The organism is Brevibacterium oceani, assembly GCF_013623835.1.
Taxonomy (GTDB): Bacteria; Actinomycetota; Actinomycetes; order Actinomycetales; family Brevibacteriaceae; genus Brevibacterium; species Brevibacterium oceani.
This window is the reverse complement of the sequence record NZ_JABKDE010000011.1, coordinates 1-57671: the sequence shown is the minus strand read 5'-3', so window position 1 is coordinate 57671 and position 57671 is coordinate 1. Positions and strand designations below refer to the sequence as shown.

At 63.0% G+C, this 57671-nt stretch carries 50 protein-coding genes and 4 pseudogenes (1 of these 54 running past the window's edge); 16 read left to right on the top strand and 38 right to left on the bottom strand.

The genetic code is table 11. From position 1 onward, the window contains the following. The 5 genes in view from HK401_RS19175 to HK401_RS19155 are tightly spaced (at most 44 nt apart) and all read right to left on the bottom strand, a layout consistent with a single transcriptional unit that may run on beyond the window. A protein-coding gene (locus tag HK401_RS19175) for an MFS transporter (protein WP_181276262.1) crosses the window boundary here: on the bottom strand, positions 1-835 show its 5' portion. The gene continues 470 nt to the left of window position 1, outside the view; only the first 835 of its 1305 coding nucleotides appear in the window; it begins with the start codon at positions 833-835; the stop codon falls past the left edge of the window. After that, a complete protein-coding gene (locus tag HK401_RS19170) occupies positions 832-2172 on the bottom strand; it encodes an MFS transporter (protein ID WP_181276261.1) in 1341 nt (446 codons plus the stop codon). Before HK401_RS19170 ends, HK401_RS19175 begins: the two co-directional genes overlap by 4 nt. 32 nt (positions 2173-2204) lie before the next feature. Further along, complete coding sequence (dgoD, locus tag HK401_RS19165; protein ID WP_181276260.1) at positions 2205-3353, bottom strand: galactonate dehydratase; 1149 nt, start codon at positions 3351-3353, stop codon at positions 2205-2207. 44 nt (positions 3354-3397) lie between these two features. After that, positions 3398-4012, bottom strand: coding sequence for a 2-dehydro-3-deoxy-6-phosphogalactonate aldolase (locus HK401_RS19160; protein ID WP_181276259.1), 615 nt, complete (start codon positions 4010-4012; stop codon positions 3398-3400). Continuing rightward, positions 4005-4985, bottom strand: coding sequence for a 2-dehydro-3-deoxygalactonokinase (locus tag HK401_RS19155; protein ID WP_181276258.1), 981 nt, complete (start codon positions 4983-4985; stop codon positions 4005-4007). Before HK401_RS19155 ends, HK401_RS19160 begins: the two co-directional genes overlap by 8 nt. Before the next feature lie 76 nt (positions 4986-5061). Here HK401_RS19155 and HK401_RS19150 point away from each other — a divergent pair, with 76 nt between their 5' ends. Then, entirely contained in the window at positions 5062-5838 is a 777-nt protein-coding gene (locus tag HK401_RS19150) for an IclR family transcriptional regulator (protein ID WP_181276257.1), read from the top strand. Positions 5839-5902: 64 nt separating this feature from the next. On the opposite strand, the gene HK401_RS19145 is transcribed toward HK401_RS19150, so the two are convergent. From HK401_RS19145 to HK401_RS19110, 8 genes are all read right to left on the bottom strand, one after another. Further along, on the bottom strand, positions 5903-6574 hold the full coding sequence (locus HK401_RS19145) for a GntR family transcriptional regulator (RefSeq protein WP_181276256.1): 672 nt from the start codon (positions 6572-6574) through the stop codon (positions 5903-5905). Between the two features lie 73 nt (positions 6575-6647). Then, positions 6648-8345, bottom strand: a complete 1698-nt coding sequence (locus HK401_RS19140) for an ABC transporter ATP-binding protein (RefSeq protein ID WP_181276255.1) — start codon at positions 8343-8345, stop codon at positions 6648-6650. After that, positions 8338-9135 (bottom strand): carbon-nitrogen hydrolase family protein, encoded by a 798-nt coding sequence (locus tag HK401_RS19135; protein WP_181276254.1) that lies wholly within the window; start codon positions 9133-9135, stop codon positions 8338-8340. The genes HK401_RS19140 and HK401_RS19135 overlap by 8 nt, the downstream gene beginning before the upstream one ends. Positions 9136-9148: 13 nt before the next feature. Beyond that, positions 9149-9955 (bottom strand): creatininase family protein, encoded by an 807-nt coding sequence (locus HK401_RS19130; RefSeq protein ID WP_181276253.1) that lies wholly within the window; start codon positions 9953-9955, stop codon positions 9149-9151. 43 nt (positions 9956-9998) lie between these two features. Beyond that, positions 9999-10880 carry an ABC transporter permease gene (locus tag HK401_RS19125; protein ID WP_181276252.1) on the bottom strand — a complete coding sequence of 294 codons (882 nt, stop codon included), beginning with the start codon at positions 10878-10880 and terminating at the stop codon, positions 9999-10001. A 1-nt stretch (position 10881) separates the two neighbouring features. Next, entirely contained in the window at positions 10882-11826 is a 945-nt protein-coding gene (locus tag HK401_RS19120) for an ABC transporter permease (RefSeq protein WP_181276251.1), read from the bottom strand. After that, the gene (locus HK401_RS19115) at positions 11823-13364 is read right to left on the bottom strand and encodes an ABC transporter substrate-binding protein (RefSeq protein WP_219922088.1); all 1542 of its coding nucleotides are present in this window, start codon (positions 13362-13364) and stop codon (positions 11823-11825) included. The genes HK401_RS19120 and HK401_RS19115 overlap by 4 nt, the downstream gene beginning before the upstream one ends. 790 nt (positions 13365-14154) lie before the next feature. Continuing rightward, positions 14155-16551 carry a variant leucine-rich repeat-containing protein gene (locus tag HK401_RS19110; RefSeq protein WP_181276249.1) on the bottom strand — a complete coding sequence of 799 codons (2397 nt, stop codon included), beginning with the start codon at positions 16549-16551 and terminating at the stop codon, positions 14155-14157. Positions 16552-16846: 295 nt separating this feature from the next. Between HK401_RS19110 and HK401_RS19105 the strand changes: the two genes are divergently transcribed. From HK401_RS19105 to HK401_RS19095, 3 genes are all read left to right on the top strand, one after another. Next, positions 16847-17371, top strand: coding sequence for a hypothetical protein (locus HK401_RS19105; protein ID WP_181276248.1), 525 nt, complete (start codon positions 16847-16849; stop codon positions 17369-17371). Continuing rightward, positions 17368-18117: a MerR family transcriptional regulator gene (locus HK401_RS19100; RefSeq protein ID WP_181276247.1), complete on the top strand. Its 750-nt coding sequence runs from the start codon at positions 17368-17370 to the stop codon at positions 18115-18117. Before HK401_RS19105 ends, HK401_RS19100 begins: the two co-directional genes overlap by 4 nt. Before the next feature lie 287 nt (positions 18118-18404). Next, the gene (locus HK401_RS19095; protein WP_181276246.1) at positions 18405-18845 is read left to right on the top strand and encodes a CPBP family intramembrane glutamic endopeptidase; all 441 of its coding nucleotides are present in this window, start codon (positions 18405-18407) and stop codon (positions 18843-18845) included. 54 nt (positions 18846-18899) lie between these two features. Here the strand turns inward: HK401_RS19095 and HK401_RS19090 are convergent, their stop codons facing one another. The 7 genes from HK401_RS19090 to HK401_RS19060 form a co-directional block, all read right to left on the bottom strand. Further along, positions 18900-19799: a patatin-like phospholipase family protein gene (locus tag HK401_RS19090; RefSeq protein ID WP_181276245.1), complete on the bottom strand. Its 900-nt coding sequence runs from the start codon at positions 19797-19799 to the stop codon at positions 18900-18902. 50 nt (positions 19800-19849) lie between these two features. Next, positions 19850-20743: a shikimate dehydrogenase gene (locus HK401_RS19085; RefSeq protein WP_181276244.1), complete on the bottom strand. Its 894-nt coding sequence runs from the start codon at positions 20741-20743 to the stop codon at positions 19850-19852. Beyond that, positions 20736-21584: a sugar phosphate isomerase/epimerase family protein gene (locus HK401_RS19080; protein WP_181276243.1), complete on the bottom strand. Its 849-nt coding sequence runs from the start codon at positions 21582-21584 to the stop codon at positions 20736-20738. The genes HK401_RS19085 and HK401_RS19080 overlap by 8 nt, the downstream gene beginning before the upstream one ends. Next, on the bottom strand, positions 21581-22789 hold the full coding sequence (locus tag HK401_RS19075; protein ID WP_309136048.1) for a Gfo/Idh/MocA family protein: 1209 nt from the start codon (positions 22787-22789) through the stop codon (positions 21581-21583). Before HK401_RS19075 ends, HK401_RS19080 begins: the two co-directional genes overlap by 4 nt. Before the next feature lie 34 nt (positions 22790-22823). Further along, the gene (locus HK401_RS19070) at positions 22824-24188 is read right to left on the bottom strand and encodes an MFS transporter (RefSeq protein WP_181276288.1); all 1365 of its coding nucleotides are present in this window, start codon (positions 24186-24188) and stop codon (positions 22824-22826) included. Positions 24189-24418: 230 nt separating this feature from the next. Continuing rightward, positions 24419-25321 (bottom strand): LysR family transcriptional regulator, encoded by a 903-nt coding sequence (locus HK401_RS19065; protein WP_181276242.1) that lies wholly within the window; start codon positions 25319-25321, stop codon positions 24419-24421. Between the two features lie 146 nt (positions 25322-25467). Then, the gene (locus tag HK401_RS19060) at positions 25468-25605 is read right to left on the bottom strand and encodes a hypothetical protein (protein ID WP_181276241.1); all 138 of its coding nucleotides are present in this window, start codon (positions 25603-25605) and stop codon (positions 25468-25470) included. Here HK401_RS19060 and HK401_RS19055 point away from each other — a divergent pair. The 5 genes from HK401_RS19055 to HK401_RS19035 all read left to right on the top strand — a co-directional run bounded on the left by HK401_RS19055 (position 25604) and on the right by HK401_RS19035 (position 32410). Beyond that, positions 25604-25906: a YciI family protein gene (locus HK401_RS19055; RefSeq protein ID WP_181276240.1), complete on the top strand. Its 303-nt coding sequence runs from the start codon at positions 25604-25606 to the stop codon at positions 25904-25906. The genes HK401_RS19060 and HK401_RS19055 overlap by 2 nt on opposite strands. Beyond that, positions 25906-26949, top strand: a complete 1044-nt coding sequence (locus HK401_RS19050) for a zinc-dependent alcohol dehydrogenase (RefSeq protein ID WP_181276239.1) — start codon at positions 25906-25908, stop codon at positions 26947-26949. Before HK401_RS19055 ends, HK401_RS19050 begins: the two co-directional genes overlap by 1 nt. Continuing rightward, entirely contained in the window at positions 26946-28559 is a 1614-nt protein-coding gene (locus HK401_RS19045; protein ID WP_181276238.1) for an FAD-dependent oxidoreductase, read from the top strand. Before HK401_RS19050 ends, HK401_RS19045 begins: the two co-directional genes overlap by 4 nt. A gap of 221 nt (positions 28560-28780) precedes the next feature. Continuing rightward, on the top strand, positions 28781-30541 hold the full coding sequence (locus tag HK401_RS19040) for an FAD-dependent oxidoreductase (RefSeq protein WP_181276237.1): 1761 nt from the start codon (positions 28781-28783) through the stop codon (positions 30539-30541). A 48-nt stretch (positions 30542-30589) separates the two neighbouring features. After that, entirely contained in the window at positions 30590-32410 is a 1821-nt protein-coding gene (locus HK401_RS19035; protein ID WP_219922087.1) for an FAD-dependent oxidoreductase, read from the top strand. A gap of 2 nt (positions 32411-32412) precedes the next feature. On the opposite strand, the gene HK401_RS19030 is transcribed toward HK401_RS19035, so the two are convergent. The 9 genes from HK401_RS19030 to HK401_RS18990 all read right to left on the bottom strand — a co-directional run bounded on the left by HK401_RS19030 (position 32413) and on the right by HK401_RS18990 (position 42707). Next, positions 32413-33603, bottom strand: coding sequence for a M20 metallopeptidase family protein (locus HK401_RS19030; RefSeq protein ID WP_181276236.1), 1191 nt, complete (start codon positions 33601-33603; stop codon positions 32413-32415). Between the two features lie 67 nt (positions 33604-33670). Continuing rightward, positions 33671-35185: an amidase gene (locus HK401_RS19025; RefSeq protein WP_181276235.1), complete on the bottom strand. Its 1515-nt coding sequence runs from the start codon at positions 35183-35185 to the stop codon at positions 33671-33673. Further along, complete coding sequence (locus HK401_RS19020) at positions 35182-36474, bottom strand: metal-dependent hydrolase family protein (protein WP_181276234.1); 1293 nt, start codon at positions 36472-36474, stop codon at positions 35182-35184. The genes HK401_RS19025 and HK401_RS19020 overlap by 4 nt, the downstream gene beginning before the upstream one ends. 44 nt (positions 36475-36518) lie before the next feature. Next, entirely contained in the window at positions 36519-37982 is a 1464-nt protein-coding gene (locus HK401_RS19015) for an MFS transporter (protein WP_181276233.1), read from the bottom strand. Between the two features lie 66 nt (positions 37983-38048). Then, complete coding sequence (locus tag HK401_RS19010; RefSeq protein ID WP_181276232.1) at positions 38049-38642, bottom strand: TetR/AcrR family transcriptional regulator; 594 nt, start codon at positions 38640-38642, stop codon at positions 38049-38051. A gap of 95 nt (positions 38643-38737) precedes the next feature. Beyond that, on the bottom strand, positions 38738-39319 hold the full coding sequence (locus HK401_RS19005; protein WP_181276231.1) for a PadR family transcriptional regulator: 582 nt from the start codon (positions 39317-39319) through the stop codon (positions 38738-38740). A gap of 164 nt (positions 39320-39483) precedes the next feature. Further along, complete coding sequence (ligM, locus tag HK401_RS19000; protein ID WP_181276230.1) at positions 39484-40890, bottom strand: vanillate/3-O-methylgallate O-demethylase; 1407 nt, start codon at positions 40888-40890, stop codon at positions 39484-39486. Between the two features lie 79 nt (positions 40891-40969). Then, complete coding sequence (gene purU, locus HK401_RS18995) at positions 40970-41839, bottom strand: formyltetrahydrofolate deformylase (RefSeq protein ID WP_181276229.1); 870 nt, start codon at positions 41837-41839, stop codon at positions 40970-40972. A gap of 7 nt (positions 41840-41846) precedes the next feature. Next, positions 41847-42707 (bottom strand): methylenetetrahydrofolate reductase, encoded by an 861-nt coding sequence (locus tag HK401_RS18990; RefSeq protein ID WP_181276228.1) that lies wholly within the window; start codon positions 42705-42707, stop codon positions 41847-41849. A gap of 218 nt (positions 42708-42925) precedes the next feature. Between HK401_RS18990 and HK401_RS18985 the strand changes: the two genes are divergently transcribed. Next, positions 42926-44281, top strand: a complete 1356-nt coding sequence (locus HK401_RS18985) for an MFS transporter (protein WP_181276227.1) — start codon at positions 42926-42928, stop codon at positions 44279-44281. 48 nt (positions 44282-44329) lie between these two features. Here HK401_RS18985 and HK401_RS18980 read toward each other — a convergent pair whose 3' ends face one another. The 5 genes from HK401_RS18980 to HK401_RS18960 all read right to left on the bottom strand — a co-directional run bounded on the left by HK401_RS18980 (position 44330) and on the right by HK401_RS18960 (position 51038). Then, on the bottom strand, positions 44330-46345 hold the full coding sequence (locus HK401_RS18980) for an ABC1 kinase family protein (RefSeq protein ID WP_181276226.1): 2016 nt from the start codon (positions 46343-46345) through the stop codon (positions 44330-44332). Positions 46346-46476: 131 nt separating this feature from the next. Further along, the gene (gene dctP, locus HK401_RS18975; RefSeq protein ID WP_181276225.1) at positions 46477-47757 is read right to left on the bottom strand and encodes a TRAP transporter substrate-binding protein DctP; all 1281 of its coding nucleotides are present in this window, start codon (positions 47755-47757) and stop codon (positions 46477-46479) included. A gap of 157 nt (positions 47758-47914) precedes the next feature. Next, the gene (locus tag HK401_RS18970) at positions 47915-49516 is read right to left on the bottom strand and encodes a TRAP transporter large permease (protein WP_181276224.1); all 1602 of its coding nucleotides are present in this window, start codon (positions 49514-49516) and stop codon (positions 47915-47917) included. Continuing rightward, complete coding sequence (locus tag HK401_RS18965; protein ID WP_181276223.1) at positions 49516-50052, bottom strand: TRAP transporter small permease; 537 nt, start codon at positions 50050-50052, stop codon at positions 49516-49518. The genes HK401_RS18970 and HK401_RS18965 overlap by 1 nt, the downstream gene beginning before the upstream one ends. Continuing rightward, on the bottom strand, positions 50052-51038 hold the full coding sequence (locus tag HK401_RS18960; protein ID WP_181276222.1) for a LysR family transcriptional regulator: 987 nt from the start codon (positions 51036-51038) through the stop codon (positions 50052-50054). Before HK401_RS18960 ends, HK401_RS18965 begins: the two co-directional genes overlap by 1 nt. Before the next feature lie 121 nt (positions 51039-51159). On the opposite strand from HK401_RS18960, the gene HK401_RS18955 reads away from it, so the two are divergent. Further along, on the top strand, positions 51160-51861 hold the full coding sequence (locus HK401_RS18955; RefSeq protein WP_181276221.1) for an aspartate/glutamate racemase family protein: 702 nt from the start codon (positions 51160-51162) through the stop codon (positions 51859-51861). Positions 51862-51884: 23 nt separating this feature from the next. Here HK401_RS18955 and chcB1 read toward each other — a convergent pair whose 3' ends face one another. Next, a complete protein-coding gene (gene chcB1 / locus HK401_RS18950) occupies positions 51885-52661 on the bottom strand; it encodes a trans-4-hydroxycyclohexanecarboxylate dehydrogenase (protein WP_219922085.1) in 777 nt (258 codons plus the stop codon). A gap of 128 nt (positions 52662-52789) precedes the next feature. Between chcB1 and HK401_RS18945 the strand changes: the two genes are divergently transcribed. From HK401_RS18945 to HK401_RS21230, 3 genes and pseudogenes are all read left to right on the top strand, one after another. After that, positions 52790-53248: a helix-turn-helix domain-containing protein gene (locus HK401_RS18945; protein ID WP_181276219.1), complete on the top strand. Its 459-nt coding sequence runs from the start codon at positions 52790-52792 to the stop codon at positions 53246-53248. A gap of 92 nt (positions 53249-53340) precedes the next feature. Continuing rightward, a pseudogene (locus tag HK401_RS21235) lies at positions 53341-53667 on the top strand (IS1634 family transposase); the annotation flags it as partial. Then, positions 53636-53824 (top strand): annotated as a pseudogene (locus HK401_RS21230) (IS110 family transposase); the annotation flags it as partial. The pseudogenes HK401_RS21235 and HK401_RS21230, both read left to right, overlap by 32 nt. 185 nt (positions 53825-54009) lie before the next feature. Here HK401_RS21230 and HK401_RS18940 read toward each other — a convergent pair. Beyond that, the gene (locus HK401_RS18940; RefSeq protein WP_181276218.1) at positions 54010-55170 is read right to left on the bottom strand and encodes a hypothetical protein; all 1161 of its coding nucleotides are present in this window, start codon (positions 55168-55170) and stop codon (positions 54010-54012) included. Between the two features lie 180 nt (positions 55171-55350). After that, positions 55351-55857: a GNAT family N-acetyltransferase gene (locus tag HK401_RS18935; protein ID WP_181276217.1), complete on the bottom strand. Its 507-nt coding sequence runs from the start codon at positions 55855-55857 to the stop codon at positions 55351-55353. 352 nt (positions 55858-56209) lie between these two features. On the opposite strand from HK401_RS18935, the gene HK401_RS18930 reads away from it, so the two are divergent. Together HK401_RS18930 and HK401_RS18925 are read left to right on the top strand one after the other, a co-directional pair. After that, entirely contained in the window at positions 56210-56410 is a 201-nt protein-coding gene (locus HK401_RS18930) for a hypothetical protein (protein ID WP_181276216.1), read from the top strand. Positions 56411-56669: 259 nt separating this feature from the next. Then, positions 56670-57509, top strand: a pseudogene (locus tag HK401_RS18925) (serine hydrolase domain-containing protein); the annotation flags it as partial. Positions 57510-57532: 23 nt separating this feature from the next. Here the strand turns inward: HK401_RS18925 and HK401_RS21215 are convergent. Next, positions 57533-57671 (bottom strand): annotated as a pseudogene (locus HK401_RS21215) (IS3 family transposase); the annotation flags it as partial.

The following is a 57671-nucleotide window of genomic DNA, read 5'->3' as shown; positions in this document are numbered from 1 at the left end:
TGTAGTCCATTCCGCGATAGTCAACGAGGTAGGTCGGGAACCAGGTGAGGAAGAACCACAGCGTCGAGGTCAGGCAGAACTGGCCGAGATAGATGCCCCAGAGCTTTCGCCGCGAGAGCACGACCTTCACGTCCGACCACTTGAGCTTCGGCTTGGTCTCCTTCGAGGCACCTGATTCGACGTCGACCAATCCCCCGCCTGAGGCAATGAGGTCGATCTCGGCTTGGTTGACTCCCGATTTGTCTCGCGGCTCGCGGTAGACGAACCACCAGATCGCTGCCCAGATGATGCCGACGACACCGGTGAGAATGAACACCCAGTGCCAGGTGAGCACCGTCTGCAGCCACGACAGCACAGGGGTGAGCAGCGCGAGACCGATGAACTGGCCCGAGGTGTAGAAGGCGATCACTCGACCGCGTTCACGCTCAGGGAACCACGCGGTAGCGACCTTGTTGTTGATGGGATAGGCGGGCGCTTCGAACCCACCGACCATGAGCCTGAGGATGATGAGGGCGACAAATCCGCCGGACATTCCCATGAACAGTGTCGCCAACGACCACAGCACCAGGCACGAGACATAGAGCACGCGTGGTCGCACGCGGTCGACGAGCCACCCGCCGGGCAACTGCATTGCGGCATAGGTCCAGCCGATCGCAGAGAGCAGCAGTCCCTGCTGTCGTATGGTGAGGTCGAACTCCTGGGAGAGTGCCGGCATCGCGATGGACAGGTTGGCCCGGTCCATGTAGTTGATGACGACGGTGATGAAGAGCAGAACCGCGATGATGTAGCGGATCCGTGTGGGACGAGTGGTGACTGCAGTGTCGAGTTTCGTCATGACGTCGGGTTTCCGGTTTCTGTTGGGCTGCTGGTCACCCGTATCGGAGCCCGCAGCAGGAGCAGGTAGGCGATTCCCGCAATTACTGCGACGACGGCGCCCAGGAGGAAGGGAACGAGGTATGAGTCTGTGGTCGTCACCAAGACTCCAGTGAGCCAAGGCGAGAGTGAACCAGCGAAGTAGCCGCCGAAGTTCTGGATAGATCCCAGCGAGGCGACGCGACTACCGGTGACCACATCGGCGGGGATCGACCACCCTACGGCGCTCAGTGCTCCGCAGAAGAACAGTGCGAGGCTCATCGCCGAAAGTTGGAGAACAAAGTGGCCGGTAGTGAATCCGACCAAGACTGAGCATACGGCGAGTACGCCGCCATAGATTGCAGCGATCTGTCGTTTGCAGACTAGAGGAGCTAACTGGTCTCGCATCCGCGAATACTTCGTGGTGAACCAGCCGCCGAGGATACCGCCGATGCCTCCGACCGCGAATGGAATCGCCGTGTACCACCCCAGTGCGGCATCGGCCACAGAGTAGATGTCATTGAGCATCAGGGGCAGAAAGGTCACGAAGATATTCAGTGTCCACACGACGGCGACGAATCCCAACACCATCGCCCAAGTTTGGGTCTTGGTGAAGAGCGTCAACCAAGGGATGTGACCAGTCGGGGCATTGTCGTCTTCTTCTCGAGCTCGGATGTGCTCAAGTTCAGCCGCCGAGACCCTCCGGTCGTGCTCCGGGGAACGGTAGAAGACCCAGAAGCCCACGGCGACGATGACACCGAGCAGGCCAAGGATAACGAACATCGCGCGCCATCCGAACCCGAGGATGAGGAATGTGAGGATCGGCGGAGCGACGGCAGGACCCCATTTGCTCCCGGAATCGTAGACTCCGGCCGCCGCACCGCGCTCCCTGGGCGGGAACCACTCGGAGACGATTTTCGCCGAGGTGGGAGACACCGGTGCCTCGAAGACGCCCAAAAGGATGCGCGAGACCATGAAGTGCCACATGTGGTGACCGAATGCCATGAGGGAGGTGGCGATGGACCAGAAGCCCAATGCGATGACGTAGACCGGCTTCGCTCCGAGGCGGTCGGTCAGCCATCCTCCGGGCAGCTGGAAGAACGCATACGTCAGTGAGAATGCGGTTCCCAATAGTCCGATGTCGGCGGCAGTGAGGCCGAGTTCGTCGATCATGTGCGGTGCCGCGATCGACAGTGACGACCGATCCATATAGTTGATCATCATGGCTGCGAGCAGCCATCCGAGAATCCACCATCTAGCACGCCCCGGTGACTTGCCCCGGTCCCCTTCGGGCAACACAGTTGTCTCTGGATTCGTCATTGAATGTCCTTGTCTTCCTCTGTGCTCTCAGTTCACCATTCCGCAAAGGAGCCGTCGGTGTGGCGCCAGATCGGGTTGCGCCACCGATGTCCTTCAGCGGAACGTTCGATAACGTACTCTTCGTTGACCTCGATGCCGAGACCCGGTCCAAACGGGATGTCAATCATGCCGTCGTCGTAGTTGAACACCGACGGGTCGGTGACATAGTCGAGCAGGTCGTTGCTCGTGTTGTAGTGGATGCCCAGGCTCTGCTCCTGGATGAAGGCGTTGTAGCTGCCGGCATCGACCTGCAAGCAGGAGGCGAGAGCGATCGGCCCCAGAGGGCAGTGCAGGGCGAGCGCCACATCGTAGGCTTCGGCCATCATCGCGATCTTCCGCGTCTCGGTGATGCCGCCTGCGTGGGAGACATCGGGTTGGATGATGTCGACTGCACCGGAGGCGATCACCTCACGGAAGTCCCACCGGGAGAAGAGCCTCTCCCCCAGCGCGATCGGCGTCGGCGTGTTCGCCATGACGTCGCGAAGTGAGCCGAAGTGTTCGGAGAGCACCGGTTCTTCGATGAAGAGCAGGCGATAGGGTTCGAGTTCCTTGATGAGGACCTTGGCCATTGGTTTGTGAACGCGACCGTGGAAGTCGACGCCGATGCCGAAGTCCTCACCGGTGGCCTCCCGGATCGCCTGGACGTTCTCGATGACCTGGTCGGCCTTGGTATAGGAGTCGATGAACTGCAGTTCCTCGGTGGCGTTCATTTTCACGGCGGTGAATCCGCGGTTCTTCGTCTCGAGTGCGGCGGCCGCGGTGTCGCCTGGGCGGTCTCCGCCGATCCACGAGTACGTGCGGATTCGGTCCCGGACCTTCCCGCCGAGCAGCTGATGCACAGGCTGGCCGAGCGCCTTGCCCTTGATGTCCCACAGTGCCTGATCGATTCCGGAGATCGCACTCATGAGAATGGGACCACCGCGGTAGAAGCCACCGCGGTACATGATCGTCCACAGGTCCTCGATGTTCGCAGGATCCTTGCCGATGAGCAGGTCGGAGAGCTCATCAACGGCGGCGGCGACGGTTGCTGCCTTGCCTTCGATGATGGGTTCGCCCCATCCCACGATTCCTTCATCGGTTTCGATCTTGAGGAACAGCCACCGAGGCGGCACTGTGTACGTCGTCATCGACGTGATCTTCATGTCTCTGGCCTTTCGTTCGGGTGTGCTCGTTGGTGTATCGGTGTTCAGTTGGTGTGCGCCCACGCCGAGGCGATCGCCTCGGCCCGCACGTGTACGTCATCGGGGCGGTCGCCTCGGCGATAGAGGGAGGACCCCAGGCCCAGGCCCGCGGCTCCGGCGTTGCGCCATTCGGCGGCATTGTCGGCGCCGACACCGCCGACGGGGAAGAGTTCGGTGCCGGTTGGCAGCACCTCGTTCCAAGCTTTGAGGCCGCTGATGCCGACCGCCGAAGAAGGGAAGAGCTTGACCCTGGTGGCACCGGCCTTGATCGCAGCGAAGGCCTCGGTCGGGGTCGCGGCTCCCGGGTAGGGGGTGAGACCCATCCCGAGCGCGGTCTGGATGACTTCAGTGTCGGTGTCGGGTGCGACGATGATGCGGGCTCCAGCTCGCTTGCAGTCGCGAACCTGATTGGCCGTGAGCACGGTGCCGGCACCGATCTCCACGTCGTTGCCGAAGCGTTCGACCAATGCGGCGATCGAGTCGAGAGGGTCGGGTGAGTTGAGCGGAACCTCGATGGCGGAGAACCCGGCGGCGACGATGCCTTCGGCGATGTCGAGGACTTCGTCGGAGCGGACACCGCGGAGGATGGCGATGAGGCCGGAGGGGACAGTGTCAGGCATGTGTGTTCTCCTTGGTCGAGACGAGGCCGGATTGTACGGCGATGCGGAAGAGACCGGTGGCGGCCGCACGTGGATTCGCGGCCACCGCGGGCCTGCCGGCCCGGTCGAGGGCACGGAGGTAACGCTGGGTCAGCTCGGCGGCACCGCAGACAAGGACCGGGGCGGCGGAAACGGGGGTGGAGACCAATTGACCGGTCACCTCGGCGCCAATGATCATTCCCGAGAGATAATCGTTGACCTCTTCAGCACGCAGGCGACCGTCGAGTGCCCAGGTTCGCGCGGTGAACAGGTAGGAGGTGAGTGCTGCCGGATCCTCGGCACCGACCTGCAGCCCCCAATCGAAGGCTTCGGAGTGGAAGCTCTCGGTGGGTTCGGCCAGGCGGGCGAGGATCGACGAGGTGCTGAGCAGGCCGAAGAGCTCTCCGCTCATCGAGGTGGAGAAATCGGTGATGCGTGTTGGCTCGCAGCTCACCCATTTGGTGTGGGTCCCCGGCAGGACCACCGTGTTCGGTTCGTTCCCTTCGGCGGTGAGCAGCCCGAGCAGTTGGGTTTCCTCGCCCCGGATGACATCGGGTGCGGTCGTGACGGTCGCGGTCTTCTGCAGGCCGGGGACGATGTGCATCGTCCCGATGGACAGTTCCACGCTTGTCAGCTGCCCACCCAGAGCGTTGAGGTCGGTCGGCAGCTCACAGTATCCGGCCTCGACGATGCCCTGGGTCGACCCGATCATGCCGCAGGCGATGATGGGCAGCTGGCCATAGGTGGTGAGCCAGTCGCCGGTGGCCGCCTGCGCGATGCGTGAGAAGTCGCCTCGCGGGTCGGTACTGTGCGCACTCACGGCCATGATTCCATCGGTTCCGCCGCGTTCGGCGAGGATGTCACCGTGGTTGCCGAGGAGGAAGGCTCGCAGCGAACTCGTTCCCCAGTCGAGGCCGATCATCGACGGGGCCTCAGATGTTGCGGTTTCTGCCATAGGAGCCACTATGAGCAGTCGATCCATTATGTGCCACCAGCGTCCCTATATGTGGGATTGATGCCATACTGGTGGGATGACCGAGGACTCTGGAACTGTTGACGGCGCGGCAATTCCCCAAGGCACACAGACCCTGGCCAAAGGCCTGCAGATCGTCAGTGCCGTCGCCCACGGGTCGACGACGCTCAAGACCATCGTCGAGACGACCGGCATCGGTCGATCGAGCGCGCACAGGATGATCCAGCTGCTGGTGCACATGGGCTACCTTCGCCATGGCGCACCTGGGGAATTCCGACTCGGCCCCACTCTCATCGAGTACGGTTTCACCGCACTCAATCAGGACCCGCTGCCAGTAGTCGCCAGGGAGAGTCTCGAAGCGCTTGCCGAACGGACGCAGGACACCATCCACCTGTCGGTCGAGGACGGCGAGTCAGTCCTCTACCTGCACAAGATCCCGGGCAGACGGGGTGCGGAGATGCGATCGCGCATCGGCCACCGTATGCCGATGACCCGCACGGGTGTTGGGAAGGCACTGCTGTTGGGGCAGGAGGATCGGTGGGAGAGGATCTTTCTTGCTGAGAATCTCGACGCCGACTCCGCCACAGTGGACGCCTTCGTCACACGGATGCACCGTTACACGCGCGACGGAGCGTCGCTCGATCTGGAAGAGAACGAGCCTGGGATCCGGTGCGTGGCCGCGCCGATCCGCGATGGCAGCGGGGACATCGTCGCCGGCGTCTCCCTATCGGCGACCCGCCCCTATATGCCGAAGGATCGCATGCAGGCTCTCGTTCCAGTGATGAAGGCTGCTGCGCGGGAGATCTCGGTGAGGTTGGGGTATCAGCAGGGGTAGGTGACTGTTGAGTTGAAGCCCCGTTGACATGTTCTGTCCGCATCGCACTCTCGGGCCGAGTGAATTAGCCTTCCTCCAACGATGCGAGGATGCGTTCAGCCGGCCGTAGGTGATCGGAGAGAATCCGCTTAAACTCGACTTCGTCGAAACTGCGCCACGCTTCTATCATCGCGACGTGATGCTCGTCGTACTTCTTTATGAGATCAGGAAAGCGCATCCCGGTCTCGATGCTCACTCGTTGTTGCCTCGATCTGAGGAACTCATAGGTCTCAGACAGTACGGAGTTTCCCGCAGCGCTGACGATCGAATAGTGGAACATCCAATCCGTCTGAGATGCAGTTACTCGCAGTTCTGGGTCGAGGGGCGACTCATGTTGGGCAGTAGTGGTTCGCAACCGATCTTCCAACGCGGAGAGAGCTTTGTCAGTCACCGGAATCTTGGTCTCGCAAAGTAGTTCAATGCTTCGCCCCTCGATCAGTCGGCGCACTTCATAGACTTCGATAAGCTCTTCCGCCCCGATGCCTCTGACTTGTGCTCCGTGGCGAGGGGTAAGAGTGATGTACTTCTCTGCTGCGAGTTGGTTAAAGGCCTCGCGCACCGGGGTCCGAGAAACACCAACAGCTTCGCAGACTGTCGACTCCTCGATGTAATCGTGACCGTGGTAGACACCGGACACAATGGCATTTCGGACCCAGTCGAATGCAAGCGAACGCGCCAGCGGCCTCTTTGCCTCCAACAGGTGTCTCCCTTCGTTCGCACCATCTCGCAATTAGTCTTGATCGATTCTAAGCCCTTGGGCGAACTCTCTGTTATTGCGAGTTCACCTGGGCAAACTCACTTCTCCTCTTCTTCTGCGCCTCCGGGTCTGGTACTGGCGCAGAGAGAACGAGTCGACGTGTGTACTCGTGCTCGGAACTATTAAGGACATCTGTCGCGTTTCCGAATTCAACGAGACGACCAGCCCTGAGTACTGCGATGCGGTCGGCGAGTTCTTCCACCACTCCAAGATCATGGGTGATGAACAAACACGAGAACCCAAGTTCACTCTGCAGTTCTTTGAAGAGATCGAGAACCGTCGCCTGTACCGAAACATCGAGGGCTGATGTCGGCTCATCCGCAATGAGCAGACGAGGTGAGAGGACGAGGGCTCGGGCAATACCAATGCGTTGGCGTTGCCCACCCGACAGCTCGTGTGGGTACCGCTCCCCCCATGAGCTGGGCACTCGGACTCTTTCAAGCATCTCTTCCACTCGTCGACGAACGTCCGATGCACTTAGCTTTGTGTGAAGCTTCAGTGGCTTCGCGACGATCTCCCCAAGTGTCTGCCTCGGGTTGAGCGACGAAGCAGGATCTTGGAACACCATGCTGAATTCGTTCCGTTTGGGCCTGAGCTTCCGTGAAGACATTGAGGTGATATCTGTTCCACACACCGACACGCTACCGGCGCTTGGCTTCAGCAATCCCATTGCACAGCGACCGAGTGTGGACTTCCCGGAGCCTGATTCTCCGACCAGGCCGACAACTTCGCCTTGGCGCACTTCGATCGAGACATCCTCGACAGCTTTGAAATCGTCGGACCCGGCCCTGCCAGAGTAGGTGATCTCGACTTTGTTGAAACTCAATACGGTCGGTTCGGGGACCGCACCTGCGGAGCGGCTCACTTGTGCAGATTGCGGCGGTTCCTCGTTTTGAGTCTTTCCTAGGTGAGGTACCGAGTTGAGGAGGTTCTGAGTGTATTCTGCTTTCGGCGCAGCAAAAAGATCTCCCACTAGAGCTTCCTCCACAATTCGGCCATCGCGCATGACAATGACTCGATCCGCGAGGTCGGCAACCACGCCCATATCGTGGGTGATGAACAGAACCGATGCGTTCAACCTTGCGCCGAGGTCTCGAAGCAATTCGAGAATTTCGGCCTGCACAGTGACGTCGAGGGCGGTTGTTGGCTCATCCGCGATAAGGAGATCCGGGTCGCAGCTGACTGCCATGGCAATGACAATTCGTTGCAATTGTCCCCCGGACAGCTGGTGAGGATAGTGATTGATCCTACGTTCGGGCTCGGGAAGCCTCACCAGATAAAGGAGTTCGAGAGCTCGGCGCTGAGCATCTTTTTTACTCATTCGACTGTGAGCGCGAATAGCCTCGACGATCTGTTCACCAATCGTGTACACCGGATCCAGTGCAGTCATCGGTTCCTGGAAGATCATCGCGATCTTCTGGCCCCGAAGCTGCCGCAGTTGGTCGGGGCTGAGTTCGAGAAGATTCTCTCCGTCGAATTCAATCCTCCCCTGCACCCGAGCATTGGGCGGAAGCAGACCAAGAATAGCCATCGAGGACACGGACTTGCCGGATCCGGATTCGCCCACAATCGCGAGCACCTCACCACGATTGATCGCATACGACACGTTGTCGACTGCCGCCGATCCCTTACCTGACATCTCGAAGTTGACTGAGAGGTCGTCCACCTTCAAAAGAGGTGCACGTACCGAGCTTCCTGTCTCCTCAGGCATTTTGTCTCCGTGGAATCACTTCGAACCTGCGGTTATGCAGCCCAGGATTGAGCGAACGCGTGCGGGCGACAAGATCAATATCGATGTCCACCGTCCCGAATGAGTTCCCTGTTCCCAAGTCGGTCAATTGCAGACCCATCGGATCGAAGGCGGCAGAACGACCTATGGATCGTTCTCCGGCTTCCCCACTTCCGACGATGAAGAAGCTATTCTCGATGGCTCTCGCTCTCAGCAGGGTCAGCCAGTGCTCTTCTTTAAGCGCACCCTTGACCCATGCAGTGGGGATCGTCACCAGTAGGCTTCCCTGATCCGCCAGGACTCGGAATATCTCAGGAAATCGCAGATCGTAGCAGGTTGCCAGACCGATCCGTACTCCGTCGACATCAATGGTGACAGGTTCGACAGGGCCGGCGAGCACTTTGTCCGACTCTTTGTCGGAGAATGCGTCATAAAGATGGATCTTGTCGTAGGTGGCGACGATTTCGCCCCCGGACGCGACAAAGAGTGTGTTCTTCACCTTAGTCTCATCTCCAGGAGTAAACGCACCGGCGACGATTGTCACCCCGGTCTCGGATGAAGCTTCTGCGAGCGCACTGCCGAAACTTCCGTCGGGTTCTTCGACTCGTCCGACCAGTGATTCGTGTTTGTCTGGGAGCCGGATCATCGCCGCCTCCGGGCAGACCATCAGCGTCGCTCCTTCTGCTGCTGCACGGTGAGCATCGTTGACAATGTGCGCGGTGTTCTCAGCAATCGTCGGACTCGATGCGAATTGTGAAATTGCAACCTTCATGTCATCTCTCCTTTCAGTTAGTCGCCGTATTGCGGTCATATTCCCGGACGTACTCGGCGCAGAATCCCATCACTCGGCGAATCCATTCCGCTCCGGTGGCTTCATTGGCAACGCTGACGTCTCCGGTGACTCCGTTCTTGCTCACTTCGGAGAAGTCCCAGTAGACGGTGCCCGGCACGGAGTAGTCTCCGATTTTCGCGTCTGCATAGCTCGTCGGTGTCCAACCGGACCCGCTGCTCAAGCCGCCCGATTCCGCCTTCGACATGTTGACCTGTTCCGGGAAGATTGCAAGCATCGCCGACAACTCGGGTTCAGCGCCGTGCCCGTAGACTTCTGATGCGTCGTCGTAGACGTCTCGCATCAAGCCGTATCCCAATTGCCATGGGTAGACATGACCTATGAGGACGTCGAGATCCCGTCGACAGTCGACGGCTGCGCCCGAAACTGGGCCTACGTTTCCACCATTGTTGTCGACGAGGACGATTCGTTTGAAACCGGACTGCACGAGCGATTCAATGATGTCTCTTACTACCGCTTTCAGGGTCTCGGCGCTAAGGGAGAGATTTCCTGCGAACCCGCGGAAAGTCGGTGAATGGCCGTAGTGCAAAGCCGGCGCCACAAGTGTGTCGACCTCACTATCGGTAAGCTCCGCAATTTTGTAAGCGGCCCATTCGGCAACGATGGAGTCTTCATGCACCGGAAGATGCGGACCGTGCTGTTCGATGGCACCAATGGGTACGAGTACGACTGGATTACGTTCTGCGGCTTCGGCCACCTCGGTCCAGCTCAAGCGGCCCAGGCTCTTGGAGTCGTCAATCATGTGAGTTCCTTTCAATTGGTGGTCGTGTGTTGGATATTGATGGTCAGCGAGCGAAAGCACGCCGAGGATCGAGAACGTCCCTGAGTCCGTCACCAAGAACATTGACTGCGAGGACGATTGCGATGAGCAGCAGGGACGGGTAAATCAGCATCGTCGGCTGCACCTCGAGGAAGTCGCGGCCGGAAGAAATCATCGTGCCAAGGGAGGCGAGAGGCGGTTGAGCGCCTAGGCCCAGGAAGCTCAGTCCCGCTTCTACTTGGATTGCGAAGCTGAGGCTCAAGCTTGCTTGCACAATCACTGTTGACATTACGTTCGGTAGGACTGTCCGAGAGATGATGCTTGCAGTCGAAGTACCGTTGACGCGTTCGGCGTCGACGTACTGAGCGGATCTGATCGCTACGGATTGCGCGTAGACGACCCGGGTGAATCGGGGAACATAGAGGACCCCGATGACTAGGACGACGTTAATGAGGTCTGGCCCGAGGATGGCTACAGCTGCGATGGCCAAGATGACGGCCGGAAAGCTGAGGAGTATGTCCGACCCTCTCATGATGATTGTCGAAGTCCATCCACCGAGGAATCCTGCCAACAGCCCGAGACCGACCCCTGCAAGCAGAGCGATGATGACTGCTCCGACAGCGACGAGCATTGATGTGCGGGTTGCGATGATCAAACGTGCGAGGACATCTCTTCCGAAGTCATCAGTACCGAGTAGGCCGTCCTGAGACAGTGGAATGCCGACCTGCTCCCGGTAGGTAATCGGATAGATCAACGGCCCGATGAGAACGACCAGGACGATAATGATGAAGAAGGCTCCGCTGATGCATGTGCGAGGATTCTTGACGAGACGACGGACGATTCCCCGGGAAACCGGACCGGTCTTTTCCACGATCTCTGTAGAGGCGAGTGCGAGATTATCGGCCATTTCAGAAGCTCTCCGTTCTCGGATCGAGAAGACGAATGACGAGGTCGGCGACCAGGTTGACTATGATGACGAAGACCGATGCGCTGAGTACGACGGCTTGGATGACGGGATAGTCGCGGTCGGTCACTGCCTGCATGAGCATGGAACTCATCCCTGGCCAGCCGAATATGGTTTCAATGAGAACTGTCGAACCGATGAGCGTGGCTAGCTCAACGCTGGTGATCGACACGACCGGCACCAACGCATTTCTTAAGGCGTGGTAGGTGATGACTTTGCGCTCGATCACGCCTTTTGCCCTGACGGTGCGCACAAAGTCCGCGCTGAGCGTTTCCAACATCGCCGATCGAGTCATTCTCATGATCACCGCCGTCGACGTCGCGGCGAGGGCGAGGACAGGAAGAATGATGAGCTGGAGGTGCCCAAGCGGGTCTGAAAAGAAGCCCACATATCTCTGTGGGGGCAGAATCGGCAGCCACACCGAAAACACCAGCAGCAGCAACGTACCGGTAACGAAAACGGGAAGTGATATGCCAAGAACTGATCCGCCGGTGATGATGTGATCAAGTGCACGGTCATTCCGAATGGCCGCAATCCGCCCGAGAACCACTCCCACGACGATCGAAACAAGAATCGCGAGGACGATGATTTCGAGAGAGTTGCCGAATCGAACGATCAGATCCGCAGCTACTGGTCGACCGCTGATCAGCGATACTCCCAAGTCTCCTGTCAGGAGATTTTTCCAATAGTTGAAGAACTGTATCGGGAACGCTTCGTCCAGGCCCATGGTCGACCGCATAGCCGCCACTTGATCATCTGTGGCGTTCTCCCCGAGCACCGCTCGAGCTGCGTCTCCCGGAATCAGACGGATGAGCAGGAACACGATCGTTGCAACGATGACGAGTTGGATTGCTGCCAAGCCGATTCTTCTGATTACGAAGTTGGTCATCGCTCTTCCTCCAGCCAAACTCCACGCAGGCTGACCTGCGTCCACGCTCCCTTTGGTGGATGTGAGAAGCCGCGCACGTATTTGTGGGAAGCTTCGCCTTGGATCCGACGGAGCGTATACGTCAGCGGCATCTCCTCGAGCACTCGCTTCTCGACTTCCATGAAGAGTTCGTTGGAAAGACTGGTGTTCTTCGATCGCCTAGCCTCCGCGAGGAGATCGTCGGTTCGTTTGTCGTTGAAGTCCATGAACTTAGCCCACCGACTGCCTGAAGCTACAAGCTCGCTCAGGGCAGCCGGGTGACCGAATTTCAAAGAGGTTCCCCATGCAAAGCTCGGATAAGTCTTCGCTTCCACCGTCTCCTGGAAGGAGAGCCATTCTTGGCGAGTCAATCGTGGGTTAACCACGGAAGCCTGGAGGGAGGGCAACATCGCTTCGGCCGGCCTCGAAATCACCGAGTAGCTGCTTGTCGTGATGATGCTCAGGTCAAGGTCCTCCCGACCAGCCTTTCGAAGGAGATGCGAAGCACGTTCAGGGTCGTATTCGACCGTGCCTTCAAGCTGTGAAGCATATGGCGCGACCTCTTCAGGGACGAGGCCACCGGTGATCGGTCGACCGTGCCCCAGGTAGGCAGTTTCAAGCGCAGCTTCACGATCAATGCTGTAGGAGACGGCTTGCCTGACTCGTTTGTCATCGAACGGAGGCTTGGTGGTAACGAAGCCGAGTACACCGAAACCGAAGACGCTATCCGAGTAGACCTCGAGTTGGGGATTGTTCTCGATCACATCAACGTGAGTCGATGGAATGTAGTCGATCATGTCTACCGTCGCCGTGCGCAAGGCGGTCACTCGTGCGTAATCGTCTTCCATGGGGGTGAATTCGATGGCATTCAGGTGTGGCAACCCCGGGACAAAGTAGTCGTCGAATCGTTCAATGACGATGCTGACTCCGGGCACCCTTTCGACGAAGGTGAACGGCCCTGTCCCCATCACCTCCAGCAATGGGTCAGCACCCGACTCGATCCACGCTTTCGAAATGACGTTTGCGCATGGGTCGGCAAGTGCGAAGGGAAAGGCTGTATCTGGTTCTCTGAGAGAGAAGACGATGGTGTCAGAGCCCGATTTGTCGACATGCTCAACTGAGCGGAAGAGAGGCGCGGCAGTTGAAGATGTGTCAGAATCCATGATTCTGCGCATGGAAAACACCACGTCGTCAGCATCCATGGTGGAACCATCGTGGAAGCGGACATCGCCACGGATCTTCACTCGGTACGTCTTGTCATCTGTCCAGCCGTGGTCCAAAGCGAGGTCTGTGACGATCTCACCGTCCGGATCGTATTGGAGGAGACCGTTGTACAGCATCTGGCGAATCACGTCTGAGGCCGCACCTGAACTGACATGGGGCTCGAAGTTCACCGGCTCCGTCGAGAGACCGTAATGAAGGACTCCGCCTTGATTCGGCTCCCCGTCACCGGCGCTGATGTCGTTCCATGATTCTGGATAGTTGGTGACTGCACCACATCCTGCAAGGGCAAGTCCCATGCTTGCTGTCCCTGCTGCAGTGAGTATCTTTCGTCGGGTAAGGAATTCTCTAGTCATTGAGACTCCGTCGTAGGCTTCGTTGCACTGCGAATACGTCGAGTATACATGGCGCATTCTTGGAAGATCAATAGCTTTTTTGGGTCACCTTTGTCCCAGCAAGAGACTTGCTTTCATGTCTGCAAGAATCAGACTGAACTTCATCGGTGTCGTCGTTGCCTACCTTCTTCACAATCGACAATCTGAGAGCTCCAGTGACGGGCCCGCGATCCTCAGGCGAAACAGCACTCGATTGACAAACCGTCGTCAAAGCACGCCGCTCACTGATCGGAGGCCACCCTCGGGAAGGGTGCGAAGGAGACAACGAGGCTCCTGTAACGGGCTACGGGCGCAGCGAGAGAAGTTTCGAACATTTTGCGCAACGGAGTGAGACCTGAAGTCCCCGGCTCAAGAGCAAGGGTCTGTTCGTTTCTCAAGTTTCAGGGCTTCCAACAAGCCCGAATAGATCCAATCAGTACCGGCCAATTAGGGACGATCAAGTGCGAGACTCGTTGGGAAGCGTGTATCGGGATCGCTCCAGTGTGTGCTGGATGGCCGCACTTTGGGCAACCGAGTCGTAGCTGAAGGAGTTCCCGATGTTCTCAAGAATTTCAGCGAGCAAAGTTCCCTGAGGTGTCGACGCTAATATAGAGGTCTCCTCGGTAGGCGCCCGGCCCAGTCCTCGGGGCAATAGACGTCAATCCTCGTGTCGACGATGCGCTCCGGCAGTGGAAGATATTTCTCATCGAATGCATCAGCTGAACTGCCGGCCGGCCTCGTAGACTTTGACGCTGCCATCCGGGGTTCCCCGCAGCAGAAGGTAGAGGTAGTACTCATCGCCGCTGCCGGCATCCGGAGTCGTCACCCCGCAGACAGTATCTCCGGCCCGGATCTCGTTCCGTGCGGACAGATACTGCATGGTCTTGCCGTTGCCGAAGTAGTACTCCCCGCCTCCGTAGTCACCATCCTCGTAGGGCTGGATGAGCTCGCAGGTCTCGACTTTCACGCCTTTGGGGAACTGTTCGGATCGGACCGTCGGCGGGTTCGAGGTCTGACCGTCGCCGAGGATGTCATCGAGCGAGGACATCATTTCGGGGGTCGCCGATTTGCTCGCCTCGTCGTCGTTGCCGGCGGCGACCGCCTCGGCGAATTTCTGCACCTCGGCCACAGCCGACGTACGAACGTCACCGGAGGGCACGTGGTAGACGGTGTCCTGGTGAGCGAAGGACTTCCCGTCCCAGCGGTAGAGGACATCGGCATTCGCGGACTTCTCGCACGCGGTGCATCCGTCATCACCGTAGACGCCGATTCCACCGACGTTGAGCTCCAGATACTGCCCCATCGGGCTGATCGAGTTGAAGTAGGGCTTGGGAGCGTATCCGGAGATGTCTGCCGAATTGCCACGATCTTCGACGTCATCCCAGAGCTCGATTGAGTCGAGCAACTTGAGGTCCTCATCGTAGAGCCCGATCGACGGGTAGATGTTGGTGCCCCCGCCATTGCAGCTGATTTCGACGGCAGTCACGGCCTTCGTGCCCATCCGAGTCGTCGTGAACTCCTCCATAGCGATACCGGAGTAGTGTCCGTCGTCGGCACTGGCCTCACCGTCGGAGAAGTCCACCTCGTGCTCGGGCTTCGGGTCCAGCGGGCCGTCACCGAGGTAGTAGTCCTCGTAGGCCAGCCCAAATTCCACGCATCCCGGCGGTGTCGACAGCTTCGCATTCTTGAACGCATCTGCGCCCGGGAACTGCGCGATCGCGCCGCCGTCGCCGAGGTTGTAGCCGGGATCGGCCTTGACGGTGTCGACGTCGCTGGAATCGGCGAAGTCGAAGACCTCGAGGACACCGTCCGACATGATCATCAGATGCGTCCCCGAGACGGTGAAGCTGTCGAGTTCGGCATCGACCCGCCACAGCTCCTGTCCCGAATCGCCGGCCATACCGTGGACACCTGCATCGTCGGCGATGACGAGCACATCGTCCTCGATCGTCCAATTCGGTCGCAGCCGAGGCTCACCGAGGCCGGTCGCCGTCGCCGCCTTCTCATCGAGTTCGGACTTCCACAGCACGGAATCGGCATCGACGGCGATGACCGCCTTGCCGTCCGAGACCACCCAGGGACCGTCGTCACCGGCACCGACCATTCGCACGGTCGCCTTGGGGTCGACGCTCACGTCGGGGTAGGTGCTGCCGGACAGCGAGCTGAGTTTGCCGTCGTCATTGACGGTGACCGGCACCGCCTCGGTGGCCGGGTCGCTCACCTCGGTGGTGGCTGAATCGTCATTGTCCGTATCGTCGGATGATCCGTCCGCCTTCGAGCCGTTCGAGTCCTCGCCCGGCTTGAGGGTGACTTCGCCGTCTTTCAATCTGATCGTGCGGTCGCCGCAGACCGCGGAGTCAGCAGTCCACGTGCAGTCGACGGGTGTGCCGTCGAGCTTCGGGCCGGAATCCTTCGAATCCTCGTCGCCGGAATCCTCCGCGGCCGCCTCGGGGTCCTCGTCGACGAGGTCGGCTGGTTCTGGTTCCGTCACGTCGGCGTGCGGGACCGGGGCCATCCATGTCGGCTGCAGGGTCTCCTCGTGGAGAGCCATGATCACCGACGTTCGGGGGCCGACGACGCGGACGAGCTGCTGGTCATCGTCGGTGTCATCGCCTGCCTGCAGCTGAGTCAGCTGAGCGTTGCGGCCGACGTCGGCGAGGTCGACGGCCGCCTTCTGGCTGGGTGCTTTGTCATAGTTGGAGCCGGAGAGGAAACGGGCTCCGAAGAATCCGCCGGTCACCGCGAGGACGAGGACGAGCCCAGCACCGATTCCGAGCATCCAGTTCCGTTTGTTGTAGTTCCGATTCGGTTGTGGGGGTAAGGACCCTGCGGGTCCGTCTGCTGCCTGCTGGTGGGCGTAATCGTAATACTGTGCCGTGCTCTGTTGCCAGCCTGAGGTCCATCCACGCCGCGCGAGCGCCTTCTGAATGCCTGGATCCTGGTTCGCGGCGAGCCAGGCCAGCAGCTCCGGATCTGTGTTCGGATGGGCGGCGATCCCAGAAAGCAGGTCCGGTCGGGTTCCCGCGATCCTCCGCAGGTCGGATGCGGAAGCATCGGCTGAACGGATGACGTCGATGTCGGGGTCTCTGCCAGGACCAAGCTTCTCACCCATACAACAGATGTTATCAGCGAAGATCAGCGACAACTCTGGCTTCGTGGCACTTCTTCATCATTGGAAAGGTGGCCTGGGAACACTGTTCGATCAATCTGGCTCATCCTCCGCCTCCGCGAACAGCAATCAGTCTTTGTCTCCGACGGCACGATCCCGGATCGGCGGCAGCGCGGCCACTCGTACATCGGGCACGAACACAGCGATCGCGCGGTTTCGCATGAGGGGCTCTTGACTATGACGCGGCGTCATAGTCTTCAATGAGATCTCCAGCCACCACAGAACCTCGGGAGACCTGATGAATATTGTCATCTTCGCCGTCGAAGCGTGCCTGATACTGGCCCTTGTCGGTGTCATCGCCTGGCGACAGGTCAGAGGACAGTACACAGACGCACGCTCGATCTGGAAAGCACCGCTTATCCTGACTGTGGTGGGGTTGACGATGCTGCCGGCGACCGCCGTAGGGTTCCGCGCGATCGATGCCCTCCTGCTGGCAATCGAAGTGGTGGTGTGTGTGCTCATCGGACTCGGAATGGGTAAGCTCACGTCGACTTCCGTCGCCTCTGCCCACGATCGGCGCGGTCGCAATATAGTGATCCGCACCGGCTGGCTGGGCGCAGCGCTCTGGGTCGTGTTCGTTGCCGTCCGTCTGATGCTGCGACCAGTCGCCTTGACCATGCACGCCGAATTCGTCACCTCAGTCGGCGTCACTCTTCTTCTGGTCGCGATTGCACGGGCGACGACGGCGCTCATCGTCCGTCCGCAGATCGAGCGGGCAGTGCCCCTGAGCGAAACCTCGGCGAAAGGAGCCGCGCAATCGTGAACACGTCTGGATGGAGCACCGCTGAAGTGGCCAGACTCGCCGGTGTCAGTGCCCGCGCGGTCCGCTACTACCACGAGGTCGGGATCCTGGAGAGGCCGCGACGCCTGGCCAACGGATACAAGTCCTACGATGTCTCCCACCTGATCAGACTCCTGCGGGTGAGACGCCTGACCAGCCTCGGACTCACCCTGGAGCAGATCCGTGCCCTCGACTCTCACGACATCGATGTCGACGATGTCTTCGAGTCATTGAAAAACGACATCTCTGCACGAATCGGAGAACTCCAGGACGTCCTGCGGAATCTGCGCGGGGTCCTGAGCGGGGAGATCCACGGCGGTCTTCCACCGGGGTTCGACCCCGCTGACATCGGTGCGCGAATGACTGACCGCGACGAAGCAGCACTGGCCGTCTTGGACACGATGCTGCCGGAAGAGAAGCGTGCAGGGTTGCGGCGGTGGCTGGCGGAGTCCAGCGACTCGGCAGCCGACGATGAGTTCGAGGCTCTCTCCGAGAATGCCGGAGAGGACTACCGTGCCGAGCTTGCGAACCGGATGCTCCCCGCCGCGCGTGCCGCAGCGCGAAACCGCGATAGAACTCGTTTCTCCGGCCCAGGATCATCTCGTGACATCGGCATCGCGCTCAGGGGCATCTACAACCCAGCCCAGATGGACGTGCTGACCCGGGTGGCGACGCTTCTCGAGGGCGAGACCGAGGGCGAAACCGAAGAATCGGAGTCCGAGACTTGACTGCTCGCAGCCGACACGCACCAGTCGGTGCACATGGCAATCAGCCGGGCCGGACCGGTAGTCAGCCGGGCTGGCCCGAGTTCGGCATCGGCCTCGCTGTGCTCCTGGCACTTGAGCTCGGACTGGCTCGTATCGCCTTCACCGCCGGCCTGTCCCCCGTGGCTCTCGGGATCTTCATGACCGCGCTCTCGGCCATCGTGGCCGGAGGCGGCTTCGCGGCCGCATTCGCCCTGAGACTGCGCCGCGGTGCACCCTTCGGATTCGTGAAGACAACCCGGAGATGGATCATGATCGCAGCCGCCGGCGGCGTGCTTGCCACGGTGCTCAAGATTCCCGCGACGATGGCATTCACGGCACTGTTCGGCGAGACTGCGAGCACGCAGGACAGCTGGTCATCTGCCGCCCAAGGCGGCATTGTCGCTGTGGCGGCCTCGTTCCTGTTCCTGGGGATCTTGACACCGATCGCGGAGGAGATGTTCTTCCGTGGCGTCATCACCACCGTGCTCCTCCGTTATGGCAGTATCGTCGGAGTCCTTGGCAGCACAGTCGTCTTCGCGCTTCTGCACGGCGAGCCGATTCTGATGGTCTCGGCTGTTCTCGTCGGCCTGCCTGCCGGTGAACTGCGCCGACGAACCGGCTCTATCTGGCCAGGGGTGGCGCTGCATATCGTCTTCGACCTGCTCTCGAGCATCGGGCTGTTCATTTTGCTCCCCTTGCTTGGAGGCTAGAGGCCCGATCGTGCACCCGCCGGCCCTGCATCGCCTGAGCTCAGATGACATCTCCTACCCGACGAACTCCCGGATCGCCGGCAGCTCCCGGCGCGATTGCGACAGTCCCATGCGGTGGGCGGCGGCCAGGCGGGAGAGGCTGCGGGTGCCGTTGTCGACCGGCATGAGTTCCGGGGCGAAGACGTGTGCCTTGCCCTCGGATTCGAGGGCGAAGATCCGTTCTCGAGTCTCGTTGTAGCGTTTCCACCGCGTCAGCAGCGCCTCCCCGAGAGCCGGGTATCGGCGGAAGATGCTGCGGTAGATCGTGGGGAACCGTTGGGGCAGCTTCGTATACGACCGTTCTTGGGTGAGCACGATGACGAACTTCTCGAACCCCTCTCGCTGAGCCTGGCTGAGAGCGATTCCCCCGTCCTCCCCCATCGCGCCGTCGACGTAGACGTGCCCGTCGAGGTGCACCGGCGGCATGAGGCCCGGCATCGTCGACGACGCACGGACTCGGACCATGAGGTCATCGATGTGCGGTGTGTCCTTCTTCGACCACACGACCTCGTCTCCGGACTGGGCGTCGAAGGCGATGATGCGCATGTCTCCGGTGCTCGATCGGAACGACTCCCAGTCGAACGGCAGCGCCTCCTCGGGGCCGCCCGCCTGCTGGTAGATGTACTCGGCATTGAACATGCCCTGTCCGCGGGCGAAGGAGCGCAGTCCGCCGAACTGCTCGTCGGCGGCGAATTCGACGAAGGACCGACGTGCCCTGCGGGCATCACCGGAGAGGTAATTCACCATGTTCGAGGCCCCGGCGCTGATGCCGGCGACCCAGTCGAAATTCAGTCCGGCCTGCAGCAGGGTCACGACCATCGCACTTGTCAGCGAGGCGCGCATCCCCCCGCCTTCGAAGATGAGTGCGGTATCGCTGATCCGTGACTTTCCCGTCGCCTGCTCCCCGTTCGCCATACCAATCATCCTAACGAGGACCGCTTCCCAACCGCGGCCAGGCTCCGCTCTCACTCGACCGCCGCGTGCTCCTGAAGTCGGTCGAACGTCTTGAGCATCTGCTCCGGATCGGCTCTCCGGCCGGTGAACAGCTCGAAGGACGCTGCGGCCTGACCAACCGCCATTCGTGCCCCGCCGAAGGCCCGGCAGCCCCGCGCCTCGGCGGCTTGGATGAGCGTGGTCTTCTGCGGGCGGTAGATGACATCGCCGACCCACAGGTCCGGGCGCAGGAGTTCGAGAGCGATCGGGCTCGCATCGGAGACCCCGGTCATCCCGATCGGAGTCGCGTTGACCAAGCCCACGGCCTCCCGCATGACCTTCGCGGTCTCCTCCGGTGCGCCCACACGCAGGCGGGAGGAGTCGAAGGCCGCGGACAGCCGAGCCTTGAGGGATTCGGCGCTCCCGGGATCGATGTCGATGACCGTGAGTTCGGGGACACCGGCCTTGAGCAGGGCATAGGCCACCGCGGCTCCGGCTCCGCCGGCCCCGATCTGGACGACGCTGCCGTAAGTGGGATCGACGGCGATCGAGGCGAGCGCCTCGGCGAAACCCCCGTGATCGGTGTTGCGCCCGATCAGTCGACCCTGCGAGATCGTCATCGTATTGACTGCGCCGAGCAGCCCCGCATCCTCATCGAGTTCGTCGACGGCGGGAATGACGGCACGTTTGGCCGGGTGGGTGACGTTGAATCCGGAGTACCCGCAGTCGATGGCCGTCGTGACCAGCGCGGGCCAATCCGGCTCCCCGTCGGCACCGGTCACGGACCCCCGCATGAGCGTCGGGTCGAGGGGACGGTAGACGAGTGGGAAGCCGTGGCGCAGGGCTTCGGCCTCATGCATCGGCGGGGTGAGGGAGCCGGCGACATTGGTGCCGATGAGTCCGAGCAGCGTGGAGGACTCAGTCATGGTCGACTCCGGTAAGAAGCGCCTCGGCGGATTCCCTGAGCACCCTGGCATAGGCGAGATCGCCGAGCCGAGTGACGAGCCCGGCATTCGGCACCTCGAGACTCAGCGGCACCCCCTCCGGTACGGCAGCGAGGAGCTCTCGCAGGGGAAACTCACCGTCGCCGGGAACGAGGCGGTGCGCCCGTGACTCGACCTTGCGAACCTCGCCTTCGGCGGTCATTCCGCGTGGCAGCTCGCCCGTGATGTCGATGCGGTCAGGCAGCTCGAGTGGGCCGTCGCAGAGCTGCACGACCGGGATGAGAGAGGCGTCGAGGTCGGCCACCTCGGCGGGGGTGTTGGCACCCCGCTGCAGGTGCAGGGGGTCGAGCATGACGTGCGCTCCGGCCGCGGTGGCGATGTCACGTGCCTGGGCCACTGTGCTCACCGCGTTGTAGCTGATGAGTTCGAGGGCGGGAGTGATGCCGTAGGCGGCGGCGTCGACGACGAGGGCGCCCAGAGTCTCCGTCAGCCTGGGGAAGTCCGGGTCCTGCCCGGCGAGGTTGAGTGTTGAGGCACCGAGTGCCGCACCGGCTTCGAGCATCGGCATCCACTCCTCACGACCGGTGGTGCCGTCGAGGGAGAGGAACTCGATGTCGCGGACCTGCAGTCCGGTGTCATCGAGCCGGACGAGGGTCTCCCGTGACATCCGCGAACCGGGCGACTGATCGGGTAGGTCCTCCCCCGCTGTCGCACCTCGCACCCGAATACCGACGAAATCGAAGCCCGCCCGAGCGGCGACGTCGACCAAGGCGTCGGGGTCGAGGTGGAGCAGGCTGAGGTGGGCGATTCCGATATCGGTCATCGCACGGTCTCCTTTCCGGGGGTCTCGGAGTCGGCACTGTCATCTCTCGCAGCGTTCACGGAGGCGTACTCATCGGGTCGTTCCGGTCGGCCCGAGCGCATGGATCGGTAGAGGGCACTCATTGTGCCCAGGGACCGCAGTGCGTCCTCCCCAGTGACCACGGGAGCTCGCCCCGCATGCACGGAGTCGACGAAGTCGGCGATCTGGGCGGCGTGGAAGGGCATGAGGGATCCGTTGATCTCGCTGAGGGCGCGGTCATCGAGGATCGTCTCGGGATAGTCGAACGAGCGGTCGGCAGGCACGGCCCAGACGTCGTTGATCGCCTCGGCGCCTTCCGGGTACTCGAAGAGGCTCACGGTCGCGCCCGTCGATCCGGTGATCGCGATCCGCTGTCCCAGTCCGGGGGTGAGTGCGGTGGAGGCGGTGAACTGCGCGATGGCTCCGCTGCTCAGACGCAGCGTCGCGGCCAGAGTGTCCTCGACTTCGATGATGTCGCCGTGAGTGAAGGTGTCGGCGGCAGTCATCACCCACTCGACGTCGCCGAGGTACCACTGGAGCAGGTCGACATAGTGGATGGCCTGGGTCATGAGCACACCGCCGCCGTCGCTGGCCCACTTTCCCCGCCACGGTGTGGCCGTGTAGTAACTGGAATCGCGGTGGAGGAGGACCTCGATGCGAGCGAGGATCGGATCGCCGAGTGTGCCGTCTTCGATGGCGGTGCGGATGCGCTGTGCGGCCGGCCACAGCCGCCGCTGGAACACGCACCCGAGAGTGACGCCCGCGTCCCGGCAGGATCGGACCATTCTCTCCGCCGACGCCACGTCGATGGCGATCGGCTTCTCACAGAGCACATGCACGCCGTGATCGGCCGCCGTGACGACGACCTCCTCATGGGTGGGGTGGGGTGTGCACACACTGACGATGTCGAGGTCGAGGTCGAACAGCGCCGGCAGCGTCGTCACCGCTCGCGGGATGTCGTGCTCGGCGGCGAAGGCGCGTGCCCGCTGATCATCGATGTCGAAGCATCCGATGATCTCGACGCCGGGGAGATCCCTATAGGCGCTCGCGTGATTGGCCGCGATCGCTCCGCAGCCGATGATCCCGGCTCGCAGCGCTCTCACCTCGCCTGCCCCTGAGCGGCGAGGCTCACAGTTCTCCGGTCGCGTCACCTCGGGGGTGTTCGCGGTGGTCTGGGGATGGCTCACTCATCTCTCCATTCGTCATGGTTCGTACTCACGGTCATCGAGGTGTGACTTCTCGATCGCCGGCGCCCTGACCGAGCTTGTCTGTCGGTGTGCGGGAAGTTTCGGGGCTGAGGAAGGCGCAGATGCCTGAGACGGCGACACAGCCGGCGGAGAACACTGCCACGGCGACCCAGTTGTGGGCGGCACCGGAGAGCGATTCGGCGATGGCGGGGGTGAAACCGGCGAGCAGCAGCCCGATCATCAGGCAGATCGCCATGCCGCTGTAGCGGACATTGGCCGGGAACTGCTCCGGGAAATAGGCGGGGTAGACGCTGTTCGACATCGAATAGCCGCCGGCGACGAGCAGCATGCCGAGGATCCAGACCACGGCCGTGTTCTCAGGGTCGCCGTTGGCCAGGGCTCCGAGGAAGGCGAAGATGAGCACGATCTGGGCGATCACGCCGAGGATGAAGATCGGCTTGCGCCCGAATCGGTCCGAGAGGTGCGCCCACATCGGCAGAGCGAAGACGGCGATGAGATTGGCGATGCTGATGAAGAGCAGCATCTCACTGCGGGGAATTCCGGAGACGTCGGTGCCGTAGGAGAGCGTGAAGACGTTGACCATGGTGTTGACCATCGTGAACAGGCTCATTCCGGTGACCAGGGCGACGGTTCGCGGGTGGCTCCTGATGAGTTCGAAGACGGGCACCTTGACGACCTCGTTCTTCTCCTTGGTCTCGGCGAAGACCTCGGGTTCGTCCAGCGTCCGGCGCAGGATCAGCGCGACCACCGTGACGACGGCGCTGAGCAGGAACGGCAGCCTCCACCCCCAGCTCATGATCGCCTCGTCGGGCAGCAGCTGGATGGGGATGAACACGGCCGAGGAGATGACGATTCCGAAGGTGATTCCGGCCATCGTCCAGCTGGTGAAGAATCCGCGCCGGTGATCGGGGGCATGTTCCATCGACAAAGCCGATGAGCCCGGGGATTCGCCGCCGGCGGAGAGCCCCTGGGCCAGTCGGAGGACGACGATGATGATCGGTGCCCAGATCCCGATCTGGGCATAGGTCGGAACGAGACCGATGATGAAGGTCGACGCGCCCATGAGGACGAGGACGGCGATGAGGACCTTTTTGCGTCCGAAGACATCGCCGAGGTGGCCCCACAACAGCGCTCCCAAGGGGCGGGAGACGTAGGCGACGCCGATCGTCGCAAGCGAGAACAGCTGTCCGCTGCCTCCGGCTCCAGGGAAGTAGAGATCTTGAAGGTAGAGGGCCGCCGCAGTGGCGAAGATGAAGAAGTCGTAGTATTCGAGTGCGCTGCCGGCGAATCCGGAGATCGCGGCATTGCGGGCGTTCTTGCGTCGCCGTTCGGCCAGTTCGGGGCTCGGCGCGGCTTCCCGCCCGGAGTGATTGGTCATAGTCACAGGGTGTCCTTTGCGTGGACCGGATCAGCACCTCATTGTGTGCTCCGCCGGCAATGGTCTTCTCACTGTCGTCCAGCTGGGCTGGATCTGCGTCGAGGCCCGGACGGTTCGCGCCTCTGTGGTCCTCGTCGCCTTTTCGAGTCTGTGCGACGGATTGTGAAAAGTCCAAGATGCAATCTATCTGAGACTATGTGCGACCTACGCTTAGTAGGCGCGAGGGCCCATCACTCCTCCTCAAGCGGGGGAAAGACATCGTCGAGGATGCTCAGCAGCGCCGCCACAGCGATCGAATCGTTCTCGCTCGACCAGATGATGCCATGACGGAAGGCATGCGGCCGGCCGGCGATCTCAACCCAGACCGCGGCTTCAGGCAGGACGGCGATGACCTCGGATGACACGAGGGCGACACCCACGCCTGCGGCCACCATGCTGAGGATGAGGAACGGGTCGCTGACCGTCTGGGCGACGTCCGGATTGAAGCCGGACTCCTGGCAGATCTGACGGGCCGCGAGCGTCAACGAGGAGTTCCCGTCGACCGGACCCATGACGAAGGGCTCCTGCCGCAGCTCGGTGACCTCGACGGACGTCCGTTCGGCCAGACGGTGATCGGCCGGGACGACGACTCCGACGCGCTGGCGGGAGATCTCGCGTCCCTGCAGCGGCTCGTCGACCTCGCCGACGAGTCCGACGAAGGCCGCGTCGAGCTCTCCGTTGCGTACCCTGCGCATCCCGTCAAGGGTGCGCACTCCGCCGACGAGGTTGAGTTCGACCCCAGGGAAACGTCGCCGCAGCGATCGGGTGAGGTGAGGCAGAGTGTGATGGTTGTGCATGCCCGAGAAGCCGAGCGTGAGCGTGCCGGTGGGAATGCCGTCGGCACTGCGCGTCGCCTCGACCGCGCTGCCGAGCACATTGATGACACGGTGCGCATAGGGCAGGAGCGCCTCCCCCGGAGCCGTGAGACCGACCGAACGGGTGCTGCGGTTGAACAGCGTGACGCCGAGCTCTCGCTCGAGGCGTCGGATCACTTGACTCAGTGGTGACTGCGCCATGTGCAGACGAGCCGCGGCCCGCCCGAAGTGCATCTCCTCAGCGACGGCGACGAAGGCCTCCAGCCAACGGATCTCCATGCGTGAACTCCCTGTGGTCGAGGACGGCAGGCGAGGCCTGACGGCGCGCCGGGCGGCCCGGGCGACGACGCACCAGTTTATGACGCTGATCATACATAGTTTCTGATGGATAGAGAATCAATCCCACAGAACGCTTGTTCTCCGCCTCACCCGGCGGCAAGGATCGTGGCACATCCACTCACCGCCGAGTGCCCGTCGAGACGCTCGACCACCACGGCGGTGAAGGGACCGAGGACGGCTCGTCCGAGCCGTTGATTCCACGAACCACCCAGGAGATCTGCCATGGCGCTCTTCGCCGTCACCTACACCTATGCCCCCGATTCCGAGTCCGGTCGCGACGACCATCGACCGGCACACCTCGAGTTCCTCCAGCGCCTCTTTGATTCCGGCCGCCTTGTCGTCAGCGGACCCACCGACTCTGCAGGGCAGGCGCCTGGCGCCCTGCTCATCATCCGTGGCGCGTCGAGCGCCGACGTCGACACGACGATGGCTGAGGACCCGTTCGCACAGCGCGGATACCTCACGCGGACAGTGACGTCGTGGGAGCCGAAATTCGGCGCCGACCGCCTCGGTGAGATCCGCTGATGCTGGCCGTGCGCACCATCTCCGCGAACACCCTCGACTACATCGAGATCGACGCCCCTGCCCCCGGACTCGGAGAGGCGCTCATTGCGGTCGATCACCTCACCCTGTGCGGAACCGATCTCCACATCTTCGAGGACGACTACACCACCGAGCTGCCGCTCATCCAAGGCCACGAGATCGTCGGGACGGTCACCGCCCTCGGCGACGGTGCCCGCGGCACCGGAGTGACCCTCGGAGACCGCGTCGCCATCGATCCTCTCATCAGCTGCGGAGAGTGCCGTGCCTGTCGGCGCGGGCGGGGCAACGTCTGTCCCGAGCTCGTCGTCCTCGGCTGCTATTGCGACGGAGGATTCGCCGAATACCTCAGCGTCCCCACCGACCGGCTGCACCTCCTTCCTGCCGGCCTGCCGCCGGAACTCGGACCGATCGCGGAACCGGCGGCGATCTCACTCGAAGCCGTGCGCCGCGGGCGCGCCGTCGCAGAGGACACGGTCCTCGTCCTCGGCGCCGGCCCGATCGGGCTGCTCGCCACGCTCGCCCTCCACGACCTCGGCGCTCGGGTCATCACCGCCGATACCGTGCCCGAGCGTCTGACGATGGCGACGGCCATGGGCAGTGAGGCAACGCTCCTCATCGATCCGAATGCCGCCTTCCCCGCCGCGGAACTCGACCGCTTCATCGGCACAGCCGCCGATGGTCCCGACCTCGTCATCGAGGCCACTGGAGTGCCCTCCTCACTGGAGAACGCCCTGCGAGCCGTCGCCCCCGCCGGCCGCGTCGTGCAGGTCGGCATCTCCACGCACCCGACCGCATTCCCGCTCAACATCATTCCCTTCAAAGAGGTCGATCTGCTCGGCAGCCGCAACAGTCAGGGTCTCATGCCCGAGGCCCTGGCTCTCATCGACCGCCATGCCGCCGCCGTTCGGGAGCTGATCACCCATCGGTTCGACCTCGGCGACCTCGATACGGCGTTCGCCACGATGAGCGATCGCAGCCAACGCGTCGGCAAGATCCTCATCGACATGCCGGGGAGGCGCCGTTGATCACCACACCGAGTGCAGACCTGCCCACCGACGTCGATGTCGCCGTCATCGGTTCGGGTGCCGCCGGCCTCACGGCCGCCACCCGGGCCGCCGAGGCTCACACTCGCGTCATCGTTGTGGAGAAGGCACATCAGCTGGGAGGAACGACCGCGGTCGGAGGTGGCGTCATCTGGGCACCGGCGAACCCGCTGGCGGCAGCGGCCGGGTACCCCGACTCCCGTGAAGACGCCCGCGCCTATGTGCTCGCCGCCTCCGCCGGCGCCATGAGCGAGACCGAAGCACGGTGGTACGTCGAGACTGCCGCCGCTGCCGTCGACTACCTCTGCACCGCCACGCGGGTCCGCCTGGCTCCCCTGGCCAGACCCGACTACCGACTCGAATTCCCCGGCGCCACCGAGGGCGGGCGCAGCCTCGACAACGCGGCCTTCGACGTCGGCGCGGTGCCGGGCCTGTCCGAGGTGCTGCGGCCCTCGAGCTACTTTCCGCTGCTGACCATGGCCGAACGCGATGATCTCGACGGCTCCGCTGCTGCTCCCGAACTGCTGGCGCGACGTGCAGAGCTCGGAGTGCGCACGATGGGCGGAGCCTTGGCGGCGAGCCTGCTCATGTCGGCGATCGACCGCGACGTCTCGGTGGCCGTCGATGCCGCTGTGGGCTCCCTCGACCGTGCCGATGACGACCGGTGGCTGCTCACCCTGCACGACGGGACGGCGATCCGTGCCGATTCCGTCATCATCGCCTCGGGCGGGTTCGAATGGAACCCGCGCCTGCAGGCGGCCTTCCTGCCCCACCCGATCACCCCGATCTCGGCACCGTCGAACGAAGGGGACGGGCTCGAACTCGGGCTGCGCCTCGGCGGGGCTGTGTCCGATATGACGAGTTTCTGGGGAGTTCCGGTGATCACCGCCCCGGGTCAGGTCTACGACGGCAGGCCGTCGGGGCGGATGGGCAATGTCGAGATGACGCTGCCGGGGTCGATCACCGTCGGCGCCGACGGCAAGCGCTTCGTCAACGAAGCCCTCAACTACCACGACGCAGCACGAGTCTTCGGCGCCACCGATGCCGCACGGCTCTCACCAAAAGGCGATCCGGCGTGGCTCATCGTCGACCGGCAGTACCTCGACTCATACCCGATCGCCGGTTCCACTCCGGGCAGCCCCGCCGACTGGATGGTCGAGGCCGAGACGATCGAGGCCCTCGCCGAGGCGATCGAGGTCGATCCGACGGGGCTGGCCGACCAGGTCGCCCGGTTCAACGCCGACGCCGCGATCGGCATCGACGAGGAGTTCGGTCGGGGAAGCACGCCGCAGGACAGATTCCTCGGGGACTCCTCCATCACCCCGAACCCGTGCCTGCGCGGGCTGACGAGACCACCGTTCTACGCGGTGCCCGTCCGCTGCGGCGCCCTCGGCACGAGCGGTGGACTGAGCACCGATGCCCACGGGCGGGTCATCGACTTCTCCGGCATCCCGATCGACGGGCTGTATGCAGCAGGGAACGTGTCCGCCTCGGTCTTCCATGGAGCCTACCCCGGGGGCGGCGCCACCCTCGGCTCGGCCGTCGTCCGCGGCTACGCCGCCGGTTCGCACATCGCCGATGGCCGCTGCTGAGATGCCCACGCGGACGTCAGCGGAAGCGAACCGGAGACACCATCGATTATCCTTCAACTCCTATATAGTCTCGGACCGATCGAGAAACAATCGTGCACAAAACTTGAATGGCTGCGAGCCTCCCGGCACGATTCTCAGAGAGGGACATCGCAGGAGTTCCGGGCGGCACGAGGCCCGGCACACCTGCACTGCACGACCACCCCGCAACGAATGGAGCAATGATGCCGCACGGATCACAGAGCACACAGCAGAACTACGATGTCATCGTCATCGGATCCGGTGCAGGCGGGCTGTCGACTGCCGTCACCGCGGCCCATCTGGGTCTGAGTGTGCTCGTCCTCGAACGCGACCGCCGGTGCGGCGGAGCGACCTCACGATCGGGGGGATGGATGTGGACCCCACGCAGCGAGTTCGCCCATGCCGACGGCGTCGACGAATCGATCGATGACATCAAGAGCTACCTCAAAGCGGTCGTCGGCGACGACTACGACGAGGAGCGCACCGACGCATTCCTGCGCAACGCCCCGGAGATGGTCTCCTTCTTCGAACATGAGACCTCCCTGCAGTTCGTGCCGGGCACGAAGATCTGCGACATCTACGGCGACCTGCCCCACGCCGGCACCGGCCACCGCTCGGTCGGACCGAAGCCCGTGAGCGGACGGACCATCTCCCCCGGACTCCGGCGGATCATGTCCCCGCAGTACTGGGAGACCTCCTTCCTCGGCATGGGCATCATGGCCGGGCCGGACCTGCAGGGCTTCCTCGCCGCCGCGAAGTTCCGACCCCACGGGTGGTGGCATTCGGCCAAACGCGTGCTCGGCTATGCCTTCGACCTCGCGACCGCCGGCCAGGGCATGCACTACGTCAACGGTGTCGCCCTCGTCGCGCGCCTGATGCAGTCCGCTGCCGACCTCGGCGTCGACATCCGGGTCAGCCACCGTGTCGACGACCTCATCCAGGACAGCACAGGCAGAGTCGCCGCCGTCGTCGCCGAGACTCCGCGTGGCCGACAGACCTTCCGGGCCGGTCGCGGAATCGTCATCGCCGCCGGTGGATTCTCCGCGAACGCGAGCATGCGCCGCGAGCACTTTCCCCATAACCGCAGCGCCGACGACCATTGGACACTGGCGCCGCAGACGGCCGACGGCTCGGGAATCGAACTCGGGGCCTCCGTCGGCGGAATCCTCGACACCGACGGGGTCTCCCCCGCCGCCTGGTGCCCCGTGTCGCTGTTCCCCTATCGCAGCGGCCGCAACGGCGTCTTCCCTCACATCATGGACCGTGCCAAACCCGGGTCGATCAGCGTCACCCGCCGCGGCCGCCGGTTCGTCAATGAAGCCAACGGCTATTGGGACTACGTCACGGGACTCAACGATGCGACACCGGAAGGTGAGGTGGCCGAAGCCTGGCAGATCGCCGATTCCCGAGCGGTCTCCCGCTACCCCTTCGGCTTCGCTATGCCACGACCCGTGCCGAAGTTCCCATTCCTGCGCTCCGGCTACCTCATCAAGGCCGACACCCTCGCCGAGCTCGCCGAGAAGTGCGGCATCGACCCGGACACGCTCGCTGAGACCGTCGCGACGTTCAACGCGAACGCACGAGAAGGACGAGACCCGCAGTTCCATCGGGGTCAGACTCCGTTCAACCGCTACGGCGGAGACCCGGACGTCACCCCCAACCCCTCACTCGCCCCGATCGAGCACGGCCCCTTCTATGCAGTGCACGTGCGACAGGGGTCGTTCGGCACGTTCGCCGGCCTGCGCACCGATGCCAAGGCACGACTGCTCGACAGCGAGGGCGCCCCGGTGCCCGGAGTCCATGTCGTCGGCGTCGACCAGAAGAACCTCTTCGCCGGCCGCTACCCGGCCGGCGGGGTGAACATCGGCCCGGCGATGACGTTCGGCTACATCACAGGCCGTGTACTCGCAGGCGCCGAGTCCACCACCGCCGACGCTGCCGTCGACGCTGCGACGAGCGCCTGAGCGGTCCACCGTCTCAGTCCGACTTCCCTGAGAGAAACAGGTTTCACCATGACCATGCCACTTGCCACAGAACTTCCGACCGCAGACGGCCAGCCGCCGGCAGCCCTCCACGAGGGTGACGAACTCGATGTCCTCGTCATCGGTGCCGGAGGTGCCGGTCTCTCCGCCGCTGTCTTCGCCGCGATCGCGGGGATGCGCACCGCCATCATCGAACGGACCGAACACGTCGGAGGAACCACGGCCTTCACCGCGGGAACCACCTGGGTCCCGGGCACGACCCACGCCGAGGAGATCGGCGCCGCGGACTCCCGAGCCGAAGCGCGCGCCTTCCTCGACGCCGCCGTGGGCCCCCACTCGCCGGCGGCGCTGCGGGAACGGTTCCTCGAGCTCGGACCCGAGGCGGTGACCGTGCTCGAGGCCGGATCGCACGTGACCTATCGAGCACGGGAGAAGCACCCGGACTACCTCACGCAGCTGTCCGGGTCACGACTGTCCGGACGCGCGCTCGAACCCCATCCCTTCGACGGCGCTCAGCTGGGCGAGCGCCTTGCTCTGGTGAGAGAACCGCTCCCCGAGTTCACGGCCTTCGGCGGCATGTCACTCGAACGCGACGACATCGGACATCTGCTCGGCGCCCACCCTGAGGAGGAATCGCGTTCGCACCTGCTGGCGCTGCGCCGTGCCTACCGGGATTCCTTGGACGCCCACGGGCGCGACAGTCGCCGGACCATGGGCAATGCACTCATCGCCGGACTGCTGGGGACCCTCGACGATGCGAGAGTCCCCGTGCTCACTCAGAGCGAGGTCACCAGTGTCTCCTCGCGCTCACACGACGGCCCCTACCGGGTCGTCATCAGCGAGGCAGGCCGGAGGCAGGCGATCACGGCGCGCAACATCATCTTCGCCAGCGGCGGCTTCAACCGCAGCCCCGAACGCCGGGCACAGCTGCTGCCAGGCCACGACCTCGACTGGTGCCCGGGTGCACCGGGACACACCGGGCAGGCACACGACCTCATCGACGACCTCGGCGGTCGGTATGGTTCTGCCGCCCTTGCTCACACCTACTATGCGCCCGTCTCCAGGCGGCAGCGAGAAGACGGATCGTGGGCAGTGTTCCCGCACTTCGTCATGGACCGAGCCAAACCGCATATGGTCGTCGTCGACCAAGATGGACACCGGTATCTCAATGAGTCGACGAGCTACCATCTCTTCGGAATGCGCATGGTCGGCCACGACAATGAGATTCCAGGGCGGTCGATCCCTTCGTTCCTGATCACCGATGCCGAGGGCATGCACCGGTATGGGCTGGGCATGGTCCACCCGTTCCAGAGTGAGAGTCGCCTGGCCGGACACGTCGAATCGGGGTACCTCTTCCGCGGTGATTCCATTGCCGAGCTCGCCGGAGCCATCGGCGTTCCCGCCACAGAATTGCAGACCACGATCGAGCGCCTCAACGGTCCTGCCAGTGTCGGTGAGGACCCGGACTTCCACCGCGGTGCCAACGACTACGAACGCTTCAACGGAGACGCCGGTTCGCCGACCGGGCACCCGAACGTCGCTCCGGTCGACGGAGGACCCTACTATGCCGTTCGGCTCTTCCCCGGAGACATCGGGGCATCCACCGGGTACGTCACCGACGAGTCGGCAGCCGTGCTCACTGCCTCCGGTGAGCCGATCGACGGCATCTACGCGGTGGGCAACGACATGCAGTCGGTAATGGGCGGGGTCTACCCTGCTCCCGGAATCACGATCGGCCCCGGGCTGGTCTTCGCCTATGCCGCAGTGCGCGACATCCTCGGCCGTCCCCTTCCCGGCGCCGAAGCGACGCGCACGGTGCCGGGGTGGGATGACGACGCCGGGAGCCGGTGACCTCAGCCCTGCTGAGAGCGCTCCCAGGCCAGAGTCGCCAACGCCGCCGCCTGATCGGGCAGGTAGGCGTCGTCGAAGAGGACCTCCGCCGAGTGGTTCGTCGCCGCGGTCGCCGGGTCGACCCCGGCAGGGCTGACGAAGAAGAAGACGAAGGCTCCCGGCACCTCTTCGAGGACGTAGGAGAAGTCCTCGGACCCCATCACAGGATCCGGTGCCTCGACGACGCGGACGGAACCGAACGCCTCGTTGAGAGCACCGAGGGCGAACTGCGCCTCGGCGGCGTCATTGACCGTGACGGGATACTGCTCGTTCCACACCACTTCGGCGGTGCACCCGTGAGCGGCGGCCACGGACTCGGCCAGGCGGGTTGCGAGTTCGGGGAACCTCTTCGTCGATTCGGCCGACAGAGTGCGTACAGAGGCGCCGAGCGACGCAGTGGCAGGGATGACGTTGACGGCATCGCCGGCACTGAGCTGGGTCACCTCGGCGACGATCGGGTCGAAGACACTGAACGAGCCGGTGATCATCGAATACAGGGCCTGCCCGAACTCGAGGACGGGGCGGACCGGGTCGACCGAATCCTCCGGCCGTGAACTGTGCCCGCCCTTTCCGTGCATGGTCACGTGCAGCGTGTTGGCACCGGCCATGATCGTGCCCGGGCGGGTGACGAAGGTTCCCGGCACGCCGGGGGCGACATGGATGGCGTAGGCGGCGTCGGGTTTCGCCCCGATGGTGTCGAACATGCCCTCGTCGAGCATGATCTTCGCCCCGCCCATGCCCTCTTCGCCGGGTTGGAACATGAACGCGACAGTGCCGCGCAGCTCTTCGCGGTGGGCGCTGAGGAGTCGGGCCGCGCCGACGAGACCGGAGACGTGAAGATCGTGACCGCAGGCGTGCATGCTCCCGTTCGTCGATGCGTAGTCCAGCCCCGTGGTCTCGACGACCGGCAGGGCATCCATGTCCCCGCGCAGCAAAACGGTCGGGCCCGGCCGGGCTCCGCGCAGAACCGCCACCACGGAATCGAGGTTGTTGCCGCACGTGATCTCCAGCGGCAGACCGTCGAGGGCTTCGAGGATCCTCTTCTGTGTGTACGGCAGGGCGAGCCCGAGTTCGGGGTTGCGGTGCAGATCACGGCGCAGCGCACTGAGATCGTCGGCGAGAGCGGCGGATTCGGCGGTGAAGTCGATGGTCATTGTCAGATGGTCCTTCGGTCGTTCGCAGTGGTGGAGCTGGGTGGGTCGTCGTCAGTGATGAGTGTTCTCATGTCGCCCCCAGCAGGGTGAGGAGGTGACCGATCATCGCCTCATCGGCCCGTGTCAATGGTATTCCGAAGCCGGTCAGCTGCGGCGGCAGCGGTAGAATGTCCGTGCCTGCATCGATGCCGTCATCCGGGTCCGGGACCGGAGAAATGGGCGTGTCGAGATCGAGCGAGGGCAGGTGGAGGTGATGATCGGTGTGCTCCTGATAGAGCTCGCCGAGCGTGAGTATCGTGTCCTCGCCGGCAGCCCCGATCTCCCCCGGAGTGGATCCGACAAGCTGGAGGGACAGCGGCAGGCCGGTCGAATCGAAGCCCATCGGCACGGCGAGTGCCGGGTTGCCGGTGGCGCAGAACGCCGCCGTGAGATTCCAGTCGTCCTGCGGGGTGCCTCCCCGGAACACATAGGGCGGGGCAGCAGACGGCCACGTCGGCAGGGCGAGTGCGGTGCCGTCGGGCATGACGTCGCTCATCAGGGCGCGCAGCGCTTCGGCCGAGTGCAGAGCAGCCTGGTAGGCGTCGTCCGTGATGAGGGCACCGGCGAAGGCGAGTCGTCGGAAGGAGCGGCCGTAGTCGTTCCATCGTGGGCCGAGCCGGTCTCGATGCACCTCGTACATCTCACGGACCATGATCGTCAGTGTGGCCGCGATGAGTTCGTCGAGGAAGGCAAGGTCCACGGTGGAGGTCTCAAGGCCGAGCCTGTCCATGGTCGTCAGCGCCTCGTCGAAGGCTGCGGCGACATCAGAGGTGGTCCGAGGCGAGCCCAGCACCTGCTTGGGAACGAGGACACGGGCGGGCTGGTCGCGCCGTGAAGACCCGGGCACCTGTCCGCGCATGACCTCGAGCAGCAGCCGGCAGTCCCGGGCACTTCTCGCCAAGGGTCCGACGATGTCGAGGCTCGGGGCCGCCGGCATGATGCCGTCCATGGGCAGGGAGCCTGCGGCCGGGCGCAGTCCCGTGACTCCGCAGTAGGCGGCAGGAATCCGACAGCTGCCCGAGGTGTCGGTGCCGAGCCCGGCGGAGATGATGCCGAGGCTCACGGCAATGGCGGTTCCGCAGCTCGACCCGCCGGGCCAGCGGCTGAGGTCCCAGGGGTTGCGCGGAATCGGGAAGTCGAGTGCCGGATCGGGTCGCCCCGCAGCATGTTCGACCATCGTCGTCGTACATGCGATGGTTCCGCCGGCCGACCTCAGCCGGGCGACGACCTCGGCATCGCGGCCGCGGTGGAAGCTGGGGTCGAACACCCGGCTCTGTGAGGTCGGGACCGCCTCGGCGACGGCGATGTTCGCCTTGATTCCGAGCGGCAGCCCCGCGAGCGGACCCGCATCGTGCTCAGCGCTGCCGACTGCGGTCGCCGCGGATTCGTCGAAACGGTTCAGAACCGCGCCCACCCGGTCGTTGGTGCGATCGACGAGGTCGAACGACGCGGACAGCAGCTCTGCGGCACTGGTCTCCCCGGACCTGATCCGGCTGATCTGCTCGGTGAGGTCGGGGACGGTGGATGTCGTGGCGGCCCTCACTGTGCCAGCAGGGGGCGGACCGGTTCGGTGCCGAACCAGGATTCGCTGTCCTTGACGAGGGCGCCGCCTTGGACGACGGCCTTGACATTGTCCGGCGTCGCCAGCGGTGTGATGTCGGCGAGCGGATCGAAGTCGATGACGATGAAATCGGCGAGCTTCCCCGCCTCGAGGGTGCCGAGGTCTGCGTCGAGGCGAAGCAGTTCGGCTGCGTTCTTCGTCCCTGCCACGATCGCGTCCATCTCGGACAGGCCGAGTTCGACAGCGTGAACCGGTTCGCGCAGGTTCTCCCCGTGGGGGCACACCCCGGAGTCGGTGCCCAGCGCCGTCTTCACGCCAGCCTGCAGGGCGGCGGCAACGCGTTCCCGAGCGATGGTCGACCACTTCACCTTCTTCTCGTAGAGGTAGCCGGGAACCGTCGCAGGATCAGGGACTCGCAGTGCGCTGCTCAGGGTCGGAACGAGGAACGTCCCGTGCTCAAGCATGAGCTCGATGCCTTCGTCGTCGATGCCGTAGCCGTGTTCGACCGAACGCACACCGCCGCGAATGGCGGCTTTGATGCCTTCAGCGCCCTGGGCGTGTGCGGCGACGGGCTGACCGGCACGCTTCGCCGTTTCGGCGACGATGAGGCGGACATGTTCCTCGGGCACGCCGACATCATCGGGGGTGTCGGACGGGCTGGAGACGCCGCCGGTCGTGCAGACCTTGATGACGTCGGCGCCGCTGCGCACAAGCAGGCGCACAGTGCGTCGGACGTCGTCGTCGGTGTCGATGATCGGGCTGATCGGCATGTGCATCGGGACCTCACGACCGTTGGGCATGGTGAAGTCCGTGTGCCCGCCGGTCGGTGACAGCGGGACGATCGCCAGGTGGGTACGGGGGCCGTGGACGAGGCCGGCGGCGATCGCATCTCGGTAGCCGCGGTCGAGTCCGCCGAGGTCACGGGCGGTAGTCACGCCCGCCATGAGTGTCTTGCGGGCGTTGAGTGCGGCCCTGAATGTGCGTTCCGATTCGAATCGGGCGGCGTCAGCGGCCTGGTCCTCGATCGACATGCCGAAGTGGACGTGGGAGTCGATGAATCCCGGGAGGATGGTTCGGCCAGCGAGGTCGATGAGCCTGACGCCTTCGGGCGTGGACTCCCGTGCGGGGCCGGCGTAGACCACGCGTCCGTCCCTGACTTCGAGTTCGGCATCGGTGACCGGGGTGCTGCCGGTGCCGTCGATGAGGGTGGCCCCGCGCAGCAGCAGGTGTTCGTCACCGGCGATCGTGGTGGGGAGGTGTGCGGTGGGCATGGTGATCCTTTCGCTGGGAGTCAGTCGTGGCGGTCGAGAACGGTTCACATGGTCGTCGTCGGATGCGCGGTCTGGCCGGGAAGCGTGTGCGAATCATCGGCATCATTGTCCGTGTGCGCTCGGATGAGCGAGAGGAGGATGGGGCAGATGCCGGTGGCGACGGCGCAGATCACCCAGATGCTGATGTATCCGCCGAGACCCGATGCCCCGGCGTCGGGGATGAGGAACAGTCCTAGGACGACGGCGAACACGGCTCCGGCGAGCGCGCCGCCGAGTGTCTTCACGGAGTTGTAGACGCCGGTGGCGATCCCCGTCTCATCGGCCGGTGATGCCTCCGCCGTGGCGGCGGGGAGCCCGCCGAGGAGCAGACCGGAGCCGAGCCCGGCGAGCGCGATTCCGATGACCACTGTGAACAGTGATGCGTGGCCGACGATGAGCACCAGATGGGCGATCGCCACCGCCGCCGAGCCGAGGATGAGGACGCCTTTGAGGGAGGTCCCTCGTGCAACGTACGAGTAGAGGGCCGCACCGACGGCCGCCAGCAGCATGTTAGCCCCGGTGGCCAGGGAGATGAAGCCGGCGCTGAGATCGAAACCGTATCCGACGATTTCCGGCTTGCCGGCGAGGAAGGTGGTCGTGATGCTCTGGGTTCCGAAGAGCACCATGCCGAAGAGGAATGAGGTGACGTAGACGGGCCAGAGACGGTTCGAGGTGAGCAGACGGAGGTTGAGCGCGGGCGCACTGGCACGCAGCTCCCACCAGACGAAGACGGCGATGAGGACGACGGCGGCAACGAGGATGAGAGCGCCGAGGCCGGGCTGGGCAGTGACGATCTTGATGCCTGCGAGCAGGGCGAGCATGAACAGGGCGAGCAGGATGAACCCGAGCCAATCGATCGTCGGTGAGGTGCGGGTGGTCGACTCCGGGACCAGGGTGAAGACGAAGATCGCCGAGATCGCGACCATGACCACGGGCACGAGGAGCTGGGCGGTCGTCGATGTCAGGATCGACGAGAAGAGGCCCGCGGACAGGGAGCCGACGAGTGCGCCGATCGTCAGTGCCGAGATGAGCATGCCGATCGCTCGGCGGGCCGTTTCTCGTCGGATCTGGTTGTGGACGATCGCCAGTTCGAGCGGCAGCCAGACGGCGAGGGGCCCGCTGAGGCCCCGTCCGAGCAGGACGAGCGGGTAGCTGGGCGCGAGCGCGACGAGTACGGTTCCGATGAGGACTGCGACGATGGCGATGCGCAGCATCCTCCGGTGTCCGAAGATATCACCGAGTTTCGAGAGGATGGGCACGCAGACTCCGGCTGTCAGTGTCTGGACGGTGATGAACCAAGCGATCGATGCGTCCGAGACACCGAGGCTGTCGCGGACCCGATCGAGCAGCGGCACGTAGTATCCCTGCAGGAATCCGCTGGAGAATTCGACGAAGACGAGGAATCCGACGACGGCGAGGAGCCGCTTGCTCGATTTCGCGGCGAGCGCGGGGTCGGCGGAGGTCATCATGGTGGTCCCTTACTCAATGGGTCGGATCGTGTCTCGGCGGTGTCGCCGAGGATCGGCGACACTGTGTCACCGAGGGTCGCCGATGAGCGACCGCACGAGGCTGCGGTAGGTGGCTTTGATTTCATCGTCGGTGCGTACCCGGGTGTCGGGTTTGAGGGTGGTGCGGAAGAGGGTGAGGCCGGCGAGGGTATCGATGATGAGGTCATGGTCGAGGTCGCTGCTCACTTGGCCGCGCTTCACACCACGGGCGATGATCTCGCGCCCCATGGCATGGCGTGCCTGCATGAAGGACTCCGAGATGATCGGGATGACGTCCATGTTGAACATCGCCAGCAGCAGACCGTTGTTCCCGGTCTCGTCTTCCGAGCGGCGGAAGTTCTCGAGATTCTGCCATGCGTGTTCGACGAGGTCGTCGACGACGTCGCCGGTGTCGGGCAGGTCTCCGATCTCAGAGGTGTCGAGGATCGCTGCGGCGACGAGTTCGGGTTTGGTCGGCCAACGACGATAGATGGCGGTCTTGCCGCACCCCACTTCCGAGGCGATCTTCTCGATGCTCAGGTTGACGAATCCGTAGTCTTCGAGCTGTGAGCGCACGGCGGCGAGAACGCGCTTTGTCAGGTCAGTATCGAAGGGCCTGCCCTTGGGTGTGTTCTCGGTCATATGCCGAGCATTGCATATGTCACACGTGTTGTGCAACACAACGTATCGTTTCGTTATTGTTGCGAAGTTCCGCAGGCAGCATTTGTGTCGAAGTTCTACCTCTCGAGCTCCCTGACCAGGTCCAGCCCGCGCCTGGCCCAGGTGATCTCACTGCGGGCGCGGTCGGCCAGACCTTCATAGGCGAAGCGTTTGTACGCAACGGAAGTCGTGCGTTCGGATTCGGGGATCGCGGCGAGCCGACGCACGAGCATCGGAGAGGTCTCGGCCTCGATGGCTGCGATCTCGTCCTCCCAGCATTCGAGTTCGTTCTGCCAGTGCTCGATATGGGATTCGAGGAACTCTCGCACCGCCCCATCGCTGGCGGATTCCAGGTAGGCGGCCTTGAGATGGGCAGCGTCCCGGGTGCGCTGATACTTCAGCGGCTTGTCCATCCAATCGGTGAAAGCCTTCTGACCGGCCTTGGTGACATGGTAGAGCTTGCGCATACCGGCACTGCCACGGGCCTGCTCCTCTGCGGTGATGAGACCGTCGTTGGCCATCTTCTTCAGTTCGGGATAGATCTGCGAGTCGGGAGCATGCCAGACATGCCCGACCGACTGCGAGAACTGCTTCTGCAGCTCATAACCGGACATCGGGCCGATGCGCAGCAGCGCCAGCAGGGCACTTCGCAGACTCACTTCTCTCCTCCGTCTCTCTTGCACCTGCCCGCGCCCGCCTGGACACCGACGCCGAGAGGACCCGGGCGAGACACCCGGGCCCTCTCAGACTATCCTCTTCGCTCCGACCCAGCACGCGAGCGCACTAGGGCTGCAGAGCATCGACAGTACACTTCGGTGCGATTTCAGGCTTCCTGGTAGCCGGTGCGCCATCCGCCCTGGTAGGTCTGGCGAGCGACGGTCGAGTACGGAACTGGGCTGACGACGGCACGCACCTCGGTCTGCTCATGCGGTTCCACCGAGGCCTTCGACGTTCCGCCATCGGGCTCGCCCCAGACGACCTTGAGCTCAGCACCCTCGGGAACGTCCGGGTTGACCGTGGCCAAGGACAGGCCGCGGCGTTCGTTGGCGGAGTAACCGGTGAACATCGAGAACCCGACGACATTGCCGTCGGCATCGACGACCTTGTCGTAGTTGGCCGAGCCGTAGTTGGCCAGTGGCAGATCGAAGTACTTGTAGTTGGGTCCATCGACATTGAGCGGCGAGCTGAGCACAGCACCCAGATCATCGGCATCCCAGGCCAGAGTGACCTTGCGGCGCTGCGCTGCCGGGTCCATCTGCTCCAGCGCCTCGCGGCCGATGAAGTCGTGGTCGAACTTGACGAAGGATCCATAGCCGAGCTCCCACGGGGTGAGGTAGTAGTCCTCGATGTTGTCGGAGACGAACGAGCCTGCCAGGGTTCCGGTCGCTTCGTAGGAATCGACTCCCAGCCATTCGCGGAATCCGCGCTCGGCCTCGCCGGTGTAGATCGCCGGCAGCGGCGAGGGGATCCACCCTGACTCGAGCGTGTTCGACGGGTAGGCGCGCGAACCGACTGGCAGCAGTCCGAATTCGGCGCCGGCTTCGACGATGGCATCGCGGATCTCATCGTGATCGGCATAGGGTCCCCAGATCTCGAGGCCAGGAGCACCGGCCATGCCGTGACGCAGGGTGCGCACCTGCTTGCCGGCGATCGTCATCGTCGACATATTGAAGAAGCCGAGCTTCTCCAGCTCTCCCCCGTTGAGCTTTTCGATGATCGCCCACGCGTTGGGGCCCTGGATCTGGAAACGGTAGTAGCGGCGGGAGACTGCGTGGCCGTAGGGGCGCGAGGGCGAACGACGGTCGACCTCGATGTCGAGATCGGCATAGCCGCCGGTCTCGCCGTGGTAGAGCAGCCAGTTCGAGGCCGGGGCGCGACCGACGTAGACGTACTCGTCCTCGGCCTCACGGAAGAGGATGCCGTCGCCGATGACGTGGCCCGAGGCCGTCGTCGGCACATACTGTTTGGCCTTGTTGACGGCGAACTTCGCCACCGAGTTGATCGCGGTGTCGGAGATCAGTTTGATCGCATCGGGGCCCTTGAGGAACACGTTGTCCATGTGGTGCGACTGGTCGTAAAGGACCGCGGTCTCGCGCCAGGCGCGCTGTTCCTTGATCCAGTTCGTGAAGTCAGCCGGGACGACCGGGTAGATGTAGGAGCCGATCTGCGAGTTGCGCAGCAACTCCACCGGGTTGGTGGAATCGAGGATCTGCTGGAGATTGTCTGCCATGGAAATGGAACCTCTCTGTTCTGGATTGTTCACCGTCCGGATTCGGCCGGTGAGATGGTTGGTCGGTGGATAGGTTGTTTCAGGAGAAGACGATGGTCTGGTTGCCGTGACGAATGACCCGGTCATCGGCGTGCAGACGCACGGCGCGGGACAGGACTTCACGTTCGACATAGGCCCCGCGGGCCTGCAGATCGGCCGCCGTCATCGTGTGGTCGACCCGGGCGACGTCCTGTTCGATGATCGGTCCCTCATCGAGGTCTTTCGTCACATAGTGGCTGGTGGCGCCGATGAGCTTGACCCCGCGTTCCTTGGCCTTGCGGTAGGGGCCGGCCCCGATGAACGCAGGCAGGAACGAGTGGTGGATGTTGATCACCGGCACCTCCACCTCGTCGAGGAATCCTTCGGTGAGCACCTGCATGTAACGAGCGAGGACGACGAAGTCGACATTGCCGGCCAGCAGTTCGAGGATCTTCGCTTCGGCCTCGGACTTGTCCGGGCCCTGGGAGGGCACGTGGAAGAACGGAATCCCGAGACTGCGGACCTCCTCGGCGACGTTCGTATGGTTGGAGATGACAAGGGGAATCGTCACTGGCAGCTCACCGCGCCGGTGCCGCCACAGCAGATCCAGCAGGCAGTGGTCGCTCTTCGATGCGAGCACCGCCATGCGCTTGAGTTTGGACTGCTCGACGAGCTGATGGTCCATTCCGTACGGCTCGAGAGTGCGAGTGAGGTCCTCGCGGATGTGCGGGATGACCGCATTGAGTCCCTCCCGGTGAAACACCACGCGTTGGAAGAATTCGCCGCCTTCAGGATTGGTGGTGTACTGATCGAGGGCGACGATGTTCCCGCCGTGCTCGGCGATGAGTGCGGTCACCGCTGCGTTGAGCCCGGGCTGGTCGGGTCCGGTGACGGTGAGTGTGGCATGGTCGCGCCTGGATTCGATGGTCACTGGCTGTTCACTTCCCGTCGCGGAAGTTCTTCGCCCATTCGGCCGTGGCCAGCAGCCCGCCGAAGGTGTAGAAGTGGATCCTCGTCTCGGACGGATCCGAGACGTTGGCCCGGAGGTCGGCCAGTTCCGTGACGAAGCGATCCGGACCCGCAGTCCCGAGCAGATTGGTCAGCGAGAATCCGTATTTCTTCGCAATCGATGCACTCGTTCCCACTCCGAATCGGCGAGCATAGCCGAGCAGTCGTTTGATTCCGGCAGGACCAGGCGTGCCGATGCGGATCTCGGAGTCGACGCCTCGGCTGCGCACTTCGTCGATCCAGGCACTCACCGCGTCGGCGTCGAAGGCGAACTGCGTGAGGACGACATGGCCGAGTCCCTGCTCACGCAGGGCAGAGACCTTGTCGCCGAGGTGGGACCAGAGGACGTCGTCGGCGATGTCGGGATGTCCCTCGGGGTATCCGGCGATGCTCACCTCCTTGACTCCGTAGGACTGGAGAATGCCGCTGCGGATGACGGTGAGGGAATCGGGATAGGGCCCGGCAGGAACCTCCGGATCTCCCCCGACGACGAAGACGTGTTCGCTGGCACCCACGCCCTGGAGAGCGGCGAGGAACTCCTCGAGCTCGCCCTGTGAGGTCAGCCTGCGGGCGGAGATGTGCGGGACCGGTACGAAACCGAGTTCTTTGACCGCTTTGGCGGCGGCCACACGCATCTGCAGGTCTTCATTGCCGAGGAAGGTGACGTTGATCCGCGTATCGGCCGGGATCGCCGGTGCGGCCTCGCGGAGACTGGCGATGTCTTTGCCTGTCATCTCGAGGGAGAAGTCCTCGAGCAGGGGGGTGTGGTCGGTCACAGGCAGTCCTTTCATGAACACTGCTTCGGGTTCGTGAGATCACTATAAGCAGAATGCTTTACCTATGTCCATAGGTAAATTCTGCGGACATGTCCCCCGGTCCACGAATTCGGGCAGCCGTTGCCACGGCCCGAGCCGACTGATAATCTCCCGACTATACGCTTTACCTACCAACATAGGGATTCGCGTTTCTGCGATCTCGACGTCTCACACCGACAACAATGGAGTATGTGGTGGACCTACGCGCACGAATCAACGACTCACGCATGTCCGGGTACCAGTGGCTCATCGTCGCCATCTGCACCTTCCTCAACGCCCTCGACGGCTACGACGTGCTTGCCATCTCATTCACTTCGAACCAGGTGACCGAGGAGTTCGGCCTGAGCGGAACCGCGCTCGGCCTGGTCATGAGCGCAGCACTTGTCGGCATGGCCGTCGGCGCACTCACCCTGGGCCCAGTGGCCGACCGCATCGGCCGGCGCAGAATGATCATCATCGCCCTCATCGTCAACGGCGCCGGACTGTTCCTATCTGCCACAGCCACCGACGAGGTCCAATTGGGCATCTGGCGAATCGTCACGGGCCTGGGCATCGGCGGCATCCTCGTCGCCACCACCGTCATCAGCTCGGAGTACGCCTCGCGGCGCCGCCGCGGACTCGTCATCGGCATCTACGCCGCCGGCTACGGGCTCGGCGCCTCGATCGGCGGCACCGTCATGGTGGGCATGATCAGCGCCTTCGGATGGCGATCCGTCTTCGTGCTCGGCGGAGCGCTGACTGTCTTCTCGCTCATTCTCGTGCTCCTTCTGGTACCGGAGTCGCCGACCTACCTCTACACCCGCAGACCCGCCGACGCACAGCGTCGCCTCGATGCCATCGCCCGCAGGCTCGGCTGCACCGAGGCCGTTGATCTCTCCGCCATCGACGTCGAGGCGGAAGCCACGGTTGCCGATGAAGGCGTCCCAGCGCTGTTCAATCGCCGAAACCGGCGGGTCACATTCGTCGTGTGGGCAAGCTTCTTCATCATCATGTTCGGGTTCTACTTCGTGAATTCCTGGACGCCGAGGCTGATGAACGAGGCCGGCCTCAGCGACTCCTTGGCCATGTTCGTCACCGTCGGGCTCACCCTGGGCGGAGCCATCGGCTCGGTGGTCTTCGGACTGTTCACCGCTCGCTTCTCGACGCGGTCCGTCCTCATGGGCTTCGCGATCGTCGCCGCAGTGCTGATGGCGATCTTCGTCTTCACCGCCGACTGGGTCATCCTCGCCCTACTCTTCGGGGTCGTCGTCGGCATGTCGATCAACGGCTGCATCGCCGGCCTCTACGTGCTCACACCGCAGTCCTATTCGGCTTCGCTGCGCTCGACCGGCGCAGGCTGGGCCATCGGAGTCGGCCGCCTCGGTGCGATCATCGCCCCCACCGCCACCGGCGCGCTCCTCGACGCTGGCTGGTCCCCGCAGATGATCTACGTCGGCGTCGGAGCGATCATCCTGCTCGCGGCACTCGCGCTTTTGGGAATGCGCGGCATCGATGTGGAAGCCAACCGTCGACCGGCACCGCGCGGTCAATCGATGTCGGCCGTGGATTAATTGCGTGCACCAGCGACCCGACCCTCGGTAGAGCTTTCAGAGACCTGTCTAGCCCAAGCCGTCCCAGACCATCCGTTGCCGCAGGGCCGGGGCGAGAACCAAAGCGGCGATGACACTGCCGACGAGGAGCACCCAGGCACCGAAGTAGGTGAAGAGTTTGAGCTCGGGGGCCAATGCCGGCCCGAAGTCTGCGGCCATGAGGATGACTCCGCCGAGGATGAGCGCGGTGGAGACGATGACCTGGATGAACTGTTCGACCGTCGACTTGAGCAGATTCTTGATCATCGAGATGTTCAGACCTGACGTCCCGACATCGAGCGTGCCGTCCTGCAGGTGGCCGGCGATGCGTGAGAGCTGTCCCGGAAGTTCGGCGAGCTGCGGGGCCGTCGCCGCGGCGTAGAGGGTGAGTTCCTGCCGGTCGATGCTCAGTCCCCCGACCTCGCGCAGCAACATCTTGCCATTGTTCGTCACCAGGGTGAGCAGATTGAGTTCCGGGACCAGACGAGTGATCGACCCCTCCAGAGTGCTGATCGCGCGGAATGCTGTCGCCACCGAGGCAGGCATCGGGAAGCCGAAATCAACGACGAAGTCGATGAGCTCGCCGAACAGTGCCGCCGAGGTCGATCCGGGCAGTCCGTCGCCGTACTTGAGCATGATCTGACCGATCTCACGCTGCAGCTCACGCAGATTGACATCGCTGGGCGTGCCGAGGAGTTCGAGGATCGCGGCCGTGGCTGCCTGCGAATCCTGCGAGTCGAAGGCCATGAGAAGCAGAGCGATGGCGCGTCGATCCCGTTTGTCGAGCCGGCCGACGGCCCCGAAGTCGACGAGCCCTGCCCGCCCTGCCTCGGAGATGACGACGTTGCCCGGGTGGAGGTCGGCATGGAAGATGCCCTTGCCGAGCACCTGCCGGACGACCATGAGGAAGAGATCCTGCGCGATCTCCTCCCGGGCCAGCTGCGAGAGCGCGTCGGTCACCTCTGATGCGTGGGAGAGAGGCACTCCCTCGACGAGGTCCATGACGATGACGAACTGTCCGGACAGTTCCTTGTGGACCCGTGGGATGTGCACGCGCGAGTCAGTTTCCTTCTGTGAGCGGCCGGATTCGTCAGCTAAGCGCAGGGCTTCGATGTGGCCGAGTTCTCCGCGGTAGTCGAGTTCACCTTGGAGCGAGTCGACGAAGCTGTGCGCGAGATTGCCGATGCCGACCTTCTTCGCCCAATCCGTCGTGCGCTCCAGCCGCTCGGCCAGGGTGAGGACGATGTCGCAGTCGGCGCGCACCTGTTTGCGGATCTTCGGCCGCTGGACCTTGACCGCCACCGGGCGGCCCTGCCACGTAACGGCCCGGTGGACTTGGGCCACCGAGGCTGCGGCGAAGGGGACCTCGTCGAACTCCGCGAACACCTCGGCGACGGGTCGGCCCCATTGTGACTCGAGCTGTCCTTTGACCTCTTTGAACGGCACCGGAGGGACGCCGGCTTGGAGGGTCGAGAACTCCTCGACGAATTCTCGCGGAATCATGTCACCGCGGGTGGCGATGAACTGGCCGAGTTTGATGAACGTGACTCCGGAGGCTGCGAGCGCGTCACGGGTGGTCGACGCGATCTCGCGCAGGGAAACCCGCAAGGTGGGGATCCGCGGTTTGAGATAGCGGGCGAGCCCGAATTTGATGAGGATCTTCTGGATCTGTGCGAGTCGGTTGAGACGGCGGTACCAGGTGGGGATCTTCGGCGCGTTGCGGATGAGTGAGCTGAGCGTGCCCGAGGGCATGATGAGTTCGATTGCAAGGAGGACGAACATCTGGATGACGATGAACCACGCGAAGAGGAGCAGGAAGACCATGATGGCGGGGAAGCTCATCGACAGGCTCGGATACTGTTCGGATTCGGAGATGCCGAGGAGCTTGTACGCTTGGAGGGTGATGGGCCAGATCGAGAGACCCATGATGAGGGAGACGATGGTGTTGCGGGCGGCCCCGGTGCCGGTGAGCATCATCCGTCTCACGAGGAATCCGACGATGAGCGCGCTCAGGACGCCCAGTCCGATGGTGTAGAGGATCGTCACCCGCTCTGTCCTTTCGCCGTTCGAACAGGCTCGCCGAGGTTCGGCGCTGCCATCACCAGCCTAGTTGATCAGCGACGGCGAAGGAGGTAGTGAACAGTGCTGCCGACACAGCCAGAACAATCGTTCTGTCCTCACTCCGGCCGGTGCTCAGCCATGACCTTCTCAAACAACTCGTCACCAAGCTTGTCGTACGACGAGTCTTCTGGGTACCACTCGTCGAGTGAGGCGAAATCACCCTTATCGTCATAGCCGAGTTCGGACACGGACTTCGCCCACTCTGTTCCGGCGGTGCTCAAAGTCTTCGGCGCGTCGGGCACTTCGGCTTTCTCCGCGGTCTTGTCCGATAGTGTCTTCGCGTACGTCGCCATCTGCTTCTGCACGTCATCGTCGAAGGGCTTGACCGAACCGTCGTTGTCCTTCGCCTGCTCGACGGCCTGCGCCTTCGCCCCGATGACAACCTCCATCATCGTGGAGAACGTCGTCGACATCGAGTCGAAGATGACCTGCTGATACGCGACCGGAAGTTCCGAATACTTCTTACCTGCTGTGATCGCACCGGCCGAGCGAGCAATTCCGGCGTCCGAGGCCACACCGATGTTCGGGGCGACCTCGAAGGTGCCGGCCTCGACGTTCGGTGCCAGCTGACCGAGATCGCAGTCCACGGTTCCGCGCTGCAACGCCTCATAGGTCTCGGGGAACGACAGCGACACCGGAGTCGCACCCAGGTCGGTCACCTGCTTGCCGGCGGCAGCTGAACCGACGCGAACCTGCTTACCCTTCCAGTCCTGAGCCGAGGTCATCGGCTTCGAGCACATCGTCGCGTAGTCACCGGCGGCGAGCATCGGGATAAGCGGAACGAGGTTCTTATCCTCGAACTCCGCGAGCACCTCGGGCGTCTGCCAAGCCGCCTGCACACCGGCGGCATTCGCCGCCAGGTCACTGGCCACCGGGGAGGACGGCAACGTCGACATGGCCGTGCCGATCGCGTCGAAGGCCGGGTATTCGGCCGGGGTGTATGACGGCAGCGTGAAGGCGAGGTCGACGCGGCCATCGGCCAGGGCATCATCGACGTCGGCGTAGCTGGCGATCGCCTGGCCCCACACGATGTCGACGGTGATCTTCCCGCCCGAGCGTTCCTCGATGGCCTTCTTCACGTCGAGCCCGTTCGGCGCGAGGATCGACTTCTCCGACATCGACGAAGGCTGGAACTTCAGCGTCACTGGGTCAAGGTCGGCCAGAGCTTCGTCGATCTCATCCTGCGAGGCGTCGAAGGCGAAGCCCTCCCCCGCATCATCGCCGGACTTCGAACCGCTCCCACCGACGGAACCGGCGCATCCGGCCAACAGTGCCAGCGACGCGACCATGGCGATAGCGGTGGCGGGACGGCGCGCCGCCGAACGGATGCGCTTCATGGGACTCCTTTGAACAATGCCTGAGAATTACCTCCAATCATAAGTCCGAATGAGGTCACCCTAACCATGACTCCCCTCACACCACGCGCCCGCCGACCCAGGGCTGCAGCCATGGGTCCGAACACTCGCGGGAACAACCTGGCCGCCTCGGCGAGGGTCAGCCGGACATGCCTCCGCTGGTGCGTTCGATGAGGTCAGGCAGCCATTCGGTCATGCCGGGCACCGTGATCATGAGGATCAGGAAGACCACGACGACGGGCAGGAACCACAGCAGGGAGATGAAGATGTCGCGCAGGGTCATGGTGTGGCCGAGGTTGACGTCGGGGTTCTTCACGATGGAGTGGACGATGTAGGGGATGATGCCGACCGGCGGGGTGACCATGGCGAACTCGCCGAGGAGGACGACGAAGACCCCGAACCACAGTGCGCTCACGCCCATCGTCTCGAGCGTGGGCAGGAGGATCGGGATGGTCAGCAGCATCATCGACAGGGTGTCGAAGAACATGCCCATGACGATGTAGAGGACGATGAGGACGAGCAGGAATCCCAGCATGGACAGGCCGAGGCTCGTGATGAAACCGGTGAGGATGGGGGCGAGTCCCGTGATGGCGAGCAGGCTGGTGAGCATGGTCGCGCCGATCATGATGAAGAAGATCGCCGAGGTGGCCGCCACCGTATCCATGGCCGATTCCGCGACCTTGCGCCACGGTGTCTCACTCCGCTTTTCCCACAGGCACAGCAGGAGTGAGCAGAGTGCGGCGGCGGCTCCTGCCTCGGTGGGGGTGAAGATGCCGGAGAACATGCCGCCGAAGAGGACGATGAGGATGATCGCGAAGCCCCAGACGCTGGCCAGCGAGGTGAAGCGGTCGCGCCAGGTGGTGCGGGGGCGGGCGGGGGGTGCTGGGTCTGCTGTTGTGGCTGGGGTGGCTGCGTTGCGGCCGGTGCGGGTGCGGCCTACGAGCTTCGGGGCGATGACACCGAGAGCGAAGATGAAGATGGCGAAGCACACGGCGAGCAGGATGCCGGGCAGGGCACCGGCCATGAGGGCGGGGCCCACGGGCACAGAGGCGATGCCGGCGTAGATGACCATGAGGATCGACGGTGGGATGAGATTGCCGGTCATGCCGGCGACCATGATCGTGCCCACGGCCATGCGGCGGTCGTAGCCGGCCTTGAGCATCTCGGGGATGCCTGCCCGGCCCAGCGCATAGGTCATGCCGATAGTCGATCCGGTGACCGCGGACAGGCCGGCGCCGGCGAAGGTGGTGCCGATGCCGATGCCGCCGGGCAGCCAGGAGAACCAGTGGTCGGCCACACGGTAGACCTTGCCGGACAGCCCGGATTGAGTGAGCAGCATGCCCATGAAGATGAACATCGGCAGCACGCTCATCGACCAATCCGAGACGGCGCTGAACGGGGCGGTGGCGAGGATATTCATCGTCGCCGGGACCCCGCTTATTGCGTAGACGCCGATGACCGAAGGCACGGACAAGGCGATGGCCACGGGCACGGAGAGGAAGAGGAGGACGAGCATCATCGCGGTGCACCACGCTCCCCCGATGGCCGCACTCGGGCTGGTGAAGAGACCGATCAGGCAAGCGGCCACGAGCCCGAAGCCGATGGTCAGGGCGAGGATTCCGGGGCGTTGACGACGGGTGCCGGTTGGTAAGAGGGCGGTTGTGTTCGCGGTGCCGTTGGCGGACGGGTCCGCACCGAGCGTGTCAGTGTTCGGGCTCGCGGGTGGCTTCGGCTGGTTCATCAGTAGCTTCGGTTCTCAAGGTCGGTCTCGGCGGGTTCGCCGGTGGAGAGGTCGAGGTCGGGTTCACCAATGCGGACGATGACGATCGCATCGAGCACGTAGAGGACGGCCAGGAGCATGAACACGACGGGGATGAGGAAGTACACCGGCCAGGTGATGACCGACGAGACATCAGCGGTCCGCCCGATATCCATGTACGTCAGGGCGCGAGTGAACCCGAACCAGGCGAAACCGACGGAGACGAGCGCACCGAGGATGCAGGCGAAGATCTTGAACACCGAGGCTGTCGCCGACTTGGCCCGTTCGATGGCCATGGTCACGGTGATGTGTTCCTTCTGCAGCTGGGCGGCCGGAATCCCGAGCAGGGCGACGATGGGCAGGTACCAGTATTCGACGATCTCATTGGTGCCGTAGATCGGTGCGTCGAACAGCGACCGGGTCAGGGCGTGAAGGACGATGTGGAGCATCATGATGATGATCGCCGCGGCGGTGGTGACCGTCAGGCACCGGTCGAGGACTCTGTTGAAAGTGAGCATCACGAGTCACTGTAGCCGTCGTCCGGGGTGGCGGCGATGGAGTTTTCTGTGACTTGCACCGCTCGCAGTGCGTCGAGGAGGTCCCCGACTTCGGAGGCGTCGGCCAGTCCGTCGGGGATCATCGCGGTGACTCGGCGGGCGCCGGCTTCGTCCATGGCAATCGGGTCGATGCCGGTCACGCGGTTGTAACGGCGGGCACTGCGGGGCAGCAGGGCGACACCGAGGCCATTTGAGACGAGTGATTGGATGGCACCGGGGTTGTCGGTGATGTGCCGGGCCCGTGGTTCGAAGCCCGCGTTGCGGCAGAGGCGTTCGGCGGTAGAGCGGCAGCGCACGCAGCCCATGATCCACGGCAGGTCGGCAACATCGGTGAGGTGTTCGATCTGGCCGGCTCGGTTCCAGCGTTCGGGGACGAGGAGGTCGAGGTGGTCGGCGCCAAGGTCGACGGTGGTGTGCCCTGGTAGTTCGGGCGGGGTTTCGTCTTCGTGGTGGAAGAGAAAGGCGATATCAATTGCTCCGTCGTTGAGCATGCTGATGGCTTCAGGCGGTTCGGCCTCGGCGACTTCATAGGAGTGGTGCTGTGGGGTCTCAGTTCCTGTGCCGGCGTTAGCTTCGAGCCTGCCGAGTGCTGCAGCCAGTGGGCCGATGACGAAGCTGGGGAATCCCGCGAGCCGGACGTTGCGTCCGCCGAGGCCGAAGGCTTTCGCGAGGTCACCACGCAGTCCCGTCACCGAGGCGGCTACTTCGCTGGCACGGATGCGGGCGAGTTGGCCGGCGGTGGTGAGTCTGATGCCCCGTGGGGTGCGGTCGAAGAGGGTGACGCCGAGGTCTTTTTCGAGCGCGTTCATGTGTTGGGAGAGCGCCGGCTGCGACCAGCCGAGGTTGCGGGCGGCGGCGCCGATGCTGCCGGATTCGGCGATGGCACCGAAGATGAGCAGGCGTTTCGGTTCGCCGAGGTCGAGGGCTTGTTCGAACGCATTGGCCATAAGCCCAGCTTATGCCAGAGCAGAGCGAACTGGGTCTACCGAGTGTTGTCGGATCGGGTCAGACTGGAGGTCAAGGACAGTTTCAGGCGTCGACGAAGTCGGCGGAATGAGGAGTGAGAGTATGCGCAGGATCGGTCTGCTGGGTGGTATGAGCTGGCATTCGAGCATCGAGTACTACACGAAGATCAATGATGCGGTGGCGAAGCAGCTCGGCGGTCATCATTCGGCGCGGATCCTCCTCGACTCGACGGACTTCGCCGATATCCGCGACATGCAGGTCGCCGAGGATTGGGCGGGAGCTGATGCCTCACTGGCGGCGACGGCGCAGCGCTTGGTCGATGGCGGCGCCGAGGCGGTGGCGATCGCGACGAACCTCATGCATAAGTGCGCGCCTGCCATTGAGAAGACGGTTGATGCACCGCTCATCCATATCGTCGATGCGATTGCGACAATGGCGAAGCGACGGGGCTACGCGACACTGGCAGTACTGGGGACGAAGTGGACGATGCTCGACGGTTTCTACACTGAGCGACTTGAGGCTCAAGGAATCCGCACCCTCGTCCCAGACGAGGAGACCTGTCTCGAGGTGGATCAGATCATCTTCGACGAACTCACTCAGGGGGTCTTCACCGATGCGTCTCGTGAGCGGTATGTCGAGATCATGAACGATCTCAAGGCCCGAGGCGCCGACGCTGTGGCACTGTCATGCACGGAGATCGGGCTGCTCGTACCCCCGGAGACCGCTCCCCTACCCGCGATCGACTCCGTCGATGCCCATGTGGCCGCGATCGTGAAGTGGATGACTGAGCAGGAGATTCTCTGAACGGCTTTTCCGGTCGGCGCTGTTCACGTATCTTCTCTGAGGTTGTTTCCCGCGGTCTCGCCCCCGTCCACTGCGATCGAGGCGCCGCTGATGAAACGGGATTCGTCACTGGCGAGGTAGAGCACTAAGGAGCTGATCTCTTCTGCTTCGGCGGCTCGGCCGACCGGAATCTGGCCGAAGCCGCGTTTGAGGCCCGCGGTCAGCGGTGTATTGACCGATCCGGGATGAACCGAATTCACGCGGATTCCGAACTCGCCGAGGTCCATTGCGCTGGTCTTCGTCAAGCCCTGTACACCCCATTTGGCCGCGGAATACGCTGCTCGATGTTTGAAACCGACCAGCCCGGCGATGGAAGAGATGTTGACAATCGACGACGACCGGCTTTTCTTCAGTTCTTTCACCGCCGCCTTCATGCCGTAGAACGTCCCTGTGAGATCAATATCTATCGTCCGCTGCCAGTCCTCGACGCTGGCATCGACGACAGATCCCGGCGTGTATATTCCCGCGTTGTTGACCAAGACGTCGAGGTGCCCGAATCTCTCCACGGTTGACGCGACTGCGGCTTCCCATGACGAGTAGTCGGTGACGTCGAGGAAGACTCCGAGCGCCGCCTCACGGCCTTCGGTCTCATTGATCTTCTCCGCTATCGACTCGGCGGAATCTTTCTGCACATCGCCGATGACAACAGTCCCACCCTGCGATGCAAGTAAGCTGGCATGTGATGCGCCCATGCCCTGAGCGGCACCGGAGATCAGCACCACCTTTCCGGATACGCGCCCGAGGGGCAGGTCTGTTGACACGGCGGAGTTCGCTGTTGTGCTCATGACTCCACGCTATGCATGTACGCTGATGCCGACTACCGAGTGTCCCGTTCAACAGATCAGCGGAGTAGGCTCGGCCGTCGACGGTGTTCAAAGGGGAGACGACAGTGGCCAATTCAACTTCCGGCGAATCGGTACTTCACCGAGCGGTCAGAATCCTTTCGGCCTTCGGTCCTCGAACGCAGTCACGTGGACTGCGGGAAGTCGCGAGAGTGACAGGTTTACCTGGGAGTACAACGCATAGGATCCTCAACGAACTCGAGGCCGAAGGGCTCGTCATCCGAAACATGAATGGCCAGTGGATGCACGGGAACCGGCTGTGGGAGATCGCCTCACGGGGGGCGGAGACTTCTGATCTGCGCAAAGCCGCGCTGGTGCCGATGGAGGACCTTTTGCAAGGACTTCACGTGCACATCTCCCTGTCAGTGCTTGACGGCACTGATGCTCTCTACGTGGAGAGACTTGCACCCGACGAGCTCGTCATCAATATCACCGAGGTGGCTGGACGTCTTCCGTCGCATGCCTGCTCAGCGGGGCTGGTTCTCACTCCTGACTTTCACAACTAGGTGCTGATCTCGCGATTCTATTCGCGTTTGCGCTGGTCACGGGGTCGGGGATTGTGTTGGTGGGACGCTAATCGGCTGTCTACGATGGGGTTATGTCGCCTCGTCTACGGAAAGTCACCACTGGTTCCGGGGCCACTGCCGTGCAGATCGTGCGCAAACACCGTGGCAAAGTCACGGTCCTTGAACACCTGGGATCGGCTCATACAGAAGCGGAACTGACAGCTCTGCTGACCGCCGGGGAAGAGAAACTCGCTGACTACGGTGCAGCCGAACAACTCGAACTCGAACTGGGCCTACCCACCGATGATGCTGCATCACCACGAGCACGAACCGTTGTGGGCTCACGATCATCCGTCCTCATCGACGCCATCACCCAGTCGTGGAACGTTGTTCCACTCTGCATGGGTCGCGTCGTGTCATGACCCGTTATCGAAGGCGTATTACGACTGGAAACGGGTCGAGGGTAAGCGGCATAATGCTGCGGTGATGTGCCTGGCTCGTCGCCGGCTCAACGTCTTGTTCGCGATGGTTAGGGCCGGGGCCTTCTATGAGGCGAGGACCCCGGTTGCTGCTTGACAATGAATGTAACGGGCGGACGTCAACCAGCTCCCGACGTCCGAGCAAAGGATCCTCGCGCTGCAGAAGCGCCTCGACATCGCGTCGGAGGCCATGTGCTCGGCCGACGCGGGGATGCCCAACCTTAAGAGCGGGCGATCCGCGCTCTCCTCCGTGATGCCAAGTGCACGGCAGGTGGGCTGTCGCTATTGTGCGACCAGCTTCGATCCGTCCGCTTCCGCCGTGAAGGAGGCGCTGCTGTAGTCATCCTCGAGACTGAACCCAATCTGTGGTGGTCCGACCGGCTCGGCAAAGTTCTCGCTGTTGATGTCTGTGTTGGTCGATCGGACAATAGAGGCTCCGGAATCACCTACTGGCAGGTCAGAATCTCCGGACGCCGTGAGCATCAATGGCCATAAGCGATCAAACGCAACGTCAGACCAAGAGAATGCTTCGTCGGCGGATTCGGGTTGGATGGTCGCGGGTCCGTCATTCGCGACCCGACCGCCGCGGTACTCCCATTCATCGCTTTTCACGCCGTCGGCTTCCAGCGGTGCTTCGACGATCACGAAGTCCGCCGACACATAGACGGAGATCACCTGATCGTGGCCTATTTCGTCCTGAAGAGCTTCTTGAGCGACAGCAAGAGCATCAGGCTGCCTGAGATCAACGTGCCATTGGCCCTGCTGCAAGGCGTGAGCGGTCTGAGTGACGGCCGTCCGATACGGCCAGGTCACGACTAGCGCGGCCACGATGGCGATGATCGCGAACATGCTGAAACGGGCCAGGCGGCCTTTCTTTCCTAAGCCGACGAGTGGGCCCTTTCGTCGTCCCTTGACGATTCGCGTATGAGGCTCGATGGGGATCATGGGCACATTGCTGCGAGGAGGCACAGAGATTCGGGCTCGCTCATGTTCTGAGAATTCTCCACCGCCGATGAATGCTATCTCCGGTCCGCCCTCGATGAGGATTGCGACATCTCTGAAGACGCCGGCTTGAAAAGAAGGGATGTCTGTCACCGGAACAATGTTGCTGACCGTCGTCGCATAGGCCTGACCGGAGAGCGGCTGGACAGTGAGATCCAGTTCGCACAAGGGCTGGTCGTTGATCTGGGTGCCGGTCTGGCGGATCGCGTCGATGCGTGCCACTCCGATGCGCCGGGAGTCGATAGCTTGCGTGATGTCTTCCTTGGTGGCGCTGACGGTGGTGGCCATGGAGCGACCGACTGCGGTCAAGACGACGGCGATGATAAGGACGGAGAAAGCCACCCCGGCGATACCGACTCCAGCGCCGGGAGGACCGACATAGAGAACTATTCCGGCCCCGGCAAGTGTTCCAATCGCAGCAGCGATGAGTAGTCTGAGCATGGGTTTTATCTTAACCTCGCGCAGGTGCTCAGCTCTCCCTGCTGTGCTCCTCCCGCTGGTGATAGAGCATTCGTGAGAACGAAGGACTCCTGATCTCTGGCGAATCACTGCTCGATCGTGCGAGGAGGTTCTGTTTGTTCTGTCGGAGAGGGCCAGGTTGAACTCTGGTGACCATGGTTGCTACTCGAGCCTGCGCATCATCTCGAGTTCGTGGTACTCGGGGTTCAGATTGTGCGGCTGTGTACGTCCGGTCGCTTGATATCCGCGGCGCTGATAGAAACCGTGCGCGCGATCATTGTCCTGGTGTACCCACAAGCGAAGATTTCCTCCACGGTCGGTGGTCCATGCCGCGACAGCTTCAAGGAGCTGATCGGCAACCCCTTTGTCGCGCCCCCTCGACGCAGGGCAGACATAGGCACTGACGAGTTCGGTGTCAGCGTCGGAACCGCGAATGCGAGCACCCATTGTTCCAATCCAATCTTGTCCATTCTCGATCGCGACGAGAGAAGTGCTGTTGGCGTTGTGGCTTCTGCGGATCTTCGTTTTCCAAGCTGATTCGTCCAAGGCGAGAGCATTGTCGAGACGCTCGCTGAACCTGCGGGGGCTATCTCGCAACATCTCGTTCCGGAGCGATCTGACTGATTCCCAATCGTCTTCTCTGCCTGGCCGGATCCGCAGTTCGCTCATTGCAGCAATGTAGAACAGCAAGCCTGAAGAGCTGGGACGAAGACGAAACCGTGTTTGGTCGGGCGCTCCCGTCAATACCGGTTCTGGATACTCCGAGATCCGCTGCCACCTGAGCTGCCGCTTCGCCGTCGATCAGGCGCAGAGAGCTATGGATCGGCCTGTTCGAGATCCGGAAATCGACCGCCGAGATCCTGAGGCCCGATCGCCGACGCAGCAGTCATAATGGCTGCCTCGCCGCCTGGTCTCCGATAACGACGGCATCTACGTTGACCTGCCGATTTACGCGCTTCCGGCCTCTCACACTTGGGACCACAACCCCACCGTCACCCTGCTAGGTGACACGGCCCACCTCATGCCGCCACTCGGCGTCGGCGTCAACATCGCAATGCTCGACGCCAGCGACCGCGCCCTTGCGTTGGTAGGTAACGCGACCATCGATGCCACGATCTACGCTTACGAAGACCTCATGTTCCCCCGCCCATCCGAAGACGCCACCATGCTGCAAGGTCACGCCGCCGACCTCGTCAGAGCAGCAATGCCCCAATTCGAGTAGTATTAACAAGCCGCGCCACAAACCGCAGCAACTACCGTCCCAGTGTCTGTTTCTCCAAGGTCCCGAGCAACCTGGACCGCAGGCTCGCGGCCCTCGCTCCAAGCTGAAGGACTGACCACCGCTCTACAGCCCTTTCGATGAAACGCCGAATCGGCTACGAGGTATGACTCGCCACCACCACATATGAAGCCGCATTCGTGATTAGCACGATCCTGAGCTGTCTACACGATTAGAAGAAAGACGCCATAGACTGACAATCATGACCACACACTTGGCGTCGATGCTTCACGAGGCGGCCGTCAGTTCTAGTTTCAGCGGCGTCATCAGGATTGATGAGCCACACGGCGAAGCCTTCGCGCAGGGATACGGGTACGCCGACCGCGGACGCGAAGTTCCGATGACCATCGATCACCGTTGTGGGGTCGCGAGCATTGCGAAGGGTTTCACCGCCCTCGTGATCGGATCTCTCATCGATGATGACTCCCTAGCCTTCGATTCGAAGCTCCGCGCGTTCCTCGGTGACGAACTCCCAATGATCGATGACGATGTGACAGTCGCACACCTGTTATCACACACTTCTGGGATCGGTGACTATCTCGATGAAACCATCGGCGATATTGAAGACTATGTTCTTACTCGCCCGAACCATGAGCTGGACACCACAGAGGCATTCCTTCCCATGTTGGACCGGCACCCCCAAGCAGCAGCGCCAGGGTCCCAATTCTCGTACTGCAACAGTGGCTTCATACTGTTGGCACTGATCGCAGAGAGAGCATCGTCGACGCCGTTTCACGACGTAGTGGAACAACGCGTATTCGCACCTGCCGGCATGACCTCAACCGGGTACCCGAGGACAGATGAAACCCATGAGAATGTGGCGTTTGGGTACCTGAGTGTCAGCGGTCTGCGGACGAACGTCTTGCATCTACCGGTCCGTGGAAACGGTGATGGCGGTGCGGTCTCGACTGCAGCCGACCTCGCGGCATTCTGGTCGGCACTATTCGGCTTACGCATTGTCTCGGAAAAGACGTTGTCAGCACTGACTGATCCTGTCAGCCGAGTCGACGAGGAGAAGATGCGATACGGGCGCGGCTTCTGGATCGGCTGGGAGTCAGCCATGATCGTTCTCGAGGGATATGAATCGCTGATCCACACAGCATCCAACTCACCGCGGTCCCAGACCCGTTTCACGAGGTCCGGAATGTGATGAGTCGCCACTCCAGGCAGTGTCGTCACCGGTCGGAACCGACGCGGACTGATC

What these genes read in the sequence shown, in the direction of transcription:
- HK401_RS19060 (WP_181276241.1), bottom strand. Translation starts at nt 25,605, where the DNA reads ATGGCAGATCTCCTGGGTGGTTCGTGGAATCAACGGCTCGGACGAGCC.
- dgoD (WP_181276260.1), bottom strand. Translation starts at nt 3,353, where the DNA reads ATGAAGATCACGTCGATGACGACGTACACAGTGCCGCCTCGGTGGCTG.
- HK401_RS19115 (WP_219922088.1), bottom strand. Translation starts at nt 13,364, where the DNA reads ATGGGACTTGCCCTTGCAGGATGTGGTGCAGTCACCAACTATCCAGAA.
- HK401_RS19050 (WP_181276239.1), top strand. Translation starts at nt 25,906, where the DNA reads ATGCTGGCCGTGCGCACCATCTCCGCGAACACCCTCGACTACATCGAG.
- HK401_RS19015 (WP_181276233.1), bottom strand. Translation starts at nt 37,982, where the DNA reads ATGATGACCTCCGCCGACCCCGCGCTCGCCGCGAAATCGAGCAAGCGG.
- HK401_RS18965 (WP_181276223.1), bottom strand. Translation starts at nt 50,052, where the DNA reads ATGCTCACTTTCAACAGAGTCCTCGACCGGTGCCTGACGGTCACCACC.
- HK401_RS19170 (WP_181276261.1), bottom strand. Translation starts at nt 2,172, where the DNA reads ATGACGAATCCAGAGACAACTGTGTTGCCCGAAGGGGACCGGGGCAAG.
- HK401_RS19085 (WP_181276244.1), bottom strand. Translation starts at nt 20,743, where the DNA reads ATGACTGAGTCCTCCACGCTGCTCGGACTCATCGGCACCAATGTCGCC.
- HK401_RS18990 (WP_181276228.1), bottom strand. Translation starts at nt 42,707, where the DNA reads ATGAAAGGACTGCCTGTGACCGACCACACCCCCCTGCTCGAGGACTTC.
- HK401_RS19010 (WP_181276232.1), bottom strand. Translation starts at nt 38,642, where the DNA reads ATGACCGAGAACACACCCAAGGGCAGGCCCTTCGATACTGACCTGACA.
- HK401_RS19155 (WP_181276258.1), bottom strand. Translation starts at nt 4,985, where the DNA reads ATGGCAGAAACCGCAACATCTGAGGCCCCGTCGATGATCGGCCTCGAC.
- HK401_RS18960 (WP_181276222.1), bottom strand. Translation starts at nt 51,038, where the DNA reads ATGGCCAATGCGTTCGAACAAGCCCTCGACCTCGGCGAACCGAAACGC.
- HK401_RS19160 (WP_181276259.1), bottom strand. Translation starts at nt 4,012, where the DNA reads ATGCCTGACACTGTCCCCTCCGGCCTCATCGCCATCCTCCGCGGTGTC.
- ligM (WP_181276230.1), bottom strand. Translation starts at nt 40,890, where the DNA reads ATGGCAGACAATCTCCAGCAGATCCTCGATTCCACCAACCCGGTGGAG.
- HK401_RS19070 (WP_181276288.1), bottom strand. Translation starts at nt 24,188, where the DNA reads ATGACCAATCACTCCGGGCGGGAAGCCGCGCCGAGCCCCGAACTGGCC.
- HK401_RS18970 (WP_181276224.1), bottom strand. Translation starts at nt 49,516, where the DNA reads ATGAACCAGCCGAAGCCACCCGCGAGCCCGAACACTGACACGCTCGGT.
- HK401_RS19105 (WP_181276248.1), top strand. Translation starts at nt 16,847, where the DNA reads ATGAATATTGTCATCTTCGCCGTCGAAGCGTGCCTGATACTGGCCCTT.
- HK401_RS19110 (WP_181276249.1), bottom strand. Translation starts at nt 16,551, where the DNA reads ATGGGTGAGAAGCTTGGTCCTGGCAGAGACCCCGACATCGACGTCATC.
- HK401_RS18940 (WP_181276218.1), bottom strand. Translation starts at nt 55,170, where the DNA reads ATGCTCAGACTACTCATCGCTGCTGCGATTGGAACACTTGCCGGGGCC.
- HK401_RS19095 (WP_181276246.1), top strand. Translation starts at nt 18,405, where the DNA reads ATGATCGCAGCCGCCGGCGGCGTGCTTGCCACGGTGCTCAAGATTCCC.
- HK401_RS19080 (WP_181276243.1), bottom strand. Translation starts at nt 21,584, where the DNA reads ATGACCGATATCGGAATCGCCCACCTCAGCCTGCTCCACCTCGACCCC.
- HK401_RS19040 (WP_181276237.1), top strand. Translation starts at nt 28,781, where the DNA reads ATGCCGCACGGATCACAGAGCACACAGCAGAACTACGATGTCATCGTC.
- HK401_RS18930 (WP_181276216.1), top strand. Translation starts at nt 56,210, where the DNA reads ATGCCGCCACTCGGCGTCGGCGTCAACATCGCAATGCTCGACGCCAGC.
- HK401_RS19140 (WP_181276255.1), bottom strand. Translation starts at nt 8,345, where the DNA reads ATGCCTGAGGAGACAGGAAGCTCGGTACGTGCACCTCTTTTGAAGGTG.
- HK401_RS19030 (WP_181276236.1), bottom strand. Translation starts at nt 33,603, where the DNA reads ATGACCATCGACTTCACCGCCGAATCCGCCGCTCTCGCCGACGATCTC.
- HK401_RS18935 (WP_181276217.1), bottom strand. Translation starts at nt 55,857, where the DNA reads ATGAGCGAACTGCGGATCCGGCCAGGCAGAGAAGACGATTGGGAATCA.
- HK401_RS19150 (WP_181276257.1), top strand. Translation starts at nt 5,062, where the DNA reads ATGACCGAGGACTCTGGAACTGTTGACGGCGCGGCAATTCCCCAAGGC.
- HK401_RS19035 (WP_219922087.1), top strand. Translation starts at nt 30,590, where the DNA reads ATGACCATGCCACTTGCCACAGAACTTCCGACCGCAGACGGCCAGCCG.
- HK401_RS19090 (WP_181276245.1), bottom strand. Translation starts at nt 19,799, where the DNA reads ATGGCGAACGGGGAGCAGGCGACGGGAAAGTCACGGATCAGCGATACC.
- HK401_RS19020 (WP_181276234.1), bottom strand. Translation starts at nt 36,474, where the DNA reads ATGCCCACCGCACACCTCCCCACCACGATCGCCGGTGACGAACACCTG.
- HK401_RS19065 (WP_181276242.1), bottom strand. Translation starts at nt 25,321, where the DNA reads ATGGAGATCCGTTGGCTGGAGGCCTTCGTCGCCGTCGCTGAGGAGATG.
- HK401_RS19135 (WP_181276254.1), bottom strand. Translation starts at nt 9,135, where the DNA reads ATGAAGGTTGCAATTTCACAATTCGCATCGAGTCCGACGATTGCTGAG.
- HK401_RS19120 (WP_181276251.1), bottom strand. Translation starts at nt 11,826, where the DNA reads ATGACCAACTTCGTAATCAGAAGAATCGGCTTGGCAGCAATCCAACTC.
- dctP (WP_181276225.1), bottom strand. Translation starts at nt 47,757, where the DNA reads ATGAAGCGCATCCGTTCGGCGGCGCGCCGTCCCGCCACCGCTATCGCC.
- HK401_RS18955 (WP_181276221.1), top strand. Translation starts at nt 51,160, where the DNA reads ATGCGCAGGATCGGTCTGCTGGGTGGTATGAGCTGGCATTCGAGCATC.
- HK401_RS19055 (WP_181276240.1), top strand. Translation starts at nt 25,604, where the DNA reads ATGGCGCTCTTCGCCGTCACCTACACCTATGCCCCCGATTCCGAGTCC.
- HK401_RS19130 (WP_181276253.1), bottom strand. Translation starts at nt 9,955, where the DNA reads ATGATTGACGACTCCAAGAGCCTGGGCCGCTTGAGCTGGACCGAGGTG.
- HK401_RS19125 (WP_181276252.1), bottom strand. Translation starts at nt 10,880, where the DNA reads ATGGCCGATAATCTCGCACTCGCCTCTACAGAGATCGTGGAAAAGACC.